The 41,458-nt window shown below is 70.0% G+C and carries 43 protein-coding genes and 1 pseudogene; 23 read left to right on the top strand and 21 right to left on the bottom strand.

What is annotated here, in order from left to right; translation table 11 throughout:
• On the bottom strand, positions 1-3,062 hold a 3,062-nt coding region (locus A5701_RS19315), incomplete at its 3' end, for a UvrD-helicase domain-containing protein (RefSeq protein ID WP_067757361.1).
• Entirely contained in the window at positions 3,059-6,193 is a 3,135-nt protein-coding gene (locus A5701_RS19310) for an ATP-dependent DNA helicase (RefSeq protein WP_067757340.1), read from the bottom strand. The genes A5701_RS19310 and A5701_RS19315, both read right to left, overlap by 4 nt.
• A gap of 109 nt (positions 6,194-6,302) precedes the next feature.
• Between A5701_RS19310 and A5701_RS19305 the strand changes: the two genes are divergently transcribed.
• The 3 genes from A5701_RS19305 to A5701_RS19295 are packed head-to-tail and all read left to right on the top strand — an operon-like array spanning position 6,303 to position 7,635.
• A complete protein-coding gene (locus tag A5701_RS19305) occupies positions 6,303-6,497 on the top strand; it encodes a hypothetical protein (protein WP_067757337.1) in 195 nt (64 codons plus the stop codon).
• A 47-nt stretch (positions 6,498-6,544) separates the two neighbouring features.
• Entirely contained in the window at positions 6,545-7,330 is a 786-nt protein-coding gene (locus tag A5701_RS19300) for an alpha/beta fold hydrolase (protein ID WP_067757334.1), read from the top strand.
• A 2-nt stretch (positions 7,331-7,332) separates the two neighbouring features.
• Positions 7,333-7,635 carry an MGMT family protein gene (locus A5701_RS19295; RefSeq protein WP_067757330.1) on the top strand — a complete coding sequence of 101 codons (303 nt, stop codon included), beginning with the start codon at positions 7,333-7,335 and terminating at the stop codon, positions 7,633-7,635.
• On the opposite strand, the gene A5701_RS19290 is transcribed toward A5701_RS19295, so the two are convergent.
• The 3 genes from A5701_RS19290 to A5701_RS19280 all read right to left on the bottom strand — a co-directional run bounded on the left by A5701_RS19290 (position 7,632) and on the right by A5701_RS19280 (position 10,907).
• A complete protein-coding gene (locus A5701_RS19290; protein WP_067757326.1) occupies positions 7,632-8,486 on the bottom strand; it encodes a TIGR02569 family protein in 855 nt (284 codons plus the stop codon). The two genes, A5701_RS19295 and A5701_RS19290, sit on opposite strands and share 4 nt — an antisense overlap.
• A gap of 36 nt (positions 8,487-8,522) precedes the next feature.
• Positions 8,523-9,701, bottom strand: coding sequence for an adenylyltransferase/sulfurtransferase MoeZ (moeZ, locus tag A5701_RS19285; RefSeq protein WP_067757323.1), 1,179 nt, complete (start codon positions 9,699-9,701; stop codon positions 8,523-8,525).
• A 180-nt stretch (positions 9,702-9,881) separates the two neighbouring features.
• A complete protein-coding gene (locus A5701_RS19280) occupies positions 9,882-10,907 on the bottom strand; it encodes a DUF3152 domain-containing protein (RefSeq protein WP_156670169.1) in 1,026 nt (341 codons plus the stop codon).
• A gap of 199 nt (positions 10,908-11,106) precedes the next feature.
• On the opposite strand from A5701_RS19280, the gene A5701_RS19275 reads away from it, so the two are divergent.
• Positions 11,107-11,793: a TetR/AcrR family transcriptional regulator gene (locus A5701_RS19275; RefSeq protein ID WP_067757318.1), complete on the top strand. Its 687-nt coding sequence runs from the start codon at positions 11,107-11,109 to the stop codon at positions 11,791-11,793.
• Here the strand turns inward: A5701_RS19275 and A5701_RS19270 are convergent.
• Positions 11,780-12,049, bottom strand: a complete 270-nt coding sequence (locus A5701_RS19270; protein WP_067268527.1) for a DUF3107 domain-containing protein — start codon at positions 12,047-12,049, stop codon at positions 11,780-11,782. The two genes, A5701_RS19275 and A5701_RS19270, sit on opposite strands and share 14 nt — an antisense overlap.
• 206 nt (positions 12,050-12,255) lie before the next feature.
• Between A5701_RS19270 and A5701_RS19265 the strand changes: the two genes are divergently transcribed.
• Positions 12,256-12,969 (top strand): MmpS family transport accessory protein, encoded by a 714-nt coding sequence (locus A5701_RS19265; protein ID WP_067757312.1) that lies wholly within the window; start codon positions 12,256-12,258, stop codon positions 12,967-12,969.
• Positions 12,970-13,074: 105 nt separating this feature from the next.
• Here the strand turns inward: A5701_RS19265 and A5701_RS19260 are convergent, their stop codons facing one another.
• The gene (locus tag A5701_RS19260; RefSeq protein WP_067757306.1) at positions 13,075-13,794 is read right to left on the bottom strand and encodes a ferritin-like fold-containing protein; all 720 of its coding nucleotides are present in this window, start codon (positions 13,792-13,794) and stop codon (positions 13,075-13,077) included.
• 251 nt (positions 13,795-14,045) lie between these two features.
• On the opposite strand from A5701_RS19260, the gene A5701_RS19255 reads away from it, so the two are divergent.
• Both A5701_RS19255 and A5701_RS19250 read left to right on the top strand, forming a co-directional pair.
• Positions 14,046-15,542, top strand: a complete 1,497-nt coding sequence (locus A5701_RS19255) for a DEAD/DEAH box helicase (RefSeq protein ID WP_067757300.1) — start codon at positions 14,046-14,048, stop codon at positions 15,540-15,542.
• A 16-nt stretch (positions 15,543-15,558) separates the two neighbouring features.
• Positions 15,559-16,779 (top strand): hypothetical protein, encoded by a 1,221-nt coding sequence (locus A5701_RS19250; RefSeq protein ID WP_067757290.1) that lies wholly within the window; start codon positions 15,559-15,561, stop codon positions 16,777-16,779.
• Positions 16,780-16,906: 127 nt separating this feature from the next.
• On the opposite strand, the gene A5701_RS19245 is transcribed toward A5701_RS19250, so the two are convergent.
• The gene (locus A5701_RS19245) at positions 16,907-17,707 is read right to left on the bottom strand and encodes a ParA family protein (RefSeq protein ID WP_067757284.1); all 801 of its coding nucleotides are present in this window, start codon (positions 17,705-17,707) and stop codon (positions 16,907-16,909) included.
• Positions 17,708-17,817: 110 nt separating this feature from the next.
• On the opposite strand from A5701_RS19245, the gene A5701_RS19240 reads away from it, so the two are divergent.
• The 3 genes from A5701_RS19240 to A5701_RS19230 are packed head-to-tail and all read left to right on the top strand — an operon-like array spanning position 17,818 to position 19,996.
• Positions 17,818-18,429 (top strand): acid phosphatase, encoded by a 612-nt coding sequence (locus tag A5701_RS19240; RefSeq protein WP_067757281.1) that lies wholly within the window; start codon positions 17,818-17,820, stop codon positions 18,427-18,429.
• Positions 18,426-19,523 carry an isochorismate synthase MenF gene (locus A5701_RS19235; RefSeq protein ID WP_067757278.1) on the top strand — a complete coding sequence of 366 codons (1,098 nt, stop codon included), beginning with the start codon at positions 18,426-18,428 and terminating at the stop codon, positions 19,521-19,523. Before A5701_RS19240 ends, A5701_RS19235 begins: the two co-directional genes overlap by 4 nt.
• Positions 19,520-19,996, top strand: coding sequence for a GNAT family N-acetyltransferase (locus A5701_RS19230; RefSeq protein ID WP_067757275.1), 477 nt, complete (start codon positions 19,520-19,522; stop codon positions 19,994-19,996). Before A5701_RS19235 ends, A5701_RS19230 begins: the two co-directional genes overlap by 4 nt.
• Here the strand turns inward: A5701_RS19230 and A5701_RS19225 are convergent.
• Positions 19,948-20,397, bottom strand: a complete 450-nt coding sequence (locus tag A5701_RS19225; protein ID WP_156670168.1) for a hypothetical protein — start codon at positions 20,395-20,397, stop codon at positions 19,948-19,950. The genes A5701_RS19230 and A5701_RS19225 overlap by 49 nt on opposite strands.
• A 79-nt stretch (positions 20,398-20,476) precedes the next feature.
• Between A5701_RS19225 and A5701_RS19220 the strand changes: the two genes are divergently transcribed.
• Together A5701_RS19220 and whiB1 are read left to right on the top strand one after the other, a co-directional pair.
• Entirely contained in the window at positions 20,477-21,457 is a 981-nt protein-coding gene (locus A5701_RS19220) for a diacylglycerol kinase family protein (RefSeq protein ID WP_067757272.1), read from the top strand.
• Between the two features lie 271 nt (positions 21,458-21,728).
• Positions 21,729-21,983, top strand: coding sequence for a transcriptional regulator WhiB1 (gene whiB1, locus A5701_RS27625; RefSeq protein WP_007168139.1), 255 nt, complete (start codon positions 21,729-21,731; stop codon positions 21,981-21,983).
• Between the two features lie 66 nt (positions 21,984-22,049).
• Here whiB1 and A5701_RS19215 read toward each other — a convergent pair whose 3' ends face one another.
• Together A5701_RS19215 and A5701_RS19210 are read right to left on the bottom strand one after the other, a co-directional pair.
• A complete protein-coding gene (locus tag A5701_RS19215) occupies positions 22,050-23,549 on the bottom strand; it encodes a sensor histidine kinase (RefSeq protein WP_067757269.1) in 1,500 nt (499 codons plus the stop codon).
• Between the two features lie 51 nt (positions 23,550-23,600).
• A complete protein-coding gene (locus A5701_RS19210; protein ID WP_044512934.1) occupies positions 23,601-23,816 on the bottom strand; it encodes a biotin/lipoyl-binding carrier protein in 216 nt (71 codons plus the stop codon).
• A gap of 195 nt (positions 23,817-24,011) precedes the next feature.
• Here A5701_RS19210 and A5701_RS29375 point away from each other — a divergent pair, with 195 nt between their 5' ends.
• A complete protein-coding gene (locus A5701_RS29375) occupies positions 24,012-24,086 on the top strand; it encodes a 50S ribosomal protein bL37 (protein ID WP_011728008.1) in 75 nt (24 codons plus the stop codon).
• 6 nt (positions 24,087-24,092) lie between these two features.
• On the opposite strand, the gene rsrA is transcribed toward A5701_RS29375, so the two are convergent.
• Together rsrA and A5701_RS19200 are read right to left on the bottom strand one after the other, a co-directional pair.
• Positions 24,093-24,395 carry a mycothiol system anti-sigma-R factor gene (gene rsrA / locus A5701_RS19205; RefSeq protein WP_067757266.1) on the bottom strand — a complete coding sequence of 101 codons (303 nt, stop codon included), beginning with the start codon at positions 24,393-24,395 and terminating at the stop codon, positions 24,093-24,095.
• Entirely contained in the window at positions 24,392-25,039 is a 648-nt protein-coding gene (locus tag A5701_RS19200) for a sigma-70 family RNA polymerase sigma factor (RefSeq protein ID WP_067757263.1), read from the bottom strand. Before A5701_RS19200 ends, rsrA begins: the two co-directional genes overlap by 4 nt.
• A gap of 304 nt (positions 25,040-25,343) precedes the next feature.
• Here A5701_RS19200 and A5701_RS19195 point away from each other — a divergent pair, with 304 nt between their 5' ends.
• Both A5701_RS19195 and A5701_RS19190 read left to right on the top strand, forming a co-directional pair.
• A complete protein-coding gene (locus tag A5701_RS19195; protein WP_067757260.1) occupies positions 25,344-26,192 on the top strand; it encodes an NAD(P)-dependent oxidoreductase in 849 nt (282 codons plus the stop codon).
• Between the two features lie 15 nt (positions 26,193-26,207).
• On the top strand, positions 26,208-26,693 hold the full coding sequence (locus A5701_RS19190; protein ID WP_067757257.1) for an aminoacyl-tRNA deacylase: 486 nt from the start codon (positions 26,208-26,210) through the stop codon (positions 26,691-26,693).
• On the opposite strand, the gene A5701_RS19185 is transcribed toward A5701_RS19190, so the two are convergent.
• From A5701_RS19185 to A5701_RS19175, 3 genes are read right to left on the bottom strand one after another with little or no spacing between them, the layout of a single operon-like run.
• Positions 26,690-27,517, bottom strand: coding sequence for an alpha/beta fold hydrolase (locus A5701_RS19185; protein ID WP_067757350.1), 828 nt, complete (start codon positions 27,515-27,517; stop codon positions 26,690-26,692). The genes A5701_RS19190 and A5701_RS19185 overlap by 4 nt on opposite strands.
• Before the next feature lie 30 nt (positions 27,518-27,547).
• Positions 27,548-29,239, bottom strand: coding sequence for an alpha/beta hydrolase (locus A5701_RS19180; protein ID WP_067757255.1), 1,692 nt, complete (start codon positions 29,237-29,239; stop codon positions 27,548-27,550).
• 2 nt (positions 29,240-29,241) lie between these two features.
• Entirely contained in the window at positions 29,242-30,753 is a 1,512-nt protein-coding gene (locus tag A5701_RS19175; protein ID WP_067757347.1) for a long-chain fatty acid--CoA ligase, read from the bottom strand.
• Between the two features lie 143 nt (positions 30,754-30,896).
• Here A5701_RS19175 and A5701_RS19170 point away from each other — a divergent pair, with 143 nt between their 5' ends.
• Positions 30,897-32,090 (top strand): CdaR family transcriptional regulator, encoded by a 1,194-nt coding sequence (locus A5701_RS19170; RefSeq protein ID WP_067757252.1) that lies wholly within the window; start codon positions 30,897-30,899, stop codon positions 32,088-32,090.
• 120 nt (positions 32,091-32,210) lie between these two features.
• Here A5701_RS19170 and A5701_RS19165 read toward each other — a convergent pair whose 3' ends face one another.
• Positions 32,211-32,813: an HdeD family acid-resistance protein gene (locus tag A5701_RS19165; protein WP_067757344.1), complete on the bottom strand. Its 603-nt coding sequence runs from the start codon at positions 32,811-32,813 to the stop codon at positions 32,211-32,213.
• Positions 32,814-32,948: 135 nt separating this feature from the next.
• Between A5701_RS19165 and A5701_RS19160 the strand changes: the two genes are divergently transcribed.
• On the top strand, positions 32,949-33,203 hold the full coding sequence (locus tag A5701_RS19160) for a hypothetical protein (protein ID WP_067757249.1): 255 nt from the start codon (positions 32,949-32,951) through the stop codon (positions 33,201-33,203).
• Positions 33,204-33,227: 24 nt separating this feature from the next.
• Here the strand turns inward: A5701_RS19160 and A5701_RS19155 are convergent, their stop codons facing one another.
• Positions 33,228-34,094, bottom strand: a complete 867-nt coding sequence (locus tag A5701_RS19155) for a 3-hydroxyacyl-CoA dehydrogenase family protein (protein WP_067757246.1) — start codon at positions 34,092-34,094, stop codon at positions 33,228-33,230.
• Positions 34,095-34,204: 110 nt separating this feature from the next.
• Positions 34,205-34,969 (bottom strand): SOS response-associated peptidase, encoded by a 765-nt coding sequence (locus A5701_RS19150; RefSeq protein ID WP_067757244.1) that lies wholly within the window; start codon positions 34,967-34,969, stop codon positions 34,205-34,207.
• Positions 34,970-35,013: 44 nt separating this feature from the next.
• Here A5701_RS19150 and aroA point away from each other — a divergent pair, with 44 nt between their 5' ends.
• Positions 35,014-36,297: a 3-phosphoshikimate 1-carboxyvinyltransferase gene (gene aroA, locus A5701_RS19145; protein WP_156670167.1), complete on the top strand. Its 1,284-nt coding sequence runs from the start codon at positions 35,014-35,016 to the stop codon at positions 36,295-36,297.
• Positions 36,294-37,286 (top strand): ribosome small subunit-dependent GTPase A, encoded by a 993-nt coding sequence (gene rsgA, locus A5701_RS19140; protein ID WP_067757232.1) that lies wholly within the window; start codon positions 36,294-36,296, stop codon positions 37,284-37,286. The genes aroA and rsgA overlap by 4 nt, the downstream gene beginning before the upstream one ends.
• Here the strand turns inward: rsgA and A5701_RS19135 are convergent.
• Positions 37,273-37,746, bottom strand: coding sequence for a helix-turn-helix domain-containing protein (locus A5701_RS19135; RefSeq protein WP_067757229.1), 474 nt, complete (start codon positions 37,744-37,746; stop codon positions 37,273-37,275). The genes rsgA and A5701_RS19135 overlap by 14 nt on opposite strands.
• Positions 37,747-37,840: 94 nt before the next feature.
• Between A5701_RS19135 and A5701_RS19130 the strand changes: the two genes are divergently transcribed.
• The 4 genes from A5701_RS19130 (at position 37,841) to A5701_RS19115 (ending at position 41,190) form a co-directional block, all read left to right on the top strand.
• A complete protein-coding gene (locus tag A5701_RS19130) occupies positions 37,841-39,016 on the top strand; it encodes an acetyl-CoA C-acyltransferase (RefSeq protein ID WP_067757226.1) in 1,176 nt (391 codons plus the stop codon).
• A 5-nt stretch (positions 39,017-39,021) separates the two neighbouring features.
• The gene (locus A5701_RS19125; RefSeq protein ID WP_067757223.1) at positions 39,022-40,098 is read left to right on the top strand and encodes an NmrA family NAD(P)-binding protein; all 1,077 of its coding nucleotides are present in this window, start codon (positions 39,022-39,024) and stop codon (positions 40,096-40,098) included.
• Entirely contained in the window at positions 40,095-40,583 is a 489-nt protein-coding gene (locus A5701_RS19120) for a DUF302 domain-containing protein (RefSeq protein WP_067757220.1), read from the top strand. Before A5701_RS19125 ends, A5701_RS19120 begins: the two co-directional genes overlap by 4 nt.
• Before the next feature lie 106 nt (positions 40,584-40,689).
• Positions 40,690-41,190, top strand: coding sequence for a nitroreductase/quinone reductase family protein (locus A5701_RS19115; protein ID WP_067757217.1), 501 nt, complete (start codon positions 40,690-40,692; stop codon positions 41,188-41,190).
• A gap of 28 nt (positions 41,191-41,218) precedes the next feature.
• On the opposite strand, the pseudogene A5701_RS28315 reads toward A5701_RS19115, so the two are convergent.
• A pseudogene (locus A5701_RS28315) lies at positions 41,219-41,458 on the bottom strand (hypothetical protein); the annotation flags it as partial.

The raw sequence follows: 41,458 nt of genomic DNA, 5'->3' as shown, positions 1-41,458 counted from the left end.
GGCGGTTCTCCGGTCTTCCAGTCGACGACCGTTGCGCCGCCGTCGGGGTCGGCGAACACCGCGTCGATGCGGCCGCGCACCAGGGTGTCGCCGATCGGCATCTCGAAGGGCACCTCGACGGCGACCGGAGTGCGCGCCGCCCACGGCGATTCGGTGAACGCGGCCTGCAACGCGGCCAACTCCCGGGTATCGCCGACGTCGGAATCCGCCGCACCGGGCAGGTCCGCGAGGTCGAACAGGCACTCGGCGCCGTAGAACTGCTGGACCCACGCGTGAAACGCGTTGCCCAGCAACGCGTGCGGGTCGGGCCGCGTCGGCAGCCGATACCGCAGCCGCTGCGCCGCGGCCGCGGGGTCGCGGGCCAGGTCGACCAGGCCGCTGACCGACAGCTGGCTGGGCAGCTCCCCGGACGGCGGTTGGGCCACCCGCGCCCGTTCGGCGAGCAGCGCGTCGACGTCGGCGGTCCAACCCTCGACGTCGGCGCCTTCGTCACCGGTGTCGCTCGACATCACCCGGGTCACCAACGCCGCACCGCGCTCGACATCACCGCGTCGGCCGGCCAGCGGATCGGCGGGCCAGACGGCCTCGACGGTGTTGTCGCGCAACGGGTTCCGGTCACCGTCGGCCGGGCTGGGCGCCCATTGATCCACCACCCCGCAGGGGTCACCGGCCGAGGCCGAACGGTCGATGACGTCCTTGATCTCGCACAGGAAATCCGAGGGCCCGCGCGGTTTGATCCCCGTGGCGCCCCAGTGGTGGCCGGACACCAGCAGGGTGTCCTCGGCGCGGGTGATGGCGACATAGAGCAGCCTCCGCTCCTCGTCGACGCGGCGCTGCTCGAGTTGTCGGCGATGTTCGGAGATCTTGTCGGACAGCTGCTTTCGGTTGGTGACATCCGAGGTGTCGAGCACCGGGATGCCCAGGGCGCCCGTCGAGGCGCGGTCGCCCCGCAGCAGCGGCGGCAGCTCCGCCGCATCGGTGAGCCAGGTGCTCCGGGACGCGGTCGACGGAAAGATCCCGCCCGACAGGTGCGCCACCGCGACCACCTGCCACTCCAGCCCCTTCGCGGAGTGCACCGTGAGCACCTGCACGCGATCGCGCGCGGCCACCAACGGGGCGGGCGGCAAGCCGTTTTCGACCGACTCGGCCACATCCAGGAAGGCCAACAGCCCCGACACCGACGCCGTCGCCGAACGGTCGGCCGCGTCCGCTCGTTCGGCGTAGCCGGCGACGACGTCGGCGAACGCGTCCAGGTGTTCGGTGCCGGTCCAGCCGGACTGCGCCCCCGCCGCGGCGCGGACGTCACAGTCGACGCCGAGCACCCGGCGCACCTCGGCGACAAGGTCCGGCAGCGCATGGCGCAGGTGGCCCCGCAGCGCGCGCAGCTCGGCGCCCAGCGCGGTGATGCGCTGATACCCCGCGGCCGAATAGCACTCCGCCGGGCCGGGATCCGCGATGGCGTCCGCGAGGCAGGCGGTGTCAGCGTCCGGGCCGGCCGCCATCGCGATCGCTTCCGGCGCGACGGCCCCGCCCCCGCCGTCGCACAGCGTCCGGGCGCGCCGCCACAGCGCGGCCACGTCGCGGCCGCCGAGGCGCCAGCGCGGACCCGTGAGCACCCGCATCGCCGCCGCGCCCGCGGTCGGGTCGGCCACGAGCCGCAGCATGGCCACGACGTCGGCGACCTCCGGCACCGACAGCAGCCCGGCCAACCCGACGACCTCGACCGGGACACCCCGGGCGCGCAGCGCATCGGCGATGGGCGCGGCGTCGGCGTTGCGGCGCACCAGGACCGCGGCGGTCGGCGGGTTCCCGCCGTCGGCCCCCCGGTACCGGGCGGCGAGCTCGTCGGCGATCCACTCCCGCTCGGCCTGCACATCGGGCAGCAATGCGCAGCGGACGGTCCCGGCCGGCGCGTCCGGGCGCGGCCGCAGCGCGTGCACCGCGACGGACCTGCGGCGCGCCTCCGCCGAGATCGCGTTGGCCAGCCGCAGGGTGCTCGGCGGGTTGCGCCAGCTGGTCCGCAGCTCCAGGACCGGCGCCGGTGTGCCGTCGGACAGCGGGAAGTCGGTGGTGAAGCGTGGCAGGTTGGTCGCCGAGGCGCCGCGCCAACCGTAGATCGACTGAATCGGGTCGCCGACGGCGGTCAGCGCCAGCCCGTCGTCGACACCGCCGCCGAACAACGCCGACAGGGCGACCCGCTGCGCGTGCCCGGTGTCCTGGTACTCGTCGAGTAGCACCACGCGGTAGCGGCCGCGCAGTTCCTCGCCGACCCGCGGGTAGTTCGCCGCCAGCCGTGCGGCGCAGGCCATCTGCACGCCGAAGTCCATCGCCTTGGCGGCCCGCATCCGCTCGCCCAAAGCGTCGAGCAGCGGCACCAGCTCGGCTCGCTGGGTCTGGGTGTCCGACAACCGTCGCAACCACTGGCTGGGGCCGCGGTCGCGCTGATAGGGGCCCGCGGGCAGGGTGTGGATCAGCCGCTCCAGCTCCACGTGGGTATCGCCGAGTTGCCGGGTGTCGACCAGGTGTTCGGCCAGCTGACCCCACAGCCGCAGCACCATCGACGTCACCGCGGCGGGGGTCTTGTCGGTGTGCAGCTCCCCGCGGTAGCGGCTGACGACGTCGAAGGCCAGCTGCCACAGCTCGGTCTCGCCGAGCAGCCGGGTGTCGGGCTCGATGGGCAGCAGCAGCCCGTAATCGCGGATCAAGGAACCGGCGAAGGCGTGGTAGGTGCTGACCGTCGGGTTGCCCGCCGGTTCCGCGGCAGCCGCGCCGTCGGGGGCGCCGACGCCGGCCAGCCGGGCGAGGCGGGAGCGCACGCGGCGCAGCAACTGGCCGGCGGCCTTGCGGGTGAACGTCAACCCGAGGACCTGGCCGGGTTCGGCGTAGCCGTTGGCGACGAGCCACACGACCCGCGCGGCCATGGTCTCGGTTTTGCCCGCGCCGGCGCCGGCGATCACGACCAGCGGCCCGGGCGGGGCCGCGATGACGGCGGCCTGCTCGTCGGTGGGCGGGAAAAGCCCGAGCGCACGGGCCAATTCGGCCGGGCTGTAACGTGCGTTCACCGTCCCGCCCCGTCCGCGTGGGCCGGGCACGAGGGCCGTACCGGGCAATGCGAGCAACCGTCGTTGCGCCGGGCGATGAACCGGGGCCCGGCGGTCGCCTCGGCCGCGCGGACCACCAGCCGGCGCCATTCGTCGCGGGCGGCCGGGGTCAACGGATCCTGTTCGCGCTCCGTCGCGCCGCAGGCCCCGGCCTTGCCGACGTAGACGAGCCGCGCGCCGCCCGGCTCCTCGCCGGCCGCCACCATGCCCTCGGCGACCGCCAACTGATACATCGCGAGCTGGGCGTGCTGCTGGGCGTCGTCCTTGCTGACCGGCGTCTTACCGGTCTTGACGTCGACGATCACCAGGCGGCCGGCGGCGTCGCGCTCCAACCGGTCGACCCGGCCGCGCAGCCGGACTTCGCCACCGCCATCGCGGGACGCGGCCAGGGTTCCGTCGATCTCGACCTCGACGCCGACCTCGGTCAGCGCTCCGCGGGTCTGCGCCCGCCACTCGACGAAGGCCTCGATCATCGCGCGGTGCCGCGCCAGCTCGTTGGCCGAATGCCACTCCGCCTCGAAGGGCAGGTGGCGCCAGGCGCGGTCCAGCTCGGCCAGCAATTCCGTTGCGCTTTTGCGTGATTCGGCGACCAGGGCGTGCACCACCGAACCAATGGTCGAGCGCAGATCGCGCGGGTTGGTGCCACCGTGCCGTTCGGCCAGCCACCGCAGCGGGCAGTCGTTGAGCGTCTGCAGGGTCGACGGGGTCAGGGTGACGGCATCGCCTTCGCCGTGCAGCGGTTCGCTGGTGCTGACCGGGGTCAGGCCGTGCCAGCCGGCCGGGTCGGCGCCCGGCACGCCGGCCCGGGCGAGCCGCGCCAATTGCGTTGCCGCACAGGCGCGGGCGGCGTCGTCGACCGCCCCGTCGGGCGCGCACACGACACCGCGCAGCCGGCCCACCAACGCCGCAGCGGACAACACCCGTGGCGCCGCGATGGGTTGCACGCCAACCGAATCGGCGTCGCCGTCGGCCCACTGCGCGAGCTCGTGGAAAAACACCGACGGCAGCGCGGCCTCTTGATCCGCGCCCCCGGAATCGCTGTCCACGGCGGTCACCAACAATCGCCGGCGGGCCCGGCCCATCGCGGCGACAAGCAGCCGCCGCTCCTCGGCCAGCAGCGGCGCCCGCACCGACGCCTCCTCGGCGACGCCGTCCAGCACGTCCAGCAGTCGCTGGGTGGCCAGGACCCCGCCACGCGGGACGGTGTTGGGCCACAACCCCTCCTGCAACCCGGCGATGACGACCATGTCCCATTCGTGGCCCAGGGCGGCGTGCGCGCTGAGCACCCGCACCTGCTCCACCGTCGACACCGGCTCCTGGTTCACGCTCGGCAGGTGCAGCGCGCCGACGTGGTCGACGAGCCCGCGCAGCGACGCGCCCGAGGTCCGGGACACGTACTGGTCGGTGATGTCGAACAACGCCGTCACCGCCTCCAGGTCCCGGGCGGCCTGCGCGCCGGCGGGCCCGCCGCGCTCGGCCGCCGACAGCCAGCGACGCTGCAGGCCGCAACGCTGCCACGCCGCCCAGAGGGTGTAGCGCGGGTCTTGGCCCGCACGATGGCAGCGCGCGGCCGCGTCCAGCACCGCGCGCACCCGCTGCACCGGGCGAAGCTGCGGCCCCGAAAGTGGCGCGGCGCCGGACAGCGCGTCGGCCAGCAGGTCCGCGAAATCGCGCGGCGCGCGATCGGCGTTGGCGCGCTGCAGCGTTCGGCGCAGCTGCCGCAGCGAGACCGGGTCGACTCGGCCGATCGGACCGGTCAGCAGCGCGAGGGCCCGGTCGCCGTCGAGCCCGTCGGCGGTGGCCGCCAGGACGGTCAGCAGGGCGCGGGCCGCAGGCTCGTCGGACAGCGACCCGCTGGCCGCCGGTGCGGCCACCGGCACCCCGGCGGCGGCCAGCGCGCGCGGCAAGCGGGCGCCGGCCCGCGGCACCGAACGGACGATGACCGCCATCCGCGACCACGGCACGCCATCGAGCAGGTGCGCCCGGCGCAGCGCGTCCGCGATCATCGCCGCCTCCGCGTGCGCGGACGCGGCCAGGCGCACGTTGACCGACCCCTGCTCAGGCCCGGTGCCCTCGATCCGCCTGCCGGCGCTGCCGCCGGCCAGCCGACGCGCGATGCCGCTGACCGCTCGGGCCACCGCCGGGGCGCAGCGATGCGAGGCCGTCAACGTGACCGACGGCGAATCCCCATCCAACAGCCCGGCGGATTCACCGCCCCGAAAACCGAACACCGCCTGATTGGCATCCCCGGCGATCAACGCCAGCTCCGCGCCCGCCGCGAGCACCCGGACCAGCCGGGCCGCCTGCGGGTCGAGCTGCTGGGCGTCGTCGACCAGCAATACCCGCACCCGGCCCCGCTCGGCCGCCAGCAGCTCGGGATCGACCGCGAAGGCTTCCAGGGCGGCACCCACCAGTTCGGCGGCCCCCAGCGCCGGCGTCGTCGCCTGCGGCGCCGCGGTGCCGACCGCCGCCCGCAGCAGCATCACCTGCTCGTACTGGCGCGCGAACCGGCCGGCGGCGGTCCATTCCGGACGCCGGCACCGACGGCCCAGCCGCTCCAGCTCCTGCGGGTCCACACCCCGTTCGGCGCAGCGCGCCAACATGTTTCGCAGTTCGGTGGCGAAGCCCGCGGTGGCCAGCGCGGGCCGCAGATGGGCGGGCCACGCCACCGCCGCGCGCGGCCCGTCCTCGAGGTCGCCGGCCAGCAGCTCCCGGATGATGGCGTCCTGTTCGGCGCTGGTGACCAGCCGCGGCGGCGCATCGCCGGCCCGCTCGGCGGCCCGGCGCAGCACCGCGTACGCGTAGCCGTGCACGGTGCGGACGAGCGGTTCGCGCACGGCGGCCCGGCCGGGCCCCGCGGCGCGCGGACGCAGCAGGGCCGTCGTCAGCGTGCTGCGCGCCCGCATCCCCAGCCGGCCCGAACCGGTAAGCAGCAGAACCGATTCGGGGGCCAGGCCGGCGTCTATCTGGGCGACCGCGGCCTCGATGAGCAGACTGCTCTTGCCGGTGCCGGGCCCGCCCAGCACCCGGACCGGCCCGCGCACGCCGGGCGCCAGCAGGGCAAGCGCCTCGGGGTCCCAGGTGAACGACATGGCTGCATGGAATCACCAGGGTCTGACAAGTCGGCCCGACCCGCGCGGCCGCGGGCCCCTACGCTGGAGGCCGCGAACAGCCCGACGAACGGTTGAGGAGGTAGACATCGTGACGGACGTCTTTCCCAGCGACGAAGCGCCCGAAGGTGACGCCGCGGAACAACTGCAACCGGTCGACGTCGACGACGAATCCGGCCTGGACACCGAATACCTGACCGTGGCCGATCGCGAGGCGAACGAGGCCGATGTGATCGAGCAGGCCTACATCGTCCCCACCGAGGACGAGTGGGAAGACGGACGCTGAGCCGGCCGCCCGCGAGCTCTCGTGACGGCGGCTGGCACGATCGACGCGTGACCGCTCATCTGCATGTGCACCGCTACGGCCCGGCGGGACCGGTGCGGGTGCTGGCGCTGCACGGGTTGACCGGCCACGGACAGCGCTGGCAGCAGCTGGCCGGCCTGCTCCCCGAAATGACTTTCGCCGCACCGGATCTGATCGGCCACGGCAGGTCGACCTGGGCGGCGCCGTGGACCATCGACGCCAACGTCGCGGCGATGGCCGCGCTGCTCGACGACCAGGCCGAGGCGCCGGCGCTGGTGGTGGGCCACTCCTTCGGGGGCGGCCTCGCCATGCAGCTGGCCGCGGCACGACCGGACCTGGTGGCGGCGCTGTTGCTGCTCGACCCGGCGGTCGGGCTGGACGGCGGTTGGATGCGCCAGATCGCGGACGCGATGTTGGCCTCGCCCGACTACCCCGACGCCGAGGAGGCGCGCCTGGAGAAGGTGCACGGCTCCTGGTCGGACGTCGACCCGGCGCTGCTGGACGCCGAGATCGGCGAGCATCTGATCGCGCTGCCGGGCGGCCGGTACGGCTGGCGCGTCAGCCTGCCGGCGATGATGTCGTACTGGAGCGAGCTGGCCCGGGACATCGTGTTCCCGCCGGCCGGAACGCCGACGATCCTGGTGCGCGCGAAGCGCACCTCGCCGCCATACGTCAGCGACCGACTGATCGCCGGGCTGCAGGACCGGTTGGGACCGGATTTCCGGCTGCTGGATTTCGACTGCAACCACATGGTCCCCTACGCCGCGCCCGCGGAAGTCGCCGCGCTGACGCGCGAGTTGCTCGAGGCGCGCTGACCGTGGCGCCGGTGACCGAGGAGCAGGTCGAGCGGGTGCGCGCGCTGGTCGCGGCGATCCCGTCGGGCAGGGTCGCCACCTATGGCGACATCGCCGACGTCGCAGGTCTTTCCAGCCCGCGCATCGTCGGCTGGATCATGCGGACCGACTCCTCGGACCTGCCGTGGCACCGGGTGATCACCGCCTCCGGGCGCCCCGCGCGTCATCTGACCACCCGGCAGCTCGAGCTGCTGCGCGCCGAAGGGGTGCTGGCCACCGACGGCAAGATCGCGCTGCGCGAGGTGCGCCACGACTTCGGGCGCTAAAGGATCAGCCGGACCAGCGCCGCGGTGCGGGCCAGGCCGGGAAAGGCCTCGGCGGTCGACCGTGGGTGCAGCGCATGGACGGCGAGGCGAAACATCAAGGCCCGCAACAACATCTGCGGCCACTCCGGCAACGCGTTCCAGCGTTCGATAAGTCCGTCGTCGGCCTCGCCCCAGGACAGGGCGTCGACGACAACGACACCGGCCGCCCACGACGCGGGACGCCAGTACGGCGTGATGTCGGTGATCCCCGGGGCGGCGGTGCCAACGAAAAGCACTGTGCCGTAAAGGTCTCCGTGCACCAGCTGGTTCGGGCTCTTGGTCGGCCGGCGCAGGGTGGCCAGCTGATTGATCAGCTCCACCGACCGCTCGGCGTCGGCCGTCGGCGGGGCGGTCCGCGCGCCAGGGGGCACCGAGGCCAACGGCCGTTCCTCCCAGGCGGCGCGGTCGGCGGCGATGAAGATGTCCACGTCGCCCCACGGCGCGGTGGGGCCCTGCGTCAGGAATCGGGGACGCTCCAGTTTGCCGGTCGCCTCGTGCAGGCGCACCGCCGCCGAGACCACCTCGTCGTGCCGCGGTTCGGGCGTGCCGGCGACGAAAGTGTCCGCCCGCCACCCCGAAACGACGTACCGTCCGTCCGTCGAGCGGACCGGGCGGGCCAACCGGACGCCGTCGACGAACAACGTCTCGCGCACCCGGGCCGACCAAGCCGCCCGGGCGTGGTCGGCCACCAGCGACAGGACGACCTCGCCGCAGCGCCAGCCGCCTTCCCAGCTAGCCCCCAGATAGATGGGCTTGACACCGGCCAAACCAAACGCCGCCAGCACATGCTCCGGCGGTGGCTCGACATTCACACGGGTAGCCTAGACGAGGCCACCTGCCGTATCGGGTCAGTACATCACCATGTCGGGTTGCATTTGCTGCGCCCACGCCACGATGCCGCCCTGCAGATGCACGGCGTCGGCGAATCCGGCCTTCTTCACCGCCGCCAGCGCCTCGGCCGAACGCACCCCCGTCTTGCAATACAGCACCGGGATGCGGTCGTGCGGCAGCTTTGCCAGACCCTCACCCGAGTCGATCGACGACTGCGGGATCAGCTGGGCGCCATCGATGTGATTGATCTCCCACTCGACCTGCTCGCGGACGTCGATCAGCGCCAGCTTCGTGCCGGAGTCCAGCAACGCGCGCAACTCACGCGGGGTGATCGTCGACTCCGCGGCGAGGTCACCGGGCGCCCCTCCGCAGAACTCCTCGTAGTCGACCAGTCCGGTGATCGCGGGCGCGGCCGGGTCCTTGCGGATCGTGATGGTGCGGTAGGACATTTCGAGCGCGTCGTAGATCATGAGCCGGCCCAGCAGTGATTCGCCCATCCCGGTGATGAGTTTGATCGCCTCGGTGCTCATCACCGACGCGACGGAGGCGCACACGATGCCGAGCACGCCGCCCTCCGCGCACGACGGCACCGTGCCGGGCGGCGGCGGTTCCGGGTAGAGGTCGCGGTAGTTGAGGCCCCGCCCGCCGGGCGCGTCCTCCCAGAACACCGACACCTGGCCCTCGAAGCGGTAGATGGACCCCCAGACGTACGGCTTGCCCGCAAGCACGGCGGCGTCGTTGACCAGGTAGCGGGTGGCGAAGTTGTCGGTGCCGTCCATTATCAGGTCGTATTGCCCGAACAGGTCGACGGCGTTGCTCGAATCCAGCCGCAACTCGTGCAGCCGCACCCGAACCAACGGGTTGATCGCTTCGATCGACTCGCGCGCTGACCGGGCCTTGGGGCGTCCGACGTCGGCGACGCCGTGGATGATCTGGCGCTGCAGGTTGGACTCGTCGACGACGTCGAAGTCGACGATGCCGATCGTGCCGACCCCGGCCGCGGCCAGGTACAGCAGCGTCGGCGCGCCGAGCCCACCGGCGCCGATCACCAGCACGCGAGCGTTCTTCAGCCGCTTCTGCCCGTCGACGCCGAGGCCCGGAATGATCAGATGGCGGCTGTAGCGGGCCACCTCATCGCGGGTCAGCTCGCCAGCCGGCTCCACGAGGGGCGGCAGCGCTGTCTGCGGCGTCGACACGGCCGGACATCCTCCTATTCGGTCTCGCGAACGCGGTTTGTCGTCCACCACCATCACAGCAGCCGCCGTGGTGGACGGCAATGAATTCAACCCGCCGCAGCCCGGCGCGCATCGTCACCGGGCTGGGTTTGACCGCCCGCCTCCCCCTCACGCCGCTGCCCGGCGCGCATCGTCACCGGGCTAGGCGATCGGGAACGGCCAGGGGTTGAATCGGCAGGTCTTCCCGTCGGCCTTGACGAAGTCCGGGTCGAACTTGGCGGCATCGTCATTGGACGTGGAGAACGTCTGCTGCATCATCACCGGCGCCAAAGCGCCCTGCTGCTCGCACGGTTCGTGGCGGACGTATCCGATGGCGTGGCCGACCTCGTGATTGATCACGTATTGGCGGTAGGAGCCGATGTCCCCCTCGAAGGGGACGGCTCCGCGCACCCAGCGCGCCTCGTTGATGAAGACTCGCGACTGCCGGTCCTGGCCGAAGGACGGGTTGTAGCACGAGGTTTCCAGACGGAATTCGTATCCGCAGCCCTCGCGGACCGTCACCGGGGATACCAGGGAGATCCGAAAGTCGGGCTTGCCGTTGTCGATCCGGATGAACGCGAATTGCGGGTTGTGCGTCCAGCCCTTGGGATTGGCGAGGGTCTGGTCGACCATCTGGGCAAAAGCGTTGTCGCCGCCGAACATTGTGGGGTCGATGCCGTCCTCCACCTCCACGGTGTACCGAAACACCCTGACGGTGCCCTGGCCGATCTGCGGCGTCGTGCCGGGGACGATGTGCCACGTCTTCTCGCCCGCTTCGGTGAACGGGCCGCCGTCCGGCAGCGTCCCGGCCGGCAGGTTGGCATCGAACGCGGCGAGCCCGCGCGGCGGCGCGTCGATGATCGAGGTGCCCACGGCCTCCATCGCCTGCGGACTCTGGATGGGCTGGTTGGCCGTGGGCTTCGTCGCGGCGGTGCCGGTCATCGTCTGGTAGACGACGACCGCGGTGAGCACCGACAGCGCGGGCAACGCGTACGCGCGCCAGCCGTAGGTGGAGACGAACCGTCCCAGCCATGTCTGTTTGCGCCACTGGCGCGGCCGCTCCCGGTCGGCGCGGGTGCGTCCGCCGTCGCGGGCGATCGGGTCGCGCAGGGCGCGCAGGGGTTCCCGCCACTCGTCGCGCAGCACCGGGACGCGACCGGTGCCGCGCGAGGGCCGCTGGGAAGTCATTTCCCCAGGATTACACAGTCGGCACCGGCGCCGTCCTTGGCGCGCCCGAATGCACCGCCCGACACCGCTTTCTGCCAGCGACGACGGCGGCGACGACGATCGCCGGAACGGCGCGGGTAGTAATGTCTGTGCCACGAGCCGCGCGCGGCCGGCCCTCCAGTGCCGGCGGCCGGTTGCCAACGCATCAGATGAGGACTCGATGAGCGAACTCGCCAAACCCGCGGCGCGGCGCGCCGTGAGGTCGGCCGACCGCAGTCGGCCCGGGGACGGCATTGCGGCTTCGAGCCGGCGCGGCAACCGATTGCCCCGCGATGAGCGCCGCGGTCAATTGCTCATCGTCGCCAGCGACGTCTTCGTCGATCGCGGCTACCACGCCGCCGGCATGGACGAGATCGCCGACCGCGCGGGCGTCAGCAAACCGGTTCTGTATCAACACTTCTCGAGCAAGCTCGAGTTGTATCTGGCCGTGCTGGCCCGGCACGTGGAGAACCTGGTCTCGGGCGTGCAGCAGGCTTTGAACGCCACCACCGACAACCGACGCCGGCTGCACGCGGCGGTCCAGGCGTTCTTCGACTTCATCGAGCACGACAGCCAGGGTTACCGGCTGATCTTCGAGAACGACTACGTCACCGAACCCGAGGTGGCCGCGCAGGTGCGGGTCGCCACCGAATCCTGCATCGACGCGGTATTCGCGTTGATCAGCGAGGACTCGGGCCTGGACCCGCACCGCGCCCGGATGATCGCGGTGGGCCTCGTCGGCATCAGCGTCGACTGCGCCCGCTACTGGCTCGACTCCGACCGCCCGATCTCCAAGGCGGACGCCGTCGAAGGCACCGTGCAGTTCGCCTGGGGCGGGCTATCCCACGTGCCCCTTACTCGCCTTTAGCGCCCTTGCCGGGGAGTTTGGTGACCTCGGCGCCGATGCCGAAGCCGACCCGGCGCCCGTCCGCGGGACCGATCTCGACGTAGGCGATCTTGCTGGTGTGAACCAGGAAGCGACGACCCCGCTCGTCGTTCAGCCTCAGCAGGCCCGCCCCCTCGCTCAACGCGGCGCTGACCAGCTCTTCGACTTCGGCCGGCGTCTGCGCGCTGGCGATGACGAGCTCGCGCGGACTGTCCGTAATACCGATCTTGACCTCCACGGTCACCCCTTCCGTAGGCATTGAAGTCGACAGACCTGTCAGCTGCAGGCTAGTGGACGCGGCGGGCCCGCATCCGAGACAGCCCCCACCGCGGGGTTCGCGCTGAGCGAAACGATGGTCGCGGGGCGGTAACGATTCGCTTGCAGCTGGGTCCAGAACCGGGTTGGAGGGGCGATCCGTGTTTTCACATCGCTAACTTCGGCAACATGGGTACCACACTGGCCGACCTCGACAGGGTGCGGGATTACCCCGACGACGAGACCGACGAGCTCTACGGCGCGGAGGCCTACCCCGAGGGCGACTACACCTGGACCGGCTGGCCTACCGAGCTGCGCTGGCGGCCCCTCACGGCGATCATCGGCGCGGTGGTGGCCGTCGGCGCGATCGCCACCGCCGTGATCATCAACAGCGGCGACAGCGCCTCGACCAAAGCCACCGTGGCGCCGGCCCCCCAACCGGTGACGTCCGCGCCCGCCACGACGAGGAGCTCCGCCCCGCCCAGCGCGCAGCCCAGCCCCTCGAACTCCCCACTGCCGCCCGAGACGGTCACCACCGTGACGACGCCCAGCGCCGCGCCGAGCCTGGCGCCGACGGGAACGCCCACCGCGGCGCCGCCCCTGACCCTGACGCCGCCGCCCGCCGCGCTGAACCCGCGCACGGTCGTCTACAGCGTGACCGGCACCAAGCAGCTGCTGGACCTGGTGAACATCGTCTACACGGATGGCAGCGGCGCATCCCAGACCGAGTTCAACGTGTCGCTGCCGTGGACCAAAGCGGTGATCCTGAACCCCGGCGTTCAGACCCCGTCGGTGGTCGCCACCAGCTTCTACGGCCGGCTGAATTGCTCGATCGTCAACGCCGCCGGCCAACTGGTGGCCGCGTCGACCACCAACTCGAGCCTGGCGACCTGCACCCGCTGAGCCCGACGCCTTGACCCGGCTACGCCGCGCTCGCGATCACGGGCGAGTCCGATGGCCCTGACCCGCCGCGCCCGGCTACGCCGCGCTCGCGATCACGGGAGGGCGTCAGCTCAGGCCCAGCTCGTGCATCCGCCGGTCGTGCGTCTGCTGCAGCCGGTCGAAGAACGCGTTGAGCTGGCCCAGGCCGCCGGCGCCTGACATCACCAGGTCGACCAGCTCGTCGTGGTCGGCCAGCAGGTACTGGGCCTGCGTGAGCGCCTCGCCGAACAGCCGACGCGACCACAACGCCAGCCGGCTGCGTTGCTTGCCGCTGGCCGTCACCGCGGCGCGCACCTCGGCGACCACGAACTGCGAGTGCCCGGTCTCCGACAGCGCCGCCCGCACCACGCCGGCGATCTCGTCGGGCAGCCCGTCGGCGATCTCCAGATACAAGTCGGCGGCCAGGGCGTCGCCGACATAGGTCTTCACCAAGGCCTCCAGCCAGGTGCTGGGCATCGTCAGCCGGTGGTAGTTCTCCAGCGCCGAGACGTACTTCGACATCGCCGGAACCACATCGACGCCGCGGCGCTCCAGGGCGTCGCGCAGCAGCTCGTAGTGCTGCATCTCGGCCGCGGCCATGCTCGCCATCGAGATCCGCCCACGCAGGTCAGGCGCCATCCGCGCCTCGTCGGTGAGCCGGTAGAACGCGGCGATCTCGCCGTATGCCAGGACCGCGAACAACTCGTTGACGCCCGGGTGGTCGGCCGACAACCGGGGGGCGGGCGAATCGTCCGCCTGATCGGCGTCCAGGTCTGCTTCCGAGGGCTCGCAAGGGGGCCGGGTCATGGCAACACTGTAGTCGGCTGACCCGGCGCAAAAAGGGAGCCAGCCGTCGACCGGCTATCATGTACGTAGATAGCGGCTGTATTTCTTCCCAAGCCGCTATCGGCGAAATGTGCGTGCACAGCTGGCCCACCGATTTGAGCAGGGGCCCGCGACTCGGCGACGTATTCGGAGTCGGAACTCGTGCGCGCGTGACCGCGACAGAGAAACACCGACACAACCGGATATGTCACCGAAAGGCTTACTACCCACGCATGAGCACACTCGACAGCACAACTGAAATGACCTTTGCCAGCCTCGGCGTCCGCGACGAAATCGTCCGCGCCCTAGCGGAGAAGGGCATCGAGCGCCCGTTCGCGATCCAAGAGCTGACCCTGCCGCTGGCGCTCGCCGGCGACGACCTGATCGGCCAGGCCCGCACCGGCATGGGCAAGACCTTCGCGTTCGGCGTCCCGCTGCTGAACCGCATCACGTCCGGAGTCGGCGTGCGGGAGCTCAACGGCACACCGCGCGCCCTGATCGTGGTGCCGACCCGCGAGCTCTGCCTGCAGGTCACCGAGGACCTGGCCACCGCGGCCAAGTACCTGACGGCCGAGGGCGGCCGCCGGCTCTCCGTGATCTCCATCTACGGCGGTCGCGCCTACGAGCCGCAGATTGAGGCGCTGCGGGCCGGCGCCGACGTCGTGGTGGGCACCCCGGGTCGGCTGCTCGACCTGGCCCAGCAGGGCCACCTGCAGCTGGGCGGGCTGTCGGTGCTGGTGCTCGACGAGGCCGACGAGATGCTCGACCTGGGCTTTTTGCCCGACATCGAGCGCATCCTGCGGCAGATCCCCGAGGACCGGCAATCCATGCTGTTCTCTGCCACCATGCCGGGCCCGATCATCACCCTGGCCCGCACCTTCATGAACCAGCCCACCCACATCCGGGCTGAGGCGCCGCACTCGGCGGCCACGCACGACACCACCGAGCAGTTCGTCTACCGGGCCCACGCGCTGGACAAGGTGGAGTTGGTCAGCCGCGTGCTGCAGGCCGAGGGCCGCGGCGCGACGATGATCTTCACCCGGACCAAGCGCACCGCGCAGAAGGTCGCCGACGAATTGGCCGAGCGCGGCTTCAAGGTCGGCGCCGTGCACGGCGACCTGGGGCAGATCGCCCGCGAGAAGGCGCTCAAGGCCTTCCGCGCCGGCGACATCGACGTGCTGGTGGCCACCGACGTCGCCGCCCGCGGCATCGACATCGACGACATCACCCACGTCATCAACTACCAGATCCCCGAGGACGAACAGGCCTACGTGCACCGGATCGGCCGCACCGGCCGCGCCGGCAAGACCGGTATCGCGGTCACCCTGGTGGACTGGGACGAGCTGCCCCGCTGGTCGATGATCGACAAGGCGCTGGGTCTGGAGAACCCCGAGCCCGCCGAGACCTACTCGAACTCACCGCACCTCTACGAGGAGCTGGGCATCCCCGGCGGGGCGGCCGGCACCGTCGGCACCCCGAAGAAGCCGCAGGGCCAACGCCGCAGCAGCGAGCGTGACGGCCAGAAGGCGGAGCGGACGGGGCGTGCCCGGTCGGGCGCGCCACGGCGACGGACCCGCGGCGGCCAGCCCGTCACCGGGCACCCCGACGGCAACGCCGCGGCCGGCGGCGCCAGCGGCGAAGCCGCCGCGGAGGCGTCCGGCAAGTCCGGGAGCAGCCGGCGTCGCCGTCGGCGCCGCAAGCCCGCCGAAGCCGGCGCGCACGCCAACTGAGCCCCGCGCCGAGGAGATGGTCAGACCCGAACGCCGGACCAAGGGCGATGTCGTGGCCGCCGTCGCCATCGCGGCCGTCGTCGCCGTCGTCGCTGGCCTGATCTGGTGGACCAGCGACGCCCGGGCCACCATCAGCCGGCCGGCCGGGGTTCCTGCGCCTAACCAGAACCCCGCCCGCCAGGTGCCGACCGCGCTCAAGGAGCTGTGGACCGCGGCGAGCCCGGCCACCACCGCGCCGGTAACGGTCGGCGGGACGGTCATCACCGGCGACGGCCGCCGGGTCGACGGGCGCGATCCCGGTTCCGGCCAGTCCCTGTGGAGCTATCAGCGCGACACCGACCTGTGCGGGGTCTCCTGGGTCTATCACTTCGCCGTCGCCGTTTATCGGGACGACCGCGGGTGCGGGCAGGTGAGCACGCTCGACGGGTCCACCGGTCGCCGCGGGCCGGCCCGCAGCGGTTACGCCGACCCGCGCGTGCAGCTGTCCTCCGACGGCACCACGGTGTTGTCGACCGGTGACACCCGGCTGGAGCTCTGGCGCTCGGACATGGTCCGCATGGTGACCTACGGCGAGACCGACGCCCGGGTGAAGCCCTCGGCACGCGGCCTGCATTCCGGCTGCAAGTTGGTGTCGGCGGCGGCGAGCTCGTCGGCGGTGTCGGTGCTGGAAAGCTGCGTGAACGAGGCCGACCTGCGGTTGGTGCTGCTACGGCCGGGCAAGGACGACGACGAACCCCAACAACGCATCGTCGCCGAACCCGGGGTGAGGGCGGACTCCGGCGCCCGGGTGCTCACCGTGTGGGAGAACAACACCGCGGTGTACCTGCCCTCCCCGCGGCCGCGGGTCGACGTGATCGACGAAACCGGCACCACCGTGTCGAGCAACCTGCTGCCCAAAGCCCCGTCGGGCCCGGGGGCGGTCTCGCACGCGGGCAGCCTGATCACTTGGTGGACAGGCGATTCCGTCATGGTCTTCGAGACGGGCAACCTGACGCTGCGCTACACCATCGCCGCGGGCGACACGACCGCGCCGTTGGGGCCGGGCGCGATGATGGCCGGCCGCCTGCTGGTCCCGGTCACCGGCGCGATCGGCGTCTACGACCCCGTCAGCGGCGCCAGCGAGCGCTACATCCCGGTGAACCGGGCGCCCAGTGTGCCCGGGCGGGCCGTGGTTCCGGCCGTCGCGGGCCCCCGGGTGTTCGAGCAGCGCGGCGACACCGTGGTGGCCCTGGGCTGACGACGCGTGTGCGCTCACGGCATCGCGAGTGCGCTCTGGGCGGCGACACGCCGTCGCGCCGCGCCATAGGCGCACACTCGAAGCGCGCGGCGCATCGCTCAAAGCCGGACGCGCACAATCAAAGCCACTAGACCTCGACGGCGAACGTCGGCAGCGGTTTGCCGGTCTTCCAGTGCTTGAGCAACGCCTTCGCCAGCTCCCCGTAGGCCGACGAGCCCTTGTTCTTGCGGCCGGACATCACCGACGAGCCCGAGGCGCTGGCCTCGGCGAAGCGCACCGTCCGCGGGATCGGCGGGGCCAGCACCGGCATGTTGTAGCGGTCGGCGACGTCCATCAGAACGTCGCGGGTGTGGGTGGTCCGCGAGTCGTACAGCGTCGGCAACGCGCCCAGCAGCCGCAGTTCCGGGTTCGTGATCTGCTGGACGTCGGCGACCGTGCGCAGGAATTGGCCGACGCCGCGGTGCGCCAGCGTTTCGCACTGCAGCGGCACCATCACCTCGTCGGCGGCGGTCAGCCCGTTGAGGGTGAGCACCCCCAGCGACGGCGGGCAGTCGATGATGACCACGTCGAAGTCGTCGGAGACCTTGGCCAGCGCGCGCTTGAGCGCGTACTCGCGGCCGGCGCGCATCAACAGCATCGCCTCGGCGCCGGCCAGGTCGATGTTGGCCGGCAGCAGCGTCATGCCCTCCATCGTCGTGACCAGCGCCGCGTTCGGCTCGACCTCACCGAGCAGCACCTCGTGCACCGACACCGGGAGCTTGTCGGGATCCTGGCCCAGCGAGAACGTCAGGCAGCCCTGCGGATCCAGGTCGACCAGGAGCACCCGCTGCCCCTCGTCCACCATCGCCGCCCCCAGCGAGGCAACCGTCGTAGTCTTGGCCACGCCGCCCTTCTGGTTGGCCACCGCCAATACCCGGGTCTTTCTCACTAGCGCCCGCCCCTCCTTGTTGCCACGGTCACAGTGCCCATCCTGGCATGTTCGATCGCCCCGCGCTGCGGCCGACGGCCCCGGGGTGTCGTCCGGCAGAATCGGTCGATATGGGCCTGCACAACCACCGACTTGTACTGCTCCGCCACGGCCAGACCGAGTGGTCGAAATCCGGCCAGCACACCAGCCGAACCGACCTCGAGCTCACCGACACCGGACGCGTCCAGGCCGAGCTCGCCGGCCGCGTCCTGCGCGAACTCAACCTCACCGACCCGTTGGTGGTCAGCAGCCCGCGCATCCGGGCCCTGACCACGGCCAAGCTGGCCGGGCTGGCCGTCGACGAGGTCTCTCCCCTGCTCGCCGAATGGGATTACGGGGCCTACGAGGGGCTGACAACCCCGCAGATCCAGGAATCCGTGCCCGACTGGCTGGTCTGGACGCACGGCTGCCCCGGCGGCGAGAGCGTGGCGCAGGTCAGCGCCCGCGCCGATGAGGCCGTGACATTCGCGTTGGAGCACATGGACTCGCGCGACGTGGTGTTCGTTGGGCACAGCCACTTCTCGCGTTCGGTCATCACCCGCTGGGTAGAGCTGCCGCTCGTCGAGGGCAGCCGCTTCTGGATGCTCGCCGGCTCCCTCGCGGTGTGCGGATTCGAGCACGGGGTGCGTCAGCTCGCCGCGCTCGGCCTGACCGCCCAGCCACAGGCGATCAAACCCGGGTGAGCACCCAACCGCCGTTCGCGCTGTGCGGACCGAAGCAAACCCTGCTCGCCGAGGGGGTGCGCGAGCGCTACCGCGACGTGGCGGCGGCGCAGGACGCCCTGAGGTCAGGGTTGGCCCCAATAGTGCTGGGTGCGTTGCCTTTTGACGTCGACCGGCCCGCGGCGCTGCTGACGCCCGAGGCCGTGCGCCGCACCGACGTCCCCCCGGACTGGCCGACGGGCCCACTGCCGCCGGTGCGCATCGCCGCCGCCGACCCGCCGCCGGACGCCTACCGCCGCCGCATCGTCCGGGCTCGCGATCAGCTCACCGCGCCCGACAGCCTGCTGAGCAAGGTGGTGCTGTCCCGCGCGCTGCGGCTGGTCGCCGACGCCCCCCTGGACGCGCGCGTCATCCTGCGCCGCCTCATCGCCGCCGATCCGGCCGCCTACGGCTACCTGGTCGACCTGACCGCCGCAGGCGACGATTACGCCGGGGCGGCGCTGGTGGGCGCCAGCCCCGAACTGCTGGTGGCGCGCTCCGGCGACCGGGTCACCTGCCGGCCGTTCGCCGGGTCGGCCCCCCGCGCGGCCGACCCGGACGCCGACGCGGCGAACGGCGCCGCGCTGGCCGGCTCGGCCAAGGACCGGCACGAGCACCAGCTGGTGATCGAGACGATCCGGGCCGCCCTGGAGCCGCTGTGCGACGAGCTGACGATCGCCGCCGAGCCCGAGTTGAGCCGCACCGCGGCGGTGTGGCACCTGTGCACGCCGATCAGCGGCCGCCTGCGCGACACCTCAACCACCGCAATCGATTTGGCGCTGGCGCTGCATCCCACCCCCGCGGTAGGCGGCGTGCCCACCAAGGCCGCGGTCGAGCTCATCGCCGAGCTGGAAGGCGACCGCGGGTTCTACGCGGGGGCGGCGGGCTGGTGCGACGCCCGGGGCGACGGCCGCTGGGTGGTGGCCATCCGCTGCGCACAGCTGTCGGCGGACCGGCGCAGCGCGTTGGCCCGCTCCGGGGGCGGCATCGTCGCCGAATCCGATCCCGACGAGGAAGTCGCGGAAACCACAACGAAATTCGCCACGATCCTCAACGCATTGGACGTAAAGCGATGACCATTCGCCGCGCCAAACCCGAAGACGCCGCCGCCATCATCGAAATGATTCGCGCGCTGGCCGAATTCGAAAATGCCGCCGACCAATGTACCGTCACCGAAAAACAAATCACCGCAGCCCTTTTCGGCCCTAGCCCGACATTGCACGGACACGTCGCGGAAGCCGACGGCGAGGTCGCCGCGATGGCGCTGTGGTTTCTCAACTTCTCCACCTGGGACGGCGCGGCCGGCATCTACCTCGAAGACCTGTTCGTGCATCCGCGCTTTCGCCGTCGCGGCCTGGCGCGCGCGCTGCTGGCGACGCTGGCGGCCGAATGCCTTGCCAAGGGCTACACGCGGTTGTCTTGGGCGGTGCTGAATTGGAACACCGACGCGATCGCCCTGTACGACGGCGTCGGCGGTGAACCGCAGAGCGAGTGGACCACCTACCGGCTGTCGGGCCCGCGGTTGGCCGACCTGGCCGAGTCGCGCTGATCGCCGCCACCGGCCCACCGCAGGCCGGCGGGGCTGAAGAGCAGGCCGAGCACGGCCAGCGCCGCGCACCCCGCGGGAATCCCGAAGCCGGGCCGGTGCGAGTCGACCGCCAGGTACCACGCCACGGGGAGCAACAGCAGCTGGGTGATCACGGCCAGCCCGCGCCCCCAGCGCTTGCCGAGGATGAGCGCACGTCCGGCAGCCAACACCACGGCCCCGACCAGGACGAAGAAGACCGCCGTGCCCAAGCCGTTGACCACGCGCTGATCTGCCCCGGCGGCACCCCGCACCACCAGCACCACCGCCATGACCAGCCCGGCCGCCCCCTGCAACGCCACGAGCAGCCCGGCGCCGCGCACGGCGGCCGGGGCGGCCCCGGGGTTGCGGCGGAAGACTGTCACCCGCGTCAGCGTAGTCACCCCGCCGCGGGGGGAGTTCCCCACAGCACGGCCTTAACCGGCCCGCATAAGCTCGTGCATCATGCGCGCCGTGCTGATCGTGAACCCGACCGCCACCTCCACGACCCCGGCCGGTCGCGACCTGCTGGCGCACGCGCTCAAGAGCCGCCTGGAGCTCACCGTCGAACACACCCACCACCGAGGTCACGGCACCGAACTCGCGGAGAAGGCGGTCGCGGACGGCGTCGACCTGGTCGTGGTGCACGGCGGCGACGGCACGGTCAGCGGTGTGGTCAACGGCCTGCTCGGCCGTCCGGGCTCGAATTCCGGGCCCACCGGCCCGGTGCCTGCGGTCGCGGTGGTTCCCGGCGGTTCGGCGAACGTGCTGGCGCGCTCGCTGGGGATCTCGCGGGACCCGGTGGCCGCGACCAACCAGCTCATCCAGCTGATCGACGACTATCGCCGCCACCACACCTGGCGCCGGATAGGGCTGATCGACTGCGGTGAGCGGTGGGCGGTCTTCAACACCGGGATGGGGGTCGACGCGGAGGTGGTCGCCGCGGTCGAGGCCGAACGCGACAAGGGCGGCAAGGTCACGGCGTGGCGCTACATCCGCGCGGCGGTGCCCGCCGTGTGGGGCTACACGCGCCGCGAGCCGATGCTGCAGCTCGAATTGCCCGGCCGCGAACCCATCCCGGGGGTGAGCTTCGTCTTCGTCTCCAACTCCAGCCCCTGGACGTTCGCCAACGATCGGCCGGTATGGACCAATCCCGGCTGCACCTTCGAGTCGGGCCTGGGAGTGTTCGCGCCGAAGAGCATGAAGACGATCCCGACGCTGCGCATCGTGCGGCAGATGTTCGCCAAACGGCCCAAGTTCGCGTTCGACCACCTCGTCACCGAGGACGACGTGCCCTGTTTGCGGGTGACCTCGGCCGGGGGCCCGGTCGCCTGCCAGTTCGACGGCGATTACCTCGGCGTGCGCGAAAGCATGACGTTCCGGGCGGTCCCGGACGCGCTGGCCGTCGTCGCGCCTCCGCTAAAAAATCACTCTGAGCTGCGATAACGAAGCGCCAAGGGGCCGGGCGGTGAATATTTTCTCCGAGATCGGCCAGTCAGTGTAGTACAACGGAGTAATGGCCCGGCTACGGAACGGTCAAAGTGAGATTGCCCACGAGGTAACGCACGCTATTGACTTCTGTTGGGCCTGTGAAACGATCGAAAGGTTGCATGCAGAAAGTTAGATAGGGGTACGGACCCTTTTCTTGTGCACGCGTTAACAGCCGAAGAAAATTGGCCGTGCGCCTTGCTGCGCACTCAGTGAGGAGTAACAACTTATGGATTGGCGCCACAAGGCGGTCTGTCGCGACGAAGACCCGGAGCTGTTCTTCCCGGTAGGGAACAGCGGCCCGGCGCTCGCGCAGATCGCTGACGCGAAACTGGTCTGCAATCGGTGCCCGGTAACCACAGACTGCCTTTCCTGGGCCCTGAATACCGGCCAGGATTCGGGCGTCTGGGGCGGCATGAGTGAAGACGAGCGGCGCGCACTCAAGCGTCGCAACGCCCGGACGAAGGCCCGTAGCGGAGTCTGACTGGTTTAGACCACACAGCGCGGCCTCGACGAAAGTCGGGGCCGCGCTGTTGTGTCGGCCGCACACCTACAACACCAATCGGGTTCGCCGGCCGATGGGCACCCGCAGCACCACGTCGGTGCCGCGGGACGGGGCCTGACGCATGCCCAGCGTGCCGTCCAGCTCGGCCGACACCAGCGTCCGCACGATCTGCAGGCCGAGGCTGTCGGACGTCTCCAGGCTGAAGCCTTCCGGCAAACCACGGCCGTCGTCGTGCACGACGACGTCGAGCCAGCGCGCCGAACGCTCGGCGCGGATGGTCACCGAGCCCTCCTCGGCGGCGGGGTCGAAAGCGTGCTCGATCGCGTTCTGAACCAGTTCGGTGATCACCATGATCAGGGCGGTCGCGCGGTCGGAGTCCAGCACGCCCAGGTCGCCGACCCGGTTGATCCGGATCGGCCGGTCGACCGACGCGACGTCGTTCATGATCGGCAGGATCCGGTCGATCACCTCGTCGAGGTTGACCTGCTCGTCCACCGACATCGACAGCGCGTCGTGCACCAAGGCGATGGACGAGACCCGGCGCACCGACTCGATCAGGGCCTCCCGGCCTTCGGCGTTGGCCGTCCGGCGGGCCTGCAGCCGCAGCAGCGCCGCCACCGTCTGCAGGTTGTTCTTGACCCGGTGGTGGATTTCCCGGATCGTCGCGTCCTTGGAGATCAGGGCCCGGTCGCGGCGCTTCACCTCGGTGACGTCGCGGATCAGCACCGCGGCGCCGGCGCTGGCGCCGTCGACCACCAGCGGCAGCGTGCGCAACAGCACCGTGGCGCCGCCGGCGTCCACCTCCATGCGCATGCTGCGCCCGCCGGCCAGCAGGTCGAGCACGTGCTCCGCCAGCTCCTGCGCCTCGAACGGGTCGGAGACCAGCGGCCGCGTGACCTTGACCAGGTTGCGGCCCTCCAGCTCGGTGGTCAGGCCCATCCGGTGGTAGGCCGAAACCGCGTTGGGACTGGCGTAGGCGACGACGCCGTTGACGTCCAACCGGATGAAGCCGTCGCCGGCCCGCGGCGTGGAGCGCGACATGACCACGTCGCCCACGTCGGGGAAGGTGCCCTCGGCGAGCATGGCGACCAGATCCCGGGCGCAGTCCCGGTAGGCCGTCTCCAGGTGGCCGGACGCGCGGTCGGCCGCGACGGCGGTCTGATGCCGGGTCAGCACGGCCACCACCTGCCCCCCGTACCGCACCGGGGACGCCTCCACGTGCGGGCCGGGCAGCCACGAATCCTCTTGCGCCGCTTCGCCATCCCGCTGCGCCAGGCCGGAATCGAAGGTCTCGGCGACGAGCGCCAGCCGGTCGGCGGCGACGACGCTGCCGACCGAGTCGGTCAGCAGCACCGTGGGCGCGGTGTTCGGCCGGCACTGCGCCACGCACACCAACATGCCGTCGTCGCGGCGAACCCACATCAGGTAGTCGGCGAAGGACAGGTCCGCCAGCAGCTGCCACTCCCCCACCACCGCGTGCAGGTGATCCACGGCGTTGCCGGGCAGCACGGTGTGTTCGGCAAGCAGGTCACCGAGAGTCGACATCGCTCACTCCCCGGGCAATTCCCCGGCAGCGGACAAGAAAGGCTTCAAGGTTTAGCTGATCACGGCAATCAGGTCGCCCGCCTGGATGACATCGCCCACCGAGACGCTCACCTTGCTCACCGTGCCGTCGACCTCAGCCAGGACCGGGATCTCCATCTTCATCGACTCCAGCAGCACCACGACGTCGCCTTTGCCGATCTGGTCACCCTCGTTGACTACGACTTCGAGCACGCTGGCCACGATCTCGGCGCGCACATCCTCGGCCATCTTCACCCCACTCGTTTCGGCCATTGCGCAGGCTGGCTGCTGGTCCATCTAGCTTCCGTCAGGCTCGGTGTATATCGAACCACAGGCCCCCGGCCCACCGCGGCGCACGGGGCCCCGACAGGCCGTGCGAGAATGTGAGGCAAGCTAACGGGCGCCGGGCGCCCGGTTTCGATCAATCAACGGAGGTTTTCCGAAATGGCCAAACGGGGCCGCAAGAAGCGCGACCGCAAGCACAGCAAGGCCAACCACGGCAAGCGGCCCAACGCCTGAGGCCCGCTACCGCGTCTCTCGGATGATGGTGGTCCGGCGGATCTCCAGCCGTAGCCGCTCGCGCAGGCCCTCGGGGGCCTTCTCGCCTTTGCACTTGGTGGCGATCAACGCCTTGATGCGCTCCTCGAGGCCGTAGTGCTTGAAGCAGCCGGGGCACGCCTCGAGGTGGCGGCGCAGCTGGTCGCGGGACTCCGGCGTGCATTCGCCGTCGAGCAGCAGCCAGACCTGGCGAATCACCTCGGCACAGCCGACGGCGCCGTGAGCGTCGTCGTTGGGGCACGTGTCGCCGGGGCCCGACAACTCGCTCATGACGACACCTCCTCGTGCGCCTGGTGGCCGCGGTTGAAACCCCGCTCCTTGGCCACGTCAGCCAGCAGCGACCGCAGTTGACGGCGGCCGCGGTGCAGCCGTGACATTACCGTCCCGATGGGCGTATCCATGATTTCCGCGATTTCCTTGTACGGAAAACCCTCGACATCGGCGTAGTAGACGGCCATCCGGAATTCCTCCGGCAACGCCTGCAGCGCTTCCTTGATCTCGTTATCCGGCAGCGCCTCCAGCGCCTCGACCTCGGCCGAGCGCAGCCCGGTGGACGAGTGCTCGGCGTTGGACGCCAGCTGCCAGTCGGTGATCTCCTCGGTGGGGTACTCGGCCGGCTGGCGCTGCCTCTTGCGGTAGCTGTTGATGTAGGTGTTGGTCAGGATCCGGTACAGCCACGCCTTGAGGTTGGTGCCGGCCCTGAACGAGCGGAAGCCCGCATAAGCCTTGACCATCGTCTCTTGCAGCAGGTCTTCCGCGTCGGCGGGATTGCGGGTCATGCGCAGGGCACCGCCGTACAGCTGGTCCAGCAGGGGGATCGCGTCGCGCTCGAAGCGCGCCATCAGCTCCGCGTCCGTCTCGGGCGGGCCGGGATCGGGAATCTCCTGTGCTGTCGCGCCGTCTGTGTCGGCCATGTCGATTACCCCGGTCCCTTCCGCTGCGGTGTCGCCGGACGGCGCTGCAAGCGCCACCGGGCTTGCCAGAAAGCAAGCCAACTGGTCGGCACCCGTTGGACGGTCCAACAGGCTCGTCGCCGCTGACACCAAACCGCTCCTCCCAATCTAGAGGCTGCCACCGACAGTGTCTGCCTGGGTGCGCCTACGTAACTTCAGAGACCGATTGAGTCAACAGCGGGGGCCGACGTGCTATTTCCCGGCGGAGTCCGTCGCCGCCCGTCCCCCGGTCCGGGCGGGAGCGGCAGGACGTTAATGTGGCGCCATGTCCCTGAACGGCAAGACCATGTTCATCTCCGGCGCCAGCCGCGGTATCGGCCTGGCGATCGCCAAGCGCGCCGCCCAAGACGGCGCCAACATCGCCCTGATCGCCAAGACCGCCGAGCCCCACCCCAAGCTGCCGGGCACGGTGTACACCGCCGCCAAGGAGCTGGAGGAGGCGGGTGGGCAGGCCCTGCCGATCGTGGGGGACGTCCGGGACCCGGAGTCCGTGGAGGCCGCGGTGGCCAAGGCCGTCGAGCAGTTCGGCGGCATCGACATCTGCGTCAACAACGCGTCGGCGATCAACCTGGGGTCCATCACCGAGGTGCCGATGAAGCGGTTCGACCTGATGAACGGCATCCAGGTGCGCGGCACGTACGCGGTGTCGCAGGCCTGCATCCCGCACCTGAAGAAGGCGGACAACCCGCACATCCTGACGCTGTCGCCGCCCGTGCTGCTCGGCAAGGAGTGGCTGAAGCCGACCGCGTACATGATGGCCAAGTTCGGCATGACGCTGTGCGCGCTGGGCATCGCCGAGGAGATGCGCGAGGCGGGCATCGCGTCGAACACGCTGTGGCCGCGCACGCTGGTGGCCACCGCCGCGGTGCAGAACCTGCTCGGGGGTGACGAGGCGATGGGCCGCGCCCGCAAGCCGGAGGTGTACTCCGACGCCGCGTACGTGATCCTCAACAAGCCCGCCCGCGAGTACACCGGCAACACCCTGCTGTGTGAGGACGTGCTGCTGGAGTCCGGCGTCACCGACCTGTCGGTCTACAACTGCGTGCCGGGCGGGCAGCTCGGTGTCGACTTCTGGGTCGACGGCGTGAACCCGCCGGGGTACTCGGGCCCCTAGCCGGGCCGGGCCCTGATGCCTCGCGCCGCCACGCCCGCGCTCGCCGCGTTGGTGAAAGCCGGTGTGCCGCATGAGGTTGTCACGTTCGACCACGATCCGCGCGAGCGCTCGTTCGGCGCCGAGGCGGTCCACGCGCTGACCGAGCGCGGCATCGCACCCGAACAGGTCTTCAAGACCCTCGTCATCGCGGTGCCCGGCGCGCTGGCCGTCGCGATACTGCCTGTGCCGGAGCGGCTTTCGCTGAAGGCGAGCGCCGCGGCGTTGGGGGCGGCCAAAGCGGTCATGGCCGAGTCCGCCGCCGCCGAGCGGGCCACCGGCTACCTGGTGGGCGCCGTGTCGCCGTTCGGGCAGCGCAAGACCCTGCCGACGGTCGTGGACGCGGGCGCGCTGGACTTCGAGCGAGTGTATTGCAGCGCGGGCCGGCGAGGCTGGGACGTCGGCGTTTCGCCGCAGGACCTGATCCGGTTGACGAATGCGGTCACCGCGGACATCCGCGGCTAGGCCCGTTCGCCCGCCTCGCTCAGAAAACCCTCGATCACGGGGGCGAGCTCGGTCGCGTTGTGCACGATGTCGATGTGACCGCCCGAATGCAGGTGGAGAACCGCATGGGGCAGCAACCGGTGCAGGATGTGCGCGTTGGCCACCGGGATGATCGGGTCGTCGGTGCCCGAGACGATCAGCGTCTCCTGCCGCACCGCGGGCAGCGCGAACAGGCTCGTCCAGACCGACCCGGCGAGCAGTTGATGCAGGTAGCCCATCTTCGAACCGGCGTGTAACTGCCGCACGAACAGCTTCGCCACGTCTTCGCCGTGGGCGCGGACGGTGCCGCCGTAGAGGTCACCGGCGATCGAAGCGGCGTAGTTGGGATCCGAGAACCGGCGCGGGGTGGCCATTTTCGCCAGCACGAAGGGGCTGGCCGGCACCATGAGGATGCCGGTGCCCGTCGCCACCAATACCATGCGCCTGCATCGGCGTGGATTCTGGAACGCGAACTGCTGCGCCAGCGCCCCGCCCCAGGACAGCCCGAAGATGTCGACGACCCCGATGCCGAGTTTGGACAACACCCGGCCCAACACCCAGGCCAGATAGGGAAACCCGTAGGGCAGGGGCGAGGTCGGCGACCCCCCGGTACCCGGCACATCGAACCTCACGACGGTCATCGGCAGCTGCTCGACCAGCGGGTCGAGCACCTCCAGGCTGGCGCCGATGCCGTTGCAGAGCACGAGCGGCACTCCGGTTCCCCGACGGATGTTGACCCGGATCCGCTGCCCGCCGGCGCTGACGTAACGCTCGTGGCCCACCGTGCTCGGCTGGACCACCCGCAGGCGCCGCTGTTGTTGTGGGCTGCGCCTCACTCACTTCTCCATCACATAGCCGCCGGGAGCGGGTCCGAGCGGCGGGAGTCCCTCGCCGCCAAGGGCTTTCGGGGCATCGACCTCCGGCCCGCTGCGCTCGGCGAGCCACTCCACGTAGTCCGGCCACCAGGAGTCCTTGGACTGCTGCGACGACTGCAGCCACTCTTGTGGATCCTCCGCCTCGACCGGTCCGGTCCGGTACGAAGCCTTCGGGTTGCCCGGCGGGTTGACCAGAGCCGCGATGTGGCCGCTGGTGGACAGCACGTACCGGTTGTCCTTGCTGCCGAGCAGCCGTGCGCTGCGGTACGTGGCCTGCCACGGCGAGATGTGGTCGGCGACGCCGCCGACGACGTAGGCGTCGGCGGTGACCTTCGACAGGTCCACCGGGGTGCCGAGCATCTCGACCCCGCCGGGGGTGACCAGGGCGTTGCGCACGGCCATCAAAACCATGTCGCGGTGCAGCGCGGCCGTCATCCGGGTGGTGTCGGCGTTCCAGAACAGCACGTCGAACGGCGCCGGCTTGCGTCCCTGGACGTAGTTGTTCACCCAATACCGCCACACCAGGTCGGTGGGCCGCAGCCAGGCGAACATCTCGGCCATGTCCCGACCGTCCAGGTAGCCCTTTCGGGCCGAGACCCGGATCGCCGCCTGGGCCGCGCGATCGCTCATCACCGCGGCAGCCAGGCCCGCCCGGTTCTCGTCCAGCACGGTGACGGACAGGTTGAGGCCGGCCACCCGGTCACCGCGGCCGATCTCGGCCAGGTGGGCCGCCGTCATCGCGGCCAGGATTCCGCCCGAGCAGGTGGCCAGCAGGTGGGTGCGGTCGGTCCCGCTGATCTTCTCCACCGCGTCCATCGCCTCGATGATCGCCGCGCCGTACGCGTCGAAGCCCCAATCCCGATGGCGCTTCTGCGGATTGCGCCAGGAGACGACGAACACCTGCTGCCCCTGGGCGACGAAGTACTCGATCATGCTGCGGCCGGGCGCGATGTCCATGATGTAGTACTTGTTGATCACCGGCGGCACCAACAGCAGCGGGACCTCACGGACCTTCGCGGTCTGCGGCGCGTATTGGATCAGTTCGAACATGGACGTGCGCAGCACGACCGCTCCCTTGGTGAGGGCCAAGGTCTCGCCCACCGCGTAGGCGTCGGGCTCGACCATCGCGGGCACCCGGGGCTTCGAAAGCATGTCCCGCGCAAACGCTTTCAGGCCCCGCACCGCGCTCAGGCCGCCGGTGTCGATCATCGCCTTCCAGCCGAGCGGGCTGATCAGCGGGTTGTTACTGGGGGCCAGACCCTCGACCAGATTGTCGACGACGAACCGCATCCTCTCCTGGTCGCGCCAGTCCAGCCCGGCGTCGGCGAGCAGCCCCTCGGCGGTCTCCGCGCCGGCGAGATAGGCCTGCATGATCCGGTGCAGCACCGGGTTCTGCTCCCAGGCCGGGTCGGCGAATCGCTTGTCGGCGCGCGCCGGCACCCGGTGTGAGTTGCCGGCCGCGACGGCGCCGAGCTCGCGGGTGAGAGCCCCGATCCGGCCGGCCACCGCGCCGGGCTGCTTGGCGAGGCCGACGGCGAATCGGGTCCAGGTGTCGTCGGGCATCATCCGGCCGGCGAACGGCTTGGTGGCGCTCGTCAAGAGCAGGTCGAGGGGTGCGGCGAGCTCTTCGGCTCTGGCGGTTTGGGTGACCATGGTTATCGCATGCTTTCTACTGCGGGGATGTTGATGTCGCGCTTCTGGACCTTGCCGGTGGGCCCCTTGGGCAGCGCGTCGACGAGCCACACCAAACGCGGGTACTTGTAGGCGGCCACGCGCCGCTTCACGTATTCGCGCAGTTCCTCCGGCGCCGCGGAAGCGCCCTCCTTGAGCGCGACGGCGGCGCCGACCTCCTCACCGAGGGAGTCGTGCGGAATACCGACGACGGCGGCTTCGGCCACCGCCGGATGCTCATAGAGCACTTCCTCGACCTCGCGGGGATAGACGTTGTACCCGCCGCGGATGATCAAGTCCTTTGTGCGGTCGACGATGTAGAAGTAGCCGTCCTCGTCGACGCGGCCGACGTCGCCGGTGTTCAGCCACCCGTCGGGTGTGATGGTGGCCCGCGTCGCCTCCGGCAGGTTCCAGTAGCCCTTCATCACGTTATGGCCGCGGATCTGAATCTCTCCGGTCTGGCCCCGCGGGACCTCGGCGCCACCGAAGTCGACGACCCGCATCTCGACACCCTCGATCGGGGTGCCGATCGAGCCCGCCTTGCGGGGGCGATCGGGATGATTGAACGCCGCGACCGCCGTGCTCTCGGAAAGCCCGTACCCCTCCAAAACGGTGCACTGGAACGTCTTTTCAAAGTCGGCGAGGACCTGGACGGGCAGTGCGGCGCCGCCGGAGGCGCAGGTCCGCAAGCTCCGCGTCGCGCCCGTCGAGGCCTGATCGGCCACGCCGAGCAACGCCGAGTACATGGTCGGCACCCCCTCGAAGATCGTGACGGTGTCACGCTCGATCACCTGGAGCGCCTTGAGCGGGTCGAACCGAGGGATGAGTGTCAGCATCGCGCCCGCAAGAACGGAAACGTTGAGCCCGCAGGTGAGTCCGAAAACATGGAAGAGGGGCAAGCAGCCCATCACCACATCGTCCGGCCCCGCCCCGAGCAGGGTGCGAACGCCGACCTCGGCGATGCGCCGGAGGCTCCCATGAGTAAGCATGGCGCCCTTGGGTTTTCCGGTGGTCCCGGAGGTGTGCAAGATGACCGCGACATCGTCGTCGCTGCGCTGTACCGCGGTGGTCTGCTCCGGCAGGTCCGCGACGAGCTTCATCAGGTCCGCGTCATCGACGAGCCAGCATCGCGCCCCGCCACGGGTCGCCGCCGGGATGACCTCGTCGGCGAAAGCCGGCGTCGCAAAGAGCGCCGTGGTGCCGCTGTTCGAGAGGTAGTAGGCGATCTCCCGCTCTTTCAGCAGCGGGTTCATCGGGACCGCGACGGCGCCCCGATACATGATGCCGTAGAACGCGACCGCGAAGGCCGGTGTGTTGGGCAGCATCACACCGACCCGGTCGCCGGGCCGGATCCCCGCCCGTTCCAGCAGCGTCGCCACCCGCGCCGCGGCGGCGTCGAGTTCGGCGAAGGTGAATGTCAGGTCGTCGCAACGCAGCGCGATGCGTTCGGGGTGACGGTCCTTCGACGCGATCAGGTGGGCGCTCAGTGCCGCCATGGTGTGCCTCCGGGACGAGTTCTTCGGGCGTGCTTCCAGCGTCATCCCGGCAACCTCCGATCACAATGTTCGCCGAAACAACACCGCGCCCGGTTGACTGTGACCGGTCACATTCGCCGCCGGTCAGGAATAAGGTTCGCGTTATGGGCGGCGTGGCGGTTGACCCGCATGTGGTGGAGCTCAGCAAGCTCATGCTGGCGCGCGCGCCCGCGCTGGGCAGGGCCATGGCCGACGTGCTTTGCCGGGACATCGACGCCTACCGCGACGACACCGTCGTCACGAAGGGTCAGGTGGCCGAGAGTTGCGTGGCGAACGTGGCTTTCATCTTTCATTCGCTCACCGGCGAGGACGATGTCGACGTCTCGCCCGCCGAGCGCACCGGCACCGAGCGGGCGACCGCCGGGGTGCCGCTGCCGGCGGTCATGACCGCCTACCGCATCGGTTTCCGGTTCATGTGGGAGGAGACCCTGGCCGTCGCCCGCGCCGCGGCGATACCGACCGACGCCATCCTGGATGCCACCGCACGCATCTTCTTCGCGCAGGAGACTTTCACCCAGGCGATGGCCACGGCCTACCGCCAGCAGCTCACCACACAGCTCCTCGAGCGTGAAGAAGAGCGGTCGGCTTTGGTCGAGGCGCTGCTGTCGCAGCGGATGACTGACAAGCAGAGCCTTTGGGAGGCAGCGGATTTACTGCGGTTACCGGCGTCTGGGCCCTACGTCGTGGTGGCCGCGAAGCTGCCGGCCGTTGGGCGTTTGGGCCTCCCGGCGATCGAGAACAAGCTGTCCGCCCGCGACATCCGTTCGGCGTGGCGGCTCTCCCCGGACCTCCAGGTCGGGATCGTTGCGCTCAAAGGCCCGCGGGTTTCCGCCCCTTTGAGAATCTTGGTCGAGGTGCTCGGTCAGGCCGCGACTGCGCGGGTCGGCATCAGTCCGCCGTTTCGGAGCCTGACCGACACCGGCGACGCCTTGCGGTTAGCCCGGGCGGCGGCCGGCAGTAAGCAATCAGGGGACTCGCTCGTGTCGGTGTTCGATGACACTCCACTCGCGTTGGCGGCCGTCAGCGCACCCGAGGTGATGGGCAAGATCAAGTCCCTGCTGTTGCAGCGGCTTAACGAGTTGGCCGCGGATGAGCGCTCGATCCTGCTCAACACATTTCAGGCCTGGCTCGACGCGGACGGTTCCGCGAACGACGCCGCGGCGAAGATCTTCTGTCATCCCAATACGGTGCGGCACCGGCTGCGCCGCATCGAAGAGCTGACGGGCCGCTCTGTGTCGCGACCGCGGGATCTCGCCGAGCTGTGCCTGGCGTTCGAGGCCGAGCGGCGGCTGCCCTGACGGGCACCGCCGTCGCCGAGATTGCCGTGGGGGTTGTGGTTTGCCCGTGGATCACAACCGCCGCCGCAATCTCGGCGCCGAAAGTCGGTCCGCCCTGACTAGATGGCCCGGGTGCCCCGCCTAGGCGGCGGGCCGGGCCAGTGTGTCCACAACGTGCTTGGCGCGGTTGCGAACCTGGATGGCGTTGATGATGTCGACGATGCCGATGGCGATCAACCAGCAACCCGCGACGAGGGTCAGGATCGCGATCGAATCCAACGGCGAGACGATCAGCACGGCCCCGCCGACCACGATGATCAAGCCGGAGAGCACCTGCCAGCCGCGGCCGGGCATGTGGTCGAACGACAGCGCCGCGGCCAGGATGGTCATCCCGCGGAACAGCCAGCTGACGCCGATCCAGATCGCCAGCAGCGTGACGGCCTCAAATTTGTCGCGGAAACAGAAGAACCCCAGCACGATTGACACGACGCCGGTGAGGAACGTGAGCACCCGCATAGCGGCGCCCACGTCTGTGCCAAAGGCCGTGAACACGTAGCCGATGCCGGAAGCCACCAAGTAGATCCCGAACAGGACACCCGCGACGAAGAGTGTCTTGCCCGGCCAGGCCAGCACGATGACACCGAGTGCCACCGCCAGCACGCCGATGAGCAGAAGCAGCTGCCACGCGCTGCGCGCCAGCTGTTGCAATGGACCTTCAAAAACGGTCCGGTCGGTAGTTGTCATCACCATATGATTTGCCAGTTCCGATGTCGAAGATAAGGGCCCTTTGGCCACAATTCGGCATCACCCACGTGTTGTGCGCGGCGCGCCCATCTGACACCCTTCGCTCATCAGCGGTGCATCACATAGGAGGAGCGCATGGACGCAAAGCGGTCAATCGACCCGAGGGCCGTCGTCGCCGCGGGCCTGCTGGCTTTCACCGGGCTGCTGACCGTCGGCGTCGGCGTCGGCAAGGCCGAGACGATCCAAACCGAGGGCAACTATCCGACCCGGGAGGCATGTCAAGACGCCGGGCCGGGGGTCAAGGCCACGACGCCGGGAAACTGGAACAACTTCTGGTGCGTGCCGGACCGTTTGATCGCCGGAAGTTGGCGCCTGGTCTTGAGCAACTGACGGCGACCGGGCCAAGGGCGCGTCCTAGTACTTGTAGAAGCCCTCGCCGGACTTGATGCCGAGCTTGCCGGCGTCGACGTAGGACTGCAGCAACTCACGCACGTGTTCGGGAAGGTGTGGGAACTCCTGGGCATAGTGGTTTTCGATGTCGAGCACGACGTCGAGGCCCACGGCGTCCATCATCTGAAACGGACCGGCCGGCACGCCGAGGTTGACCTTGAACATGCCGTCGACGTCCTCGGGACGGGCCACCCCCTCCGCTACCACCGCCAGCGACTCGCGTTTGATGGCCGCCCAGATGCGATTGAAGATGAAGCCGGTGCATTCCTTGCGCGCCTCGAAGGGATGGACGCCGAACTCCGGCAGGACGGTCAGCAGGGTGTCGAGTAGTCCCCGATCGGTCTCACCGTCGGACATCAGATCCACGCCGATGGAGGCCGGCGGCATGTAGAAGTGCATATTGCACAGCCGCGATTTGTCCTTCACGTACGTTGACATCAGGCGCGACGGGTACGACGACGAGTTGGTGGCGAAGATCGTATCCGCCGGCGCCGCCTGGTCGATCTGGTCCCAGGCGGCGATCTTGACCTCGAGCTTTTCTGGAACCGACTCGACCACCAGCCACGCGCCGTCGAGCGCCTCTTCCAGCGAGCTCGTCGCGACCGCCTGACCGATCTCACCAAAACCACGCTCCTGCAACAACTTTGGCAGGTTCTGCGCGACGAAGTCGACCGCCGAGGCGCGCTGTTCGGCGCGGGGCGCGAAGATCCGCACCGTCCCGCCGCGGCTGGCGAACATCAGCGCGATGCGGCGCCCGAGCGTACCCGCCCCGATCACCGCCACCGGGCGGTCACGGATCTCCTCGAAGGTGTGGGTGTACGAGCCGGTCACCCATGCATGGTAAAGCGCACGTGGACCCCGCGGATCCGTCGCCGAACCACAAAGGTGGCCCGGATGTTGTCTCGCGCGAACGACCGCGAAGCGCCGCCTCGGTGAGCACCCTAAAGCAGGGTCGCCTGCTCTGGCTCCGGGTCGGCCGGCTCGAGTAACTGGGGCCCGTTGTTGCGGACGTTGTTGACCAGGGTCGAGACCTCGCGCATTCGAATGCCGCTCACGTCGGGCGGCCGGGTGAGGAGCTTTTCGTCGATCGGGGCGTCGGGGTCCAGCCAGCGGTCCCACTCCCCTTCCGGCACCACCAGCGGCATCCGGTCATGGATCTCGGCCAGCTCGCCGGGCGCGTCGGTGGTGATGATGGTGCAGCTCAGCAGCGGCGAGCCCGCCTTGGCCGGCTTCCAGACCGACCACAGCCCCGCCATGAACAGCGGCTCGCCGTCCTGGCGGAACATGAAGAAGGGCGTCTTGCGGGACTTCTTGCCGCCGGCCGCGTCGGGGTTGACGCGCCATTCGTAGTAGCCGTCCATCGGGATCAGGCAGCGCTTCGACTTCGCGCTCGACCGGAACGCGGGCGACGTGGTGACCTTGTCGGCGCGGGCGTTGATCAGCATCGGGCCCTTGGTCTCGGGCGCCCCGTCGGCATCGGCCTTGACCCAGGGCGGGACCAGGCCCCAGCGCATCAGCCGCACCCGGCGGGTGGGCTCGTCATCGGGATCGGTGTGGCGGCTCACGACGGCGGCGATCGTCGACGTCGGGGCCACGTTGTAGTTGGGCGTGCCGGCGCTCTCGGAGGCGCCGGTGGCCTCGTCGATCGCCTTGATCTTCTGGGCCAGCAGCGCCGGATCGGTGGTGACCGCGAACCGTCCACACATAAGTCCCATAGTGGCATTGCTCGGTGACACGCCATGATGGACCGGTGAGTATGTGGACGGCCCCCAGCGCGCCGGAACCGGTGCACGCGACCGTGACCGTTCCGGGCTCGAAGTCGCAGACCAATCGGGCGCTGGTGCTGGCCGCGTTGGCCGCCGCCCAGGGGCACGGCGCCCCGACCATCAGCGGGGCGCTGCGCAGCCGGGACACCGATCTGATGATCGGCGCGCTGCGCACCCTCGGCTTGCGCGTCGACGGCACCGGGTCCGAGCTCAGGGTCGGTGGCCGGATCGCCCCGGGGCCCGAGGCAACGGTGGATTGCGGCCTGGCCGGGACGGTGCTGCGGTTCGTCCCGCCGCTGGCGGCGCTGGCCGAGGCGGTGGTCGAGTTCGACGGCGACGAGCAGGCCCGGGCGCGGCCGATCGCGCCGCTGCTCGACGCGCTGCGCGGCCTGGGCGTGCCGATCGAGGGCTCGGGCCTGCCCTTCCGCGTGCACGGCGGCGGGTCGGTGGCCGGCGGGACCGTGGACATCGACGCGTCGGCGTCCTCGCAGTTCGTGTCGGGGCTGCTGTTGTGCGCGCCGTCGTTCACCGAGGGCCTGACCGTGCGGCACACCGGGGCGACGCTGCCGTCGGCGCCGCACATCGCCATGACGGTGGTGATGCTGCGCCAGGCCGGGGTTGCGGTCGACGACTCGGTTCGCAACACCTGGCGGGTGCAACCCGGCCCGGTCGCGGCCCGGCATTGGCAGGTCGAACCGGACCTGACCAACGCCGTCCCCTTCCTGGCAGCCGCCGTGGTCAGCGGCGGAACGGTGCGCATCACCGGCTGGCCGGAGGCGAGCGTGCAACCGGCCGAGCACATCCTGGCGGTGCTGGGCAAGCTGAATGCCGTTGTCGACCAAGATGCGTCGTACCTGGAGGTGCGCGGATCGGCCGGCTATGACGGCTTCGACGTCGACCTGCGCGACGTCGGCGAGCTGACCCCGTCGGTGGCGGCGCTGGCCGCGCTGGCGACCCCGGGGTCCGTGTCGCGCTTCTCCGGCATCGGTCACCTGCGGGGCCACGAGACCGACCGCCTCGCCGCGCTGCGCACCGAGATCACCAACCTCGGCGGCGACTGCACCGAGACGCCCGACGGCCTGGTTATCACCGCGACACCGCTGCACCCCGGCGTCTGGCGGGCCTACGCCGACCACCGGATGGCGATGGCGGGCGCGATCATCGGGCTGCGGGTGGCCGGGCTCGTGGTCGACGACATCGGTTCCACCTCCAAGACACTGCCGGAGTTTCCGGAGCTGTGGGCACACATGCTGGGGTCCGATATTTGAGGCCCGGCGATTACGACGAGTCCGACGTCAAGGTCCGCTCCGGCAGGGGGTCGCGACCGCGCACCAAGACTCGTCCCGAGCACGCCGACGCCGAGGCCGCGATGGTGGTCAGCGTCGACCGTGGTCGCTGGGGGTGCGTGCTGGGCGGCGACCCCGAACGCCGGATCACCGCCATGCGGGCGCGGGAACTCGGCCGCACCCCGATCGTGGTCGGCGACGACGTCGACGTGGTGGGCGATCTGTCCGGGCGGCTGGACACCCTGGCCCGCATCGTCCGGCGCGCGGAGCGACGAACGGTCCTGCGCCGCACCGCCGATGACACCGATCCGACCGAACGGGTGGTGGTGGCCAACGCCGACCAGTTGCTGATCGTGGTGGCGCTGGCCGACCCGCCGCCGCGCACCGGCCTGGTGGACCGGGCGCTGATCGCCGCCTACGCCGGCGGCCTGACGCCCATCCTGTGCCTGACCAAGACCGACCTGGCGCCGCCGGAGCCGTTCGCCGAGCACTTCGTCGACCTGGACCTCACGGTGGTGGCCGCGGGCCGCGACGACCCGCTACTCGCGGTGGCCGACCTGCTCGGCGGCAAGATCACCGTGCTGCTCGGGCACTCCGGCGTCGGCAAGTCGACGTTGGTGAATCGCCTTGTCCCCGAGGCGGAACGGGCCGTCGGCGAGGTCACCGAGATCGGCCGCGGCCGGCACACCTCCACCCAGTCCGTCGCCTTCCCTTTGAGCAAGCCCCTGGCGACCTCCGGCTGGGTGATCGACACCCCGGGCATCCGCTCGTTCGGGCTGGCGCACATCGAGCCCGAGGACGTGCTGATGGCCTTCTCGGATCTCGCCGGGGCGATCGAGGACTGCCCGCGCGGCTGCGGGCACATGGGGCCGCCGGCCGACCCCGAATGCGCCCTGGACGCGTTGTCGGGCCCCGCCGCCCGCCGCGTGGCCGCGGCCCGCCGGCTGCTGGCCGCGCTCAACCAGACTTAGCCAGCCGCACGCCGAGCTCGTCCGGTGGCACCAGATGCCCCTCGGTGCAACGCATTTGGACCTCCGCATCGGCGCCACAGCCGAGGTGGGTCAGGCGAAGCCGGTGGCGGCCCGGCAGGTGGCGCCGGCCCCACTCGAACATCGCCCACACCACCGGCATGAAGTCGATGCCGGCCTCCGTGAGCACGTATTCCTCACGCCGGCGCTGCCCCGGCTCGTGGTAGGGCTGCCGCTTCAGCAGCCCCAGCTCGACCAGTTCGGACAGCCTGGCCGAGGTGGCGGCCTTGGTGATGCCCACCCGGCGGGCGAAGTCGTCGAAGCGCGTGGTGCCGTAGTAGGCCTCGCGCATGATGAGCATCGCGGATTTGGTGCCCACCACCGCCATGGTCTTCTCGATCGCGCACTCGCCAACGGCCGACCAGGTATCGCGGTCGGCGAGCGGTCCCTGTAGCAGTGTCATAAATCACCCTTCCGGCTGGGTTGCTTTTAGTGTACCTAGATGTTTACCTGGGTACAGCGGTCTATACCTAGATCGTCGGACTCAAGGAGGAGCCATGAACCGCGACGCCGTCATCGTCGGAGCCGTCCGCACCCCCATCGGCAAGGGCAAGCCCAGCGGTGCGCTGCACGACGTCTTGCCCGCCGACCTGCTGGCGCACAGCCTGCGGGAGCTGGTGGCGCGCACCGGCGTAGACCCGGCGCAGATCGACGACGTCATCGCCGGCGCCGTCGCCCAGGTCGGCGACCAGGCGGTCAACATCGCCCGCAATGCGCTGCTCGGTGCCGGATTCCCCGAGTCGGTTCCCGGGGTCACGATCGACCGGCAGTGCGGCAGCAGCCAGCAGGCCATCAGCTTCGCCGCCCAGGGCGTGCTCTCCGGCGCCTACGACCTCGTCGTCGCCGCCGGCGTGGAGTCGATGGGCCGCGTCCCGATGGGCACCTCGGTGCTGCCTGGCAGCAATCCCTTCGGCGAGGACATGACGCGGCGCTATCCCGACGGGCTGGTGCCGCAGGGCATCAGCGCCGAACTGATCGCGGCGCGGTGGGGCTTCTCGCGCACCCAGCTCGACGAGTTCTCCGCGGGCAGCCACGACAAGGCCGCGCGCGCCACCAAGGATGGGCTCTTCGACAACGAGCTGATCCCGATCGCCGGGCTGTCCGCCGACGAATTCATCCGGCCCAGCACGACGGTCGAGACGCTGGCCGGTTTGCGGCCGGCGTTCTACAACGAGGCGATGAAAGCCCGTTTCCCGCAGATCAATTGGGAGATCACCGCCGGCAACTCCTCGCCACTCTCGGACGGCAGCGCCGCCGTGCTGATCACCACCAGCGACGTCGCCAAGAAGCTCGGCCTGCGCCCGCTGGCGCGCATCCACACCACCACCGTCGTGGGCTCGGATCCGCTGTACATGCTGACCGGGGTCATCCCGGCCACCGAAAAGGTGCTCCACCGTGCGGGATTGACGCTGGCTGACATCGACCTGTTCGAGGTCAACGAGGCCTTCGCGCCCGTCGTGCTCGCCTGGGCGCACGACACCGGCGCCGATCTGGCCAAGACGAATGTCAACGGCGGCGCCATCGCGATCGGCCATCCGCTGGGGGCCAGCGGCGCCCGCATCATGACCACGCTCGTCAACGCTTTGGAGCAGCGCGGCGGCCGGTACGGGCTGCAGACGATGTGCGAGGGCGGCGGCATGGCCAACGCCACCATCATCGAGCGGCTGGGCTGACGACGATGTCCCAGAAGATCTTCGTCGTCGGCGGCACCGGCGCCCAGGGCATGCCGATCATTCGTGCCCTGGTCGCCGACGACAAGTATTCCGTCCGCTTCCTCAGCCGAGACCCCGGCTCCCGGCGAGCCAAGGAGCTGCTCGCCCTCGACAACGTGTCCGTGTTGGAAGGCTCATTCGCCGACGAGGCGAAGCTGCGGGAAGGGTTCCGCGGTTGTGATGCGGCATTCGTCAACATCGACGGATTCAACACCGGCGAGAAGACCGAAATGTATTGGGCCATCCGCAGCTACGAGATAGCGATCGAAGAGGGAATCAAGTTCTTCGTGTATGGCAACCTCGACTACGGGCTCAAGAAAGCGGGCTACGACTCGCGATTCCGCACCGGCCATTACGACGGCAAGGGCCGCGTGGGTGAGTGGATCCTGTTCCAGAATCAGGTGAACGCCGATCGGATGGGCGCGGCGGTCTTCACGTCAGGCCCCTACATCGAGATGGTGATTTCGCCCGGCACACCGATGGCCCCCACCATCGAGGATGGCGTGGTGACCTGGCGGGTTCCGCTCGGCGACGGGGCCGTGCCCCATGTGGCCCTCGAAGACTGCGGCTATTACGTCCGCTGGCTTTTCGACCACCCCGAGCGCGCGAATGGCATGGATCTCGAAGTCGCCGTCGACCAGATTCGCTACGCCGACCTCGCCGCGGCGTTCGAGGCGGTCACCGGGCATCCGGCGCGGTACATCGACACCGACCTGGACACCTACTGGCGCGAGGGCCCACTGAGCGGGGCCGCGGATGCGCCCGCCGGTTACAACGCGGACCCCAAGGACAAGAGCACGATGAGCATGCGCGACAACTTCACCGGATTCTGGAACTTGTGGAAATACGAGGTGATCAAGCGCGATTACGGCCTGCTCGACGAGATCCACCCGAATCGGATCAAGACTGCCGAGGAGTGGTTCCGCCGCGAAGAGCAGTTGGGACGAGAACTGGGCAAGGGCGGCTTGTGGGACAGGGTGCAACCGGAGAACCGGACCCCGATCCTCAAGATCGGCGAGGACCGAAGGACAGGAAGATTATGACCGAGACGGTTTTCAACGGCGTGCGGGTGCGCCACGACAGCACCAAGAGCTACGACGAACTGCTCGCCGAGTTGCTCGCGGACATCGGCGAGCGAGCCGTCGCGATCAACGACATCGCGGCAACTAGCGACAACTGGGATTCTTACCGGCAGGCCGTCGAACCACACGTCGGCCCCAGCGGATTCATGTTGTTCGGGTTGTTCGACCACGGCGCGTGGATCCCCAAGGCCGGCATCGACCGCAAGGTGATTCGCGTCATCCTCGGCAACCCGTTGATCGCGATCACGATGCTGCGGCACGACCCGACCGCGGGCCTGTTCGCCCCGGTCGAAGTCTTGATCACCGACGAGCCGGCCGGCAGCAGCCTGACCTACGTCAAGCCGTCATCGCTGATGGTCGTCGAACCCAATCCCGAATTACTGAGCGCCGCGGAGCAACTGGACGCCAAGGTGGCTGCGCTGGCCGAAAAGGTGACGAGCGGCTAACGGCACCGGGTTGGGTCGGCGCACGGCTGACCGGTCCGCCTGGCATAGTCGGGCGACGGAAGCCGTCATCCAAAGGCCCTCGCCTCGCTTACGTTAGGAGTCACCGATGAGCGACGCCGACGCCGCATCTATCCGAGCCGCACGCAGCGACTGGATCGCCGAGCACCTCGAGACGTATCTGACCTCCGGCGGCGCGCGCGGCCACATCATGGACGTGAGCGCGGTCGGGGGCAGGGCGATGACCACCCACTGCCTGATCAGGTGTATGGGCCGCAAGTCGGGGAAGAGCTACGTCAGGCCGTTGATCTACGGCAACGTCGGTGGCGAGATCGTGGTCGTCGCGTCCAAGGGCGGTGCCGACACGCACCCGCAGTGGTACTTGAACGTCTTGCAGAGCAACACGATCGGCGTCCAGATCGCGACTCAAGCGTTCGAGGCCACTTGGCGGGAGCCCGAGGCCGAGGAACGCCACCAGGTGTGGGCGTACATGGCGCACCTGTATCCGCCGTACCTCACCTATCAGCAGTCAACCAGCCGTCAGATCCCGCTGGTGATGTTGACGCCCGTGCGGGCGATCGACGTCTTTTCCGCCGAAGACTCCCGGTAGCCGTTGCCGGGCAACCGAAATCGAGAGCTCAGAGCCAGCCGGTGCGGGCCGCGGCGACAGGCTCGGGCGGCGACGGGGCCAACTCCCCGTCGCGCACGCCGTCGAGCATCCGTTTGACCGCCGCGACGATCTCCGGTGCGGACGCGGCCAGGCCGGCCTTGTCGGCTTCGGGGACCTGGTCGGGATCGACCCCCGCCCGGGACCCTGGACCGGGCCCATCACCACCCGAAGTTCGACGGGTGGGAGCCCGGGCGACGGCACTTCGTCC

Origin of the sequence: Mycobacterium sp. E3305 (assembly GCF_001666785.1) — a bacterium.
Taxonomy (GTDB): domain Bacteria; phylum Actinomycetota; class Actinomycetes; order Mycobacteriales; family Mycobacteriaceae; genus Mycobacterium.
This window is presented reverse-complemented; position numbering and strand designations above follow the sequence as displayed.

Excerpts from the sequence above, each read along its gene's own strand:
- A5701_RS19310 (WP_067757340.1), bottom strand. The coding sequence starts at position 6,193 with ATGTCGTTCACCTGGGACCCCGAGGCGCTTGCCCTGCTGGCGCCCGGC.
- A5701_RS19280 (WP_156670169.1), bottom strand. The coding sequence starts at position 10,907 with ATGACTTCCCAGCGGCCCTCGCGCGGCACCGGTCGCGTCCCGGTGCTG.
- A5701_RS19275 (WP_067757318.1), top strand. The coding sequence starts at position 11,107 with ATGAGCGAACTCGCCAAACCCGCGGCGCGGCGCGCCGTGAGGTCGGCC.
- A5701_RS19265 (WP_067757312.1), top strand. The coding sequence starts at position 12,256 with ATGGGTACCACACTGGCCGACCTCGACAGGGTGCGGGATTACCCCGAC.
- A5701_RS19260 (WP_067757306.1), bottom strand. The coding sequence starts at position 13,794 with ATGACCCGGCCCCCTTGCGAGCCCTCGGAAGCAGACCTGGACGCCGAT.
- A5701_RS19255 (WP_067757300.1), top strand. The coding sequence starts at position 14,046 with ATGAGCACACTCGACAGCACAACTGAAATGACCTTTGCCAGCCTCGGC.
- A5701_RS19250 (WP_067757290.1), top strand. The coding sequence starts at position 15,559 with ATGGTCAGACCCGAACGCCGGACCAAGGGCGATGTCGTGGCCGCCGTC.
- A5701_RS19240 (WP_067757281.1), top strand. The coding sequence starts at position 17,818 with ATGGGCCTGCACAACCACCGACTTGTACTGCTCCGCCACGGCCAGACC.
- A5701_RS19230 (WP_067757275.1), top strand. The coding sequence starts at position 19,520 with ATGACCATTCGCCGCGCCAAACCCGAAGACGCCGCCGCCATCATCGAA.
- A5701_RS19220 (WP_067757272.1), top strand. The coding sequence starts at position 20,477 with ATGCGCGCCGTGCTGATCGTGAACCCGACCGCCACCTCCACGACCCCG.
- whiB1 (WP_007168139.1), top strand. The coding sequence starts at position 21,729 with ATGGATTGGCGCCACAAGGCGGTCTGTCGCGACGAAGACCCGGAGCTG.
- A5701_RS19215 (WP_067757269.1), bottom strand. The coding sequence starts at position 23,549 with ATGTCGACTCTCGGTGACCTGCTTGCCGAACACACCGTGCTGCCCGGC.
- A5701_RS19210 (WP_044512934.1), bottom strand. The coding sequence starts at position 23,816 with ATGGCCGAGGATGTGCGCGCCGAGATCGTGGCCAGCGTGCTCGAAGTC.
- rsrA (WP_067757266.1), bottom strand. The coding sequence starts at position 24,395 with ATGAGCGAGTTGTCGGGCCCCGGCGACACGTGCCCCAACGACGACGCT.
- A5701_RS19200 (WP_067757263.1), bottom strand. The coding sequence starts at position 25,039 with ATGGCCGACACAGACGGCGCGACAGCACAGGAGATTCCCGATCCCGGC.
- A5701_RS19195 (WP_067757260.1), top strand. The coding sequence starts at position 25,344 with ATGTCCCTGAACGGCAAGACCATGTTCATCTCCGGCGCCAGCCGCGGT.
- A5701_RS19190 (WP_067757257.1), top strand. The coding sequence starts at position 26,208 with ATGCCTCGCGCCGCCACGCCCGCGCTCGCCGCGTTGGTGAAAGCCGGT.
- A5701_RS19180 (WP_067757255.1), bottom strand. The coding sequence starts at position 29,239 with ATGGTCACCCAAACCGCCAGAGCCGAAGAGCTCGCCGCACCCCTCGAC.
- A5701_RS19175 (WP_067757347.1), bottom strand. The coding sequence starts at position 30,753 with ATGGCGGCACTGAGCGCCCACCTGATCGCGTCGAAGGACCGTCACCCC.
- A5701_RS19170 (WP_067757252.1), top strand. The coding sequence starts at position 30,897 with ATGGGCGGCGTGGCGGTTGACCCGCATGTGGTGGAGCTCAGCAAGCTC.
- A5701_RS19165 (WP_067757344.1), bottom strand. The coding sequence starts at position 32,813 with ATGACAACTACCGACCGGACCGTTTTTGAAGGTCCATTGCAACAGCTG.
- A5701_RS19160 (WP_067757249.1), top strand. The coding sequence starts at position 32,949 with ATGGACGCAAAGCGGTCAATCGACCCGAGGGCCGTCGTCGCCGCGGGC.
- A5701_RS19150 (WP_067757244.1), bottom strand. The coding sequence starts at position 34,969 with ATGTGTGGACGGTTCGCGGTCACCACCGATCCGGCGCTGCTGGCCCAG.
- A5701_RS19135 (WP_067757229.1), bottom strand. The coding sequence starts at position 37,746 with ATGACACTGCTACAGGGACCGCTCGCCGACCGCGATACCTGGTCGGCC.
- A5701_RS19130 (WP_067757226.1), top strand. The coding sequence starts at position 37,841 with ATGAACCGCGACGCCGTCATCGTCGGAGCCGTCCGCACCCCCATCGGC.
- A5701_RS19125 (WP_067757223.1), top strand. The coding sequence starts at position 39,022 with ATGTCCCAGAAGATCTTCGTCGTCGGCGGCACCGGCGCCCAGGGCATG.
- A5701_RS19120 (WP_067757220.1), top strand. The coding sequence starts at position 40,095 with ATGACCGAGACGGTTTTCAACGGCGTGCGGGTGCGCCACGACAGCACC.
- A5701_RS19115 (WP_067757217.1), top strand. The coding sequence starts at position 40,690 with ATGAGCGACGCCGACGCCGCATCTATCCGAGCCGCACGCAGCGACTGG.